The sequence below is a fragment of the Devosia elaeis genome (assembly GCF_001650025.1).
In the GTDB taxonomy this organism is placed as follows: Bacteria; Pseudomonadota; Alphaproteobacteria; order Rhizobiales; family Devosiaceae; genus Devosia; species Devosia elaeis.
This window is the reverse complement of the sequence record NZ_LVVY01000076.1, coordinates 1-53,992: the sequence shown is the minus strand read 5'-3', so window position 1 is coordinate 53,992 and position 53,992 is coordinate 1. Positions and strand designations below refer to the sequence as shown.

General features: G+C 65.0%; 52 protein-coding genes. 31 read left to right on the top strand and 21 right to left on the bottom strand.

The window, feature by feature from the left end; all coding sequences use genetic code 11:
• The first annotated feature begins 107 nt into the window (after positions 1–107).
• The 5 genes from A3840_RS08370 to A3840_RS08350 all read left to right on the top strand — a co-directional run bounded on the left by A3840_RS08370 (position 108) and on the right by A3840_RS08350 (position 6,724).
• Positions 108–434, top strand: a complete 327-nt coding sequence (locus A3840_RS08370) for a hypothetical protein (RefSeq protein WP_067454746.1) — start codon at positions 108–110, stop codon at positions 432–434.
• 53 nt (positions 435–487) lie between these two features.
• A complete protein-coding gene (locus tag A3840_RS19990) occupies positions 488–1,621 on the top strand; it encodes a methyl-accepting chemotaxis protein (RefSeq protein ID WP_245676576.1) in 1,134 nt (377 codons plus the stop codon).
• Positions 1,618–2,262 (top strand): methyl-accepting chemotaxis protein, encoded by a 645-nt coding sequence (locus tag A3840_RS19985; protein WP_067454740.1) that lies wholly within the window; start codon positions 1,618–1,620, stop codon positions 2,260–2,262. Before A3840_RS19990 ends, A3840_RS19985 begins: the two co-directional genes overlap by 4 nt.
• Positions 2,263–2,455: 193 nt before the next feature.
• On the top strand, positions 2,456–4,507 hold the full coding sequence (locus A3840_RS08355; protein WP_067454737.1) for a methyl-accepting chemotaxis protein: 2,052 nt from the start codon (positions 2,456–2,458) through the stop codon (positions 4,505–4,507).
• 147 nt (positions 4,508–4,654) lie between these two features.
• Positions 4,655–6,724, top strand: coding sequence for a methyl-accepting chemotaxis protein (locus A3840_RS08350; protein WP_067454734.1), 2,070 nt, complete (start codon positions 4,655–4,657; stop codon positions 6,722–6,724).
• A 130-nt stretch (positions 6,725–6,854) separates the two neighbouring features.
• On the opposite strand, the gene A3840_RS08345 is transcribed toward A3840_RS08350, so the two are convergent.
• Complete coding sequence (locus tag A3840_RS08345; RefSeq protein WP_067454731.1) at positions 6,855–7,358, bottom strand: disulfide bond formation protein B; 504 nt, start codon at positions 7,356–7,358, stop codon at positions 6,855–6,857.
• Between the two features lie 81 nt (positions 7,359–7,439).
• Positions 7,440–8,270 carry a DUF72 domain-containing protein gene (locus tag A3840_RS08340; RefSeq protein WP_067454728.1) on the bottom strand — a complete coding sequence of 277 codons (831 nt, stop codon included), beginning with the start codon at positions 8,268–8,270 and terminating at the stop codon, positions 7,440–7,442.
• Between the two features lie 135 nt (positions 8,271–8,405).
• Here A3840_RS08340 and A3840_RS08335 point away from each other — a divergent pair, with 135 nt between their 5' ends.
• A complete protein-coding gene (locus A3840_RS08335; protein ID WP_245676575.1) occupies positions 8,406–9,209 on the top strand; it encodes a thermonuclease family protein in 804 nt (267 codons plus the stop codon).
• Positions 9,206–10,684: a M48 family metalloprotease gene (locus A3840_RS08330; protein ID WP_067454722.1), complete on the top strand. Its 1,479-nt coding sequence runs from the start codon at positions 9,206–9,208 to the stop codon at positions 10,682–10,684. Before A3840_RS08335 ends, A3840_RS08330 begins: the two co-directional genes overlap by 4 nt.
• On the opposite strand, the gene A3840_RS08325 is transcribed toward A3840_RS08330, so the two are convergent.
• The 6 genes from A3840_RS08325 to A3840_RS08300 form a co-directional block, all read right to left on the bottom strand.
• A complete protein-coding gene (locus A3840_RS08325) occupies positions 10,685–10,936 on the bottom strand; it encodes a Flp family type IVb pilin (protein WP_245676574.1) in 252 nt (83 codons plus the stop codon).
• A 32-nt stretch (positions 10,937–10,968) separates the two neighbouring features.
• Positions 10,969–11,376 carry a (deoxy)nucleoside triphosphate pyrophosphohydrolase gene (locus A3840_RS08320; protein ID WP_067454719.1) on the bottom strand — a complete coding sequence of 136 codons (408 nt, stop codon included), beginning with the start codon at positions 11,374–11,376 and terminating at the stop codon, positions 10,969–10,971.
• Complete coding sequence (locus A3840_RS08315; protein WP_067454715.1) at positions 11,376–12,122, bottom strand: GNAT family N-acetyltransferase; 747 nt, start codon at positions 12,120–12,122, stop codon at positions 11,376–11,378. The genes A3840_RS08320 and A3840_RS08315 overlap by 1 nt, the downstream gene beginning before the upstream one ends.
• A gap of 1 nt (position 12,123) precedes the next feature.
• Positions 12,124–13,359, bottom strand: coding sequence for a bifunctional glutamate N-acetyltransferase/amino-acid acetyltransferase ArgJ (gene argJ, locus A3840_RS08310; protein WP_067454712.1), 1,236 nt, complete (start codon positions 13,357–13,359; stop codon positions 12,124–12,126).
• A 94-nt stretch (positions 13,360–13,453) separates the two neighbouring features.
• A complete protein-coding gene (locus tag A3840_RS08305; RefSeq protein ID WP_067454764.1) occupies positions 13,454–15,448 on the bottom strand; it encodes a BCCT family transporter in 1,995 nt (664 codons plus the stop codon).
• Between the two features lie 114 nt (positions 15,449–15,562).
• Positions 15,563–15,796: a putative antibiotic biosynthesis monooxygenase gene (locus A3840_RS08300; protein WP_131798274.1), complete on the bottom strand. Its 234-nt coding sequence runs from the start codon at positions 15,794–15,796 to the stop codon at positions 15,563–15,565.
• Positions 15,797–15,894: 98 nt separating this feature from the next.
• On the opposite strand from A3840_RS08300, the gene A3840_RS08295 reads away from it, so the two are divergent.
• Complete coding sequence (locus A3840_RS08295) at positions 15,895–16,518, top strand: TetR/AcrR family transcriptional regulator (protein ID WP_067454706.1); 624 nt, start codon at positions 15,895–15,897, stop codon at positions 16,516–16,518.
• Positions 16,519–16,632: 114 nt separating this feature from the next.
• Here the strand turns inward: A3840_RS08295 and secA are convergent, their stop codons facing one another.
• Entirely contained in the window at positions 16,633–19,347 is a 2,715-nt protein-coding gene (gene secA, locus A3840_RS08290) for a preprotein translocase subunit SecA (RefSeq protein WP_067454761.1), read from the bottom strand.
• Positions 19,348–19,745: 398 nt separating this feature from the next.
• Between secA and A3840_RS08285 the strand changes: the two genes are divergently transcribed.
• Positions 19,746–20,651 carry a peptidylprolyl isomerase gene (locus tag A3840_RS08285; RefSeq protein ID WP_067454703.1) on the top strand — a complete coding sequence of 302 codons (906 nt, stop codon included), beginning with the start codon at positions 19,746–19,748 and terminating at the stop codon, positions 20,649–20,651.
• Positions 20,652–20,699: 48 nt separating this feature from the next.
• Here A3840_RS08285 and A3840_RS08280 read toward each other — a convergent pair whose 3' ends face one another.
• Both A3840_RS08280 and A3840_RS19850 read right to left on the bottom strand, forming a co-directional pair.
• Positions 20,700–21,383 carry a hypothetical protein gene (locus A3840_RS08280; protein WP_067454700.1) on the bottom strand — a complete coding sequence of 228 codons (684 nt, stop codon included), beginning with the start codon at positions 21,381–21,383 and terminating at the stop codon, positions 20,700–20,702.
• A 105-nt stretch (positions 21,384–21,488) separates the two neighbouring features.
• Positions 21,489–22,514 (bottom strand): L,D-transpeptidase family protein, encoded by a 1,026-nt coding sequence (locus tag A3840_RS19850; protein WP_205633353.1) that lies wholly within the window; start codon positions 22,512–22,514, stop codon positions 21,489–21,491.
• 193 nt (positions 22,515–22,707) lie between these two features.
• Between A3840_RS19850 and A3840_RS08270 the strand changes: the two genes are divergently transcribed.
• Both A3840_RS08270 and A3840_RS08265 read left to right on the top strand, forming a co-directional pair.
• The gene (locus tag A3840_RS08270) at positions 22,708–22,968 is read left to right on the top strand and encodes a CopG family ribbon-helix-helix protein (protein ID WP_067454694.1); all 261 of its coding nucleotides are present in this window, start codon (positions 22,708–22,710) and stop codon (positions 22,966–22,968) included.
• Positions 22,968–23,285 (top strand): type II toxin-antitoxin system RelE/ParE family toxin, encoded by a 318-nt coding sequence (locus tag A3840_RS08265; protein WP_067454692.1) that lies wholly within the window; start codon positions 22,968–22,970, stop codon positions 23,283–23,285. Before A3840_RS08270 ends, A3840_RS08265 begins: the two co-directional genes overlap by 1 nt.
• On the opposite strand, the gene A3840_RS08260 is transcribed toward A3840_RS08265, so the two are convergent.
• From A3840_RS08260 to A3840_RS20195, 3 genes are all read right to left on the bottom strand, one after another.
• Positions 23,280–24,233, bottom strand: coding sequence for an acetyl-CoA carboxylase carboxyltransferase subunit alpha (locus tag A3840_RS08260; RefSeq protein ID WP_067454689.1), 954 nt, complete (start codon positions 24,231–24,233; stop codon positions 23,280–23,282). The genes A3840_RS08265 and A3840_RS08260 overlap by 6 nt on opposite strands.
• Before the next feature lie 141 nt (positions 24,234–24,374).
• Entirely contained in the window at positions 24,375–25,283 is a 909-nt protein-coding gene (locus A3840_RS08255) for a site-specific tyrosine recombinase XerD (RefSeq protein WP_067454686.1), read from the bottom strand.
• Entirely contained in the window at positions 25,280–25,504 is a 225-nt protein-coding gene (locus A3840_RS20195; protein ID WP_342669894.1) for a hypothetical protein, read from the bottom strand. The genes A3840_RS08255 and A3840_RS20195 overlap by 4 nt, the downstream gene beginning before the upstream one ends.
• Before the next feature lie 166 nt (positions 25,505–25,670).
• Between A3840_RS20195 and A3840_RS08245 the strand changes: the two genes are divergently transcribed.
• Positions 25,671–26,264 carry a shikimate kinase gene (locus A3840_RS08245; RefSeq protein ID WP_067454758.1) on the top strand — a complete coding sequence of 198 codons (594 nt, stop codon included), beginning with the start codon at positions 25,671–25,673 and terminating at the stop codon, positions 26,262–26,264.
• On the top strand, positions 26,261–27,373 hold the full coding sequence (gene aroB, locus A3840_RS08240) for a 3-dehydroquinate synthase (RefSeq protein WP_067454683.1): 1,113 nt from the start codon (positions 26,261–26,263) through the stop codon (positions 27,371–27,373). The genes A3840_RS08245 and aroB overlap by 4 nt, the downstream gene beginning before the upstream one ends.
• A 69-nt stretch (positions 27,374–27,442) precedes the next feature.
• Here aroB and A3840_RS08235 read toward each other — a convergent pair whose 3' ends face one another.
• Positions 27,443–27,703: a BolA family protein gene (locus A3840_RS08235; RefSeq protein WP_067454680.1), complete on the bottom strand. Its 261-nt coding sequence runs from the start codon at positions 27,701–27,703 to the stop codon at positions 27,443–27,445.
• Positions 27,704–27,744: 41 nt separating this feature from the next.
• On the opposite strand from A3840_RS08235, the gene A3840_RS08230 reads away from it, so the two are divergent.
• The 4 genes from A3840_RS08230 to A3840_RS08215 all read left to right on the top strand — a co-directional run bounded on the left by A3840_RS08230 (position 27,745) and on the right by A3840_RS08215 (position 32,495).
• On the top strand, positions 27,745–28,368 hold the full coding sequence (locus A3840_RS08230; protein ID WP_067454677.1) for a J domain-containing protein: 624 nt from the start codon (positions 27,745–27,747) through the stop codon (positions 28,366–28,368).
• Between the two features lie 114 nt (positions 28,369–28,482).
• Positions 28,483–29,466: a cobaltochelatase subunit CobS gene (gene cobS, locus A3840_RS08225; RefSeq protein ID WP_067454673.1), complete on the top strand. Its 984-nt coding sequence runs from the start codon at positions 28,483–28,485 to the stop codon at positions 29,464–29,466.
• A gap of 153 nt (positions 29,467–29,619) precedes the next feature.
• The gene (cobT, locus tag A3840_RS08220) at positions 29,620–31,509 is read left to right on the top strand and encodes a cobaltochelatase subunit CobT (protein ID WP_067454670.1); all 1,890 of its coding nucleotides are present in this window, start codon (positions 29,620–29,622) and stop codon (positions 31,507–31,509) included.
• Positions 31,506–32,495 (top strand): esterase-like activity of phytase family protein, encoded by a 990-nt coding sequence (locus tag A3840_RS08215; RefSeq protein ID WP_067454667.1) that lies wholly within the window; start codon positions 31,506–31,508, stop codon positions 32,493–32,495. The genes cobT and A3840_RS08215 overlap by 4 nt, the downstream gene beginning before the upstream one ends.
• Before the next feature lie 112 nt (positions 32,496–32,607).
• Here the strand turns inward: A3840_RS08215 and A3840_RS08210 are convergent, their stop codons facing one another.
• The gene (locus tag A3840_RS08210; RefSeq protein WP_067454663.1) at positions 32,608–33,243 is read right to left on the bottom strand and encodes a VUT family protein; all 636 of its coding nucleotides are present in this window, start codon (positions 33,241–33,243) and stop codon (positions 32,608–32,610) included.
• Between the two features lie 254 nt (positions 33,244–33,497).
• A complete protein-coding gene (gene rpmB, locus A3840_RS08205; protein WP_067454660.1) occupies positions 33,498–33,782 on the bottom strand; it encodes a 50S ribosomal protein L28 in 285 nt (94 codons plus the stop codon).
• Positions 33,783–34,022: 240 nt separating this feature from the next.
• Here rpmB and A3840_RS08200 point away from each other — a divergent pair, with 240 nt between their 5' ends.
• The 6 genes from A3840_RS08200 to A3840_RS08175 all read left to right on the top strand — a co-directional run bounded on the left by A3840_RS08200 (position 34,023) and on the right by A3840_RS08175 (position 41,075).
• On the top strand, positions 34,023–34,808 hold the full coding sequence (locus A3840_RS08200; protein WP_067454657.1) for a DUF3108 domain-containing protein: 786 nt from the start codon (positions 34,023–34,025) through the stop codon (positions 34,806–34,808).
• Positions 34,809–35,705: 897 nt separating this feature from the next.
• Complete coding sequence (locus tag A3840_RS08195; protein ID WP_067454654.1) at positions 35,706–38,684, top strand: helicase-related protein; 2,979 nt, start codon at positions 35,706–35,708, stop codon at positions 38,682–38,684.
• Between the two features lie 20 nt (positions 38,685–38,704).
• Positions 38,705–39,100: an RNA-binding S4 domain-containing protein gene (locus A3840_RS08190; protein ID WP_067454755.1), complete on the top strand. Its 396-nt coding sequence runs from the start codon at positions 38,705–38,707 to the stop codon at positions 39,098–39,100.
• Positions 39,093–39,629 (top strand): GNAT family N-acetyltransferase, encoded by a 537-nt coding sequence (locus A3840_RS08185; RefSeq protein WP_067454752.1) that lies wholly within the window; start codon positions 39,093–39,095, stop codon positions 39,627–39,629. The genes A3840_RS08190 and A3840_RS08185 overlap by 8 nt, the downstream gene beginning before the upstream one ends.
• Positions 39,630–39,804: 175 nt before the next feature.
• The gene (fdxA, locus tag A3840_RS08180; RefSeq protein ID WP_067454651.1) at positions 39,805–40,143 is read left to right on the top strand and encodes a ferredoxin FdxA; all 339 of its coding nucleotides are present in this window, start codon (positions 39,805–39,807) and stop codon (positions 40,141–40,143) included.
• Positions 40,144–40,508: 365 nt separating this feature from the next.
• Positions 40,509–41,075, top strand: a complete 567-nt coding sequence (locus A3840_RS08175; protein ID WP_067454648.1) for a CarD family transcriptional regulator — start codon at positions 40,509–40,511, stop codon at positions 41,073–41,075.
• Positions 41,076–41,163: 88 nt separating this feature from the next.
• On the opposite strand, the gene A3840_RS08170 is transcribed toward A3840_RS08175, so the two are convergent.
• Positions 41,164–42,000, bottom strand: a complete 837-nt coding sequence (locus A3840_RS08170; RefSeq protein WP_067454645.1) for a malonyl-ACP O-methyltransferase BioC — start codon at positions 41,998–42,000, stop codon at positions 41,164–41,166.
• Between the two features lie 35 nt (positions 42,001–42,035).
• On the opposite strand from A3840_RS08170, the gene A3840_RS08165 reads away from it, so the two are divergent.
• The 5 genes from A3840_RS08165 to A3840_RS08145 all read left to right on the top strand — a co-directional run bounded on the left by A3840_RS08165 (position 42,036) and on the right by A3840_RS08145 (position 45,348).
• Positions 42,036–42,839 (top strand): ComFC family protein, encoded by an 804-nt coding sequence (locus tag A3840_RS08165; protein WP_245676573.1) that lies wholly within the window; start codon positions 42,036–42,038, stop codon positions 42,837–42,839.
• A gap of 30 nt (positions 42,840–42,869) precedes the next feature.
• Positions 42,870–43,124 (top strand): glutaredoxin 3, encoded by a 255-nt coding sequence (grxC, locus tag A3840_RS08160; RefSeq protein WP_067454640.1) that lies wholly within the window; start codon positions 42,870–42,872, stop codon positions 43,122–43,124.
• 3 nt (positions 43,125–43,127) lie between these two features.
• Positions 43,128–43,955, top strand: coding sequence for a carbon-nitrogen hydrolase family protein (locus A3840_RS08155; RefSeq protein WP_067454637.1), 828 nt, complete (start codon positions 43,128–43,130; stop codon positions 43,953–43,955).
• A 63-nt stretch (positions 43,956–44,018) separates the two neighbouring features.
• Positions 44,019–44,441, top strand: a complete 423-nt coding sequence (locus A3840_RS08150; protein WP_067454635.1) for a DUF1178 family protein — start codon at positions 44,019–44,021, stop codon at positions 44,439–44,441.
• A 37-nt stretch (positions 44,442–44,478) separates the two neighbouring features.
• Positions 44,479–45,348: an aldo/keto reductase gene (locus tag A3840_RS08145; RefSeq protein ID WP_067454749.1), complete on the top strand. Its 870-nt coding sequence runs from the start codon at positions 44,479–44,481 to the stop codon at positions 45,346–45,348.
• 403 nt (positions 45,349–45,751) lie between these two features.
• On the opposite strand, the gene ilvD is transcribed toward A3840_RS08145, so the two are convergent.
• Both ilvD and A3840_RS08135 read right to left on the bottom strand, forming a co-directional pair.
• The gene (gene ilvD, locus A3840_RS08140) at positions 45,752–47,605 is read right to left on the bottom strand and encodes a dihydroxy-acid dehydratase (RefSeq protein WP_067454632.1); all 1,854 of its coding nucleotides are present in this window, start codon (positions 47,603–47,605) and stop codon (positions 45,752–45,754) included.
• 285 nt (positions 47,606–47,890) lie between these two features.
• Positions 47,891–48,487 (bottom strand): hypothetical protein, encoded by a 597-nt coding sequence (locus A3840_RS08135; RefSeq protein WP_067454629.1) that lies wholly within the window; start codon positions 48,485–48,487, stop codon positions 47,891–47,893.
• A gap of 152 nt (positions 48,488–48,639) precedes the next feature.
• Between A3840_RS08135 and A3840_RS08130 the strand changes: the two genes are divergently transcribed.
• Positions 48,640–49,011 carry a hypothetical protein gene (locus A3840_RS08130; protein WP_067454626.1) on the top strand — a complete coding sequence of 124 codons (372 nt, stop codon included), beginning with the start codon at positions 48,640–48,642 and terminating at the stop codon, positions 49,009–49,011.
• Between the two features lie 11 nt (positions 49,012–49,022).
• Here A3840_RS08130 and ubiG read toward each other — a convergent pair whose 3' ends face one another.
• On the bottom strand, positions 49,023–49,763 hold the full coding sequence (gene ubiG, locus A3840_RS08125) for a bifunctional 2-polyprenyl-6-hydroxyphenol methylase/3-demethylubiquinol 3-O-methyltransferase UbiG (protein ID WP_067454623.1): 741 nt from the start codon (positions 49,761–49,763) through the stop codon (positions 49,023–49,025).
• Between the two features lie 186 nt (positions 49,764–49,949).
• Here ubiG and A3840_RS08120 point away from each other — a divergent pair, with 186 nt between their 5' ends.
• Both A3840_RS08120 and ptsP read left to right on the top strand, forming a co-directional pair.
• Complete coding sequence (locus A3840_RS08120; protein ID WP_067454620.1) at positions 49,950–51,215, top strand: aspartate kinase; 1,266 nt, start codon at positions 49,950–49,952, stop codon at positions 51,213–51,215.
• Between the two features lie 69 nt (positions 51,216–51,284).
• Positions 51,285–53,552 carry a phosphoenolpyruvate--protein phosphotransferase gene (gene ptsP / locus A3840_RS08115; RefSeq protein ID WP_067454617.1) on the top strand — a complete coding sequence of 756 codons (2,268 nt, stop codon included), beginning with the start codon at positions 51,285–51,287 and terminating at the stop codon, positions 53,550–53,552.
• The last annotated feature ends 440 nt before the right edge of the window (positions 53,553–53,992 follow it).

Genomic DNA, 53,992 nt, shown 5'->3' with positions numbered 1-53,992 from the left:
AAGATTGGAGCTTGACCTCAATGCCCGATTAAAGAAGCAAATATTAAATGGTCGAGGCGCAAGCTTTGCGCCCTATGCCTTGCATTGTCCGACCAGGTGACTTCGTCATGCAGAGTGCGGCGGCTTCCCCAAGCCAGACCAAGGGCGCGATGCTTCCGGCATTGGCCGTGGCGGGATTTGCCCTGGTGGGTGGCGGCGCCGCGCTCAACATGCCGCCGGCAACGGGGGAGATGGGCGTGGTCTTCGCGCCCTGGACCGGGCAGAGCGAGGCTCTTGGCGCTATCGTGGCGGCGGGCGGATATGTGGTCGATTCCGGCCGGTTTTCCAATGTGATGATCGCCTATGGCGCCGATCCGGGCTTTGCGGCCCGCATTCGGGCCGAAGGCGCCTGGCTGGTGCTGGCCGCGACTGGATTGTGCGCGCCGGCGGAATAGGACGTCGTTTGGTGCCGGTGCCGGGCACCGGTTGAGTAACCCAGGAGGGTGCCTTGTCTCTCGATCAACTTCGCAGCAGGGCGGCGCTGGCTTTGGCCGCAACCGCGATCGTTCTGGCCCTGGCGGTGGGCATTGCCGAATTCGCCCATGTGGGCGGGCTGGGGCCCGCCACGGGTCTGGCCGGCTTCGCCCTCGCGGCGCTGACCGCCGGCTTCTGCTTCTTCCGCAACAGTGCGACCTTCCGCTATCTGGCGGTGTCGGTGCTGATGGCCCAGGTCATGGCGGGGCTGGTGGCGCTGCGCGGCCATCCAATGCAGATCGATGTGCATATGGCGTTCTTCGCGGCTCTGGCCATGTGCGCGCTGCTCTACGACGTCCGGGCAATCCTCTTGGGCGCGGGGCTGGTGGCCGTGCACCATCTGGGGCTCGGCATGACGCTGAGCGACCTGGTCTTCTATGGCGAGGGCGGGCTGGGCCGCGTCCTGTTGCATGCCGTCATCCTTGTCGCCGAGGCGGCGGCCCTGGTGTGGATGACGCGCAATACGCAAATGCTGCTGGAGCTTTCATCGGTCAAATCCGACGAGGCGGAGGCCGGCGCCCGCCAGGCGCAGGATTATGCCGAGACGGCGCAGCGCAACCTGGCGGCGGTCAATGCCCATATCGAGGAGATGCAGCATTTCCAGCAGCAATTCGCCGGCGTGGCGGAAGCAGCCAATGCGGGCGATTTCAGCCAAAGGGTGGAGGCCCGGTTCAAGGACGGGGAACTGAACAACCTGGCCGAGGGCATCAATGCGCTGACCCGGACCTTCGACCGGGCCGTGACCGAAGTGGGCACGGTGCTGGGCGCCCTCGCCGATACCGACCTGACGCGCCGCATGGAAGGGGATTACCTGGGCAAGCTGGCCCGGCTCAAGGCCGATACCAATGCGGTGGCGGACAAGCTGACCGAGGTGGTGGGCCAATTGCGCGCCACTTCGGGCTCGCTCAAGACCGCCACGGGCGAAATCCTCTCGGGTGCCAACGATCTGTCCGAGCGTACCACCAGGCAGGCAGCCACGATCGAGCAGACCTCGGCCACGATGGAGCAATTGGCGGCCACGGTGCTCGCCAATGCACAGCGGGCGCAGGAGGCGAGCCAGAGGGCGGCCCTGGTGACCAACACGGCCGAGAATGGCGGCGCGGTGTGAGCGAGGCCAATCATGCCATGGAGCGGATCACCACGTCGTCGGGCAAGATTTCCAACATTATCGGCATGATCGACGATATCGCCTTCCAGACCAACCTCCTGGCGCTCAATGCCTCGGTGGAGGCGGCGCGGGCGGGAGAGGCCGGCAAGGGCTTCGCTGTGGTGGCCGTGGAAGTGCGGCGGCTGGCGCAATCGGCGGCGCAGGCCTCGAGCGAGGTCAAGAGCCTGGTCGAGCAGAGCGCCGACGAGGTCAGGGGCGGCTCGCGGCTGGTGGCCGATGCAGCCGGCAAGCTGCAGGCCATTCTCGAGGCGGCCCGGGCCTCCAATACCATCATGGATTCCATCGCCCATGAAAGCCGCGAACAGGCCTCGGCCATCGAGGAGGTCAATATGGCGGTGCGGAACATGGACGAGGCGACCCAGCACAATGCGGCGCTGGTGGAAGAGATGAATGCGGCGATCGAGCAGACGGAGGCGCAGGCGAACGCGCTCGACCGGATCGTCGATATCTTCGCGCTGGAGGAGCGTCGGCCGCAGATGCCGCCGCAATCCGGCGGGCGGCGGAAAAGCGGTGCGGAACCGGCCCGCGCCTATCTGAGCCAGGGCAATGCGGCGCTCGAGGCCGACTGGGCCGAATTCTAGCCACCGGCCATCAAAAAGGCAGGGACAGGGCCTCCAGCGAAGAATTTCTGCCGGTTCGGACGGAAAAACGGCATCGAAATCGTTTGCAGGGCGCCGCCGTATAAGATTCAGTAACCGTCATCTCCTAGCGTCATCCGTGGTTCTACGCGGCCTGCAGAATACAGGCTGCGGTTCCGCATGGGGGAGAACAGCTATGAAATCCATCGCGCGCCTCTTGGGCAATGTGCGCATGACCACCACCATATTGGTACTGGTCCTGGCCTCGATCATCGGTTCCATCGCCGTGGTGTCCGCATCGATCTATGTGAACCTGCATGGGCAGGCCATGGCCGATAGCCGGGTGCAGCAGGAAACCAATCTGGGCGTGGCCGCGACCATCCTGGAGCGGCGCATTTCGGGTTCGGTGCTGACCTGGAGCGAGGACGGGACCATCTCGGCCTTCCAGAGCTGGGCGATCCCGCCCTTCTACGACAGCGAGGTGATCGATTCGGTGACCCGCGTGACCAAGCAGGACGCGGCCATCTATGTGCTGACGCCCGATGCGAGCCAGCTTGCCGCCAAGACCACCAGCATCGTGCTGGCCGACGGCGCGCGCGCCGTGGACCACTTCTTGCCGGAGGGCAGCGAGGCGGTGGCGCGGATCATGGCGGGCGAGGCCTATCTCGGCCCGGTGGAGCTGGACGGCATAACCTATTTCTCGGCCCTGCAACCGATCAAGAAAACCAATGGCGAGGTGATGGGCGCGATCTTCGTGGGCACGCCCATGGCCAATATCGAGGCTTCGGCCAATAGCGTTTTGGGCCTGATCGGCATGGTCGGGGGGCTGGTGACCGTGGTCCTGGGCCTGATCGGCTTTATCGCCTCGCGCTTCATCACCCGGCCCATTCCGCGCCTTGCCGGCGCCATGGACGAGATTGCCGAGGGTAATTACGAGGCCGACGTGCCCTATACCGAAATGGGCAATGAGGTGGGCGCCATGGCGCGGGCGGTGGAAGTGTTCCGCCAGAACGGCTTGCGCGTCAGCCAGATGACCGAGGCGGAAGCGGCGCGCATCGTCGCCGACGAGGAGAGCCGGCGGCAGATGATGAGCCAGCTCCAGAGCGCTTTCGGCGAAGTGGTGGATGCGGCGGTGGCCGGCGACTTCTCCCGCCAGGTCAATGCGGAATTCCCCGATCCCGAACTCAATGCGCTGGCCGGCAGCGTCAACAATCTCGTCGGCACCTTCAATCGCGGCGTGACCGAGATCGGCGAGGTGCTGGGCGCCATGGCCGATACCGATTTCACCCGCCGCATGGAAGGCGAATATGAAGGCGCCTTCGCCCGGCTCAAGGCCGATACCAATGCGGTGGCCGACAAGCTGAGCGAAGTGGTGGGGCTATTGCGCCAGACTTCCGGCTCGCTCAAGACCGCGACCGGCGAAATCCTCTCCGGCGCCAACGATCTTTCCGAACGCACCACCAAGCAGGCCGCCACCATCGAGGAAACCTCGGCGGCCATGGAGCAATTGGCGGCCACCGTGCTCAAGAATGCCGAGCGCGCCCGCGAGGCCAGCGCCAATGCCGCCCGGGTCACCCATACCGCCGAGGAAGGCGGCAAGGTAATGGATGCGGCCAATGAGGCCATGGACCGGATCACCCAATCCTCGTCCAAGATTTCCAACATTATCGGGCTGATCGACGACATCGCCTTCCAGACCAACCTCCTCGCGCTCAATGCCTCGGTGGAAGCGGCGCGGGCGGGCGAGGCCGGCAAGGGCTTTGCCGTGGTGGCCGTGGAAGTCCGGCGGCTGGCGCAGAGCGCGGCGCAGGCCTCGAGCGAGGTCAAGGCGCTGATCGAGCAATCGAGCGGGGAGGTGACGACCGGCTCCAAGCTGGTGGGCGACGCCGCCAGCAAGCTTGCCACCATGCTGGAAGCCATCCGCGACAATACCGCGGCGCTGGAAGCCATTGCCCGCGACAGTGCCGAGCAGGCCACCTCGATCGAGGAAGTCACTTCGGCGGTGCGCACCATGGACGAAATGACGCAGCACAATGCGGCCCTGGTGGAAGAGACCAACGCCGCCATCGAGCAGACCGAGGCCCAGGCCAGCGAGCTCGACCGGATCGTGGACATTTTCGCCGTCGATAGGGCGGAAATCGCGCCCGGCGACAATGTCCAGGCCCAGCAGCGGGCCCTGCGCGCCGCCGCGCCCAGGCTGCGCAGCCAGGGCAATGCCGCCCTGGCCGCCGATTGGGACGAATTCTGAATCGATCCCGGAAAAAAGACGTGCGGCCCGTCGGTTAGGGCCGCCGTCACATTTAGAGATAATACTCGGTTAAGGGGCTTTCTTTAGGGTCTTTCCCAAGGGCGCCGTCCATGGGGGTACGGGCGCGGTAGTTTTGGGGGCCTCACCTTGGCCAATATTTTCGTCCGCTTTCTGGGCAATATCAGAATGACCGCGATGATCGCGGGTCTGGTCATTTCCGCCATCATCATGTCGATCGGCGCCGTCACCACGGCGACCTATCTCAACCTGAGCGCATCGAGCCGCGCCGAGGCCATGGTGCGCCTGGAAAACAGCTTGCGGACGGCAGCGACCGTGGCCGGGAGCAATCTGCCTGCCGCCGAGGTCACCTGGGCCGAGGATGGCAGCCTTGCCGCCCTGCGGACCTGGGCGATGCCGCGCATCTTCGTCAATCATAACCTGGTCGATTCGATCGCCAACCTGACCGGAGAAAGCGCCACGATCTACAGCGCCGAAGGTCCGGGCAAACCGCTCGAGGCGTTGAGCAGCACGCTGGTGGGTGCGGATGGCGCGCGGCTGGTGGGCGGCGTGTTCGCCGCGGACGATCCGGCCTATGAAACGGTGATGAGCGGGCTGCCCTATTTCGGGGAGGCCGAGATCGCCGGCAATTCCTATTACACCGCCTATCAGCCGGTGGTGAACCAGCAGGACGAGGTGATCGGCGTCATCTATGCCGGCATGGACAAGGCCAAGCTGGAAGCGGCCATCCTGGATACGCTCTGGGTGCTGCTGGGCGTGGGCGCGGTATGTTTGGCCATTCTGGGCGTGCTCGGCTATGCGCTGTCGCGGCTGATCACCGGGTCGGTGCCCCGCCTGGCGCAGACCATGAAGGCGATCGCCGAGGGCGATTACGAGACCGCGGTGCCCTATGTGGAGCGCCGCAACGAAATCGGCGAGATGGCGCGCGCCGTGGAAGTGTTCCGCGAAAACGGGCTCAAGGTCAGCGCCATGACCGAGGAGGAGCGTGCCGCCGCCGAGCGCCGCCGCATTGAGCGCACCGACATGATGGTGGCGCTGCAGGCCGCTTTCGGCGAGGTGGTGGACGCCGCCATTGCCGGCGATTTCAGCAAGCGCGTGCATGCCCAGTTCCCCGACGAGGAACTCAACAGCCTGGCCGGCAGCGTCAATGCGCTGGTGGAAACGGTGGATCGCGGGCTGTCGGAAACCGGCGAGGTGCTGGCGGCCATGGCGGAAGCCGACATGACCCGCCGCATGGAGGGCGATTACCAGGGCTCCTTCGCCAAGCTCAAGGCCGACACCAATGCGGTGGCCGAAAAGCTGAGCGAACTGATCGGCGGGTTGCGCACCACCTCGCGGGCGCTCAAGACCGCAACGGGCGAAATCCTTTCGGGCGCCAACGACCTTTCCGAGCGCACCACCAAGCAGGCCGCCACCATCGAGGAAACCTCGGCGGCCATGGAGCAATTGGCCAATACCGTGGCCGAGAATGCGCGCATGGCCGACGATGCCAATATCAGCGCCAATTCGGTTTCCGCCGACGCGACGCGTAGCGGCGAGGTGATGGAGCGGGCCAATGAGGCCATGGAGCGGATCACCCAGTCCTCGGCCAAGATTTCCAACATTATCGGCATGATCGACGACATCGCCTTCCAGACCAATCTCCTGGCGCTCAATGCCTCAGTGGAAGCGGCGCGGGCGGGCGAGGCCGGCAAGGGCTTTGCAGTGGTGGCCGTGGAAGTGAGGCGCCTGGCGCAAAGCGCGGCCGAGGCCTCCTCGGAGGTCAAGGCGCTGATCGAAGCCAGTGCCAGCGAGGTCAAGACCGGCTCGGACCTGGTCTCGAGCGCGGCGGGGCAGTTGCGCGACATGCTGGGCGCGGTGACGGAAAATGCCGGCCTGATGCAATCCATCGCCAAGGCGTCCAAGGCGCAGGCCGCTGCCATCGAGGAAGTCAGCGTGGCCGTGCGCACGCTGGACGAGATGACCCAGCACAATGCGGCGCTGGTGGAAGAGACCAATGCGGCCATCGAGCAGACCGAGGCCCAGGCCAGCGAACTCGACCGGGTGGTGGACCTGTTCACCATCGATGCCGGGAGCAAGCCGGCAGCCGCTCCGGTCGCGCCGCCGCCGCGGCTGGAAAAGGAAAAGCTGCGCAGCGCCGCGCGCTCCTATCTCAGCCAGGGCAATGCAGCGATCTCGGCGGATTGGAGCGAGTTCTAGCCCGGGCGGGCATATATTCGCTGAACAAAAGAGGGCATGCGGATTTCCGCATGCCCTTCTTTTTGTCCCGCGATGCGGAGAAATCTGATCCCGGGGCGGAGCCTCGGTAGCCGATACCAGTGCGAAACGCTCAACGCTTTCGACGTGCCTGGAAGAGCATGGCGAAGCCGAGGAACCCGACAATGGCCAGCGAGATCAGGGCATTGTAGCCGGCCAGGGAAAGGCCGAGGAAGCGGAACTGCACCACGTCGCAGCCGATCACCGGTTGCAGATCGTTGAGCGAATCGAGCGACAGGCTGCCACCGGCGCCGACGCCCGAACAGGCGGTGGGGCCGGGCCAGAAGCCCCATTCGACGCCGGAATGGAAGACGCCCAGATAGGTGCCCCAGGCGAAGAGGGCGGTGACGATGGCCATGGCCAGATACCAGACCGGCAGCGGCAGGCGGTTCCACAACACCAGGATCAAGGCCAGGAGCGGCAGGCCCCAATAATAGGGCAGGCGCTGTTCGAGGCAGAGTTCGCAGGGCTGCAGGCCCGCCAGATATTGGCTGCCCAGGGCGCCGAGAATGGTGGCGAGGCCGAGCAGGAAAGCGCAGCCGGCGGCAAGCTTGTCGAGCGGGCGAACATTGGTCATGGACGATCTCGGAATGACGCTGTGGTTGCAAGCCCAATAGACCCCGCTTGCGGCAAAAGCCAGACGGGAACAGGCTCGTGATCAATCGCCGGGCAGGGCGAGGCCCAGCGCCTGGCGCAGGGCGATGGCATTGGCCGGAGCATGCAATTTGTCCTCGTGGACGAAATAGGCAAAGACATCGCGGCCCTGTTCCGCCCATTGGCCGATCGTGCCGGCCCAGTCGGCGATATCCTCGGGGCTGTAGCTATCGGCATCGGCGCGGGCGGGGCCCTGCAGGCGGCAATAGGCGAAATCGGCGGTCAGCTCGCGGCCCGGATTGTCGGCCGTATCGGCGATGACGCGGGCGACATTATGCGCCTTGAGCAGGGCATGGGCGGGGGGATCATCGAAGCTCTTGTGGCGCGGTTCGATGGCGTGGCGAATGCCGGTGACGCCATTGGCTTCGAGATAGGGCCTGGCCTTGGCGCCTTCAGCCTGGCCTGCCAGGGCCAGATAGGCGTCGATATCGCGGGGCAGCAGCGCCAGGAAGGCCGCGAGGCTTTCGGCATCGAAGGCGAGGTTGGGCGGCAATTGCCAGACGAAGGGACCGAGCCGGTCGCCCAAGGCCAGGGGACCGGAGGCGAAGAAATTCGCCAGGTCAGGCGCGCAATTCCTGAGCCGGCGGATATGGGTCACCAATTGCGGGCCCTTGACGGAGAATTGGAAACCTTCGGGCGTTTCGCCGGCCCAGCGCGCAAAGCTTTCCGGCTTCTGATTGGCACGGAAGGTGGCGTTGATCTCGATGGAGGTGAGGCGGCTGGCGGCATAGGCCAGTTCCTTTTTCTGCACCAGCCCCTTGGGAAAGAACGTGCCGCGCCAGGGTTCATAGACCCATCCGGCCGTGCCGGTCCTGATCGTGCCTTTTGCTGCCATGGGCGGTCTCCTCGCCGCCAGCTTGGCCCGGACGCAGCGTCTTGGCAATGCGGCGCTAAGGGCCGTATGCGCTCGGTAATCTTTTTTTGCCTTATTTCCATGCATGGTGAACGAAGTCCTGTTCGGGGTTTTCGCTTGCATCGCACTGCCATCGCTTCCCTTGCTGCCGCCATGCTTGCCGGAGCGCACCCGGCTGCCGGTTGCGACGGCTTGCGCATGGCGCCAGGCGGCCTGGTGAGCGAGGTGGTCGACGGGGACACGGTACTGCTCGATTCGGGGCTGGCCGTGCGGCTGATCGGCACCCAGGCGCCGAAGCTGGCCCTGAGCCGGGAGGATTTTGCCGATTGGCCCCTGGCCCATGAGGCCAGGGCGGCGCTGGCGGAACTGGCCCTGGGCAGAAATGTGCAGCTCGGCTATGGCGGGGAGGAAAAGGACCGCTATGGGCGGGCCCTGGCCCATCTCTTCGTCGAAGACGGCGACACCCCGATCTGGGCGCAATCGCGGATGATCGAAGCGGGGCTGGCGCGGGTCTATTCCTTTCCGGACAATCGGCGCTGCCTCGATCAACTTTTCGCAGGCGAGGCCCAGGCCAGGGCGGAGAAGCTTGGCATCTGGGCCGATCCCTATTACAGCGTGCGTGCGGCGGATCGCCCGGATGACTTGCTCGGCCGGGTGGGAGATTATGAACTGGTCGAGGGACGAGTCGTGCTCGCCGACAGGAGCGGGTCGCGCGTCTATCTCAATTTCGGCCGGTACTGGAAAGAAGACTTCACCGCCGTGATCGAAGCGCCCGCGCTCCGCCTGTTCGAGCGCGATGGGTTCGATCCATTGGTGTTGGAAGGCGCGCTGGTGCGCATACGGGGCTGGGTGGATGAGCGGGATGGTCCGCGCATCGAGGTGACCCACCCCGAGCAGATCGAGGTTGTGGCGAGGCCATGAAAGCGCTCCGGGGCAAAAACGTGCTGCGCGTGACCCTTCTGTCGGTGAGCCTTTTGGCGCTCGCCGCCTGCACGTCGCTGACCGGGTCCAATATCAGCGTGGGCCGGACCGGCGACAATCCGGCGCCCAATGTGGTGCCGGCGGGCACCGCTCCGGACGACGAGGTGCTGGGCCGGCGCGAGCATCCGCGCATCGTCGCTGCCTATGGCGGAGTCTACGAGGACCGGCAGGCCGAGATCATGGTGGCGCGGATCGTGGGCCGGCTGCTGGCGGCGGCCAACCAGCCCAATGCGCAATTCCAGGTCACCATTCTCGATACGTCCGAGGTCAATGCCTTCGCCCTGCCGGGCGGCTATATCTATGTGACGCGCGGCATCCTGGCCCTGGCCTCCGATACCAGCGAGCTGGCGGCGGTGCTGGCGCATGAAATCGCCCATGTCACCCTGCGCCATGCGCGGGCGCGGACGGACAAGACGCGCAATACCCAGATCGTGGACCGGGTGATCACCGGCATTTTCGGCGGCGATACCTCGACCGACGCCACGGCCAATCGCACGCGGCAGTCGCTGGCCGCCTTCAGCCAGAACCAGGAACTGGAAGCAGACCGGGAAGGCATCAAATTCGCCGGCAAGGCGGGCTACGATTCGCAGGCCGCGGCGCGCTTCCTCGGCGTGATGAGCCGGTTCGCCGCCTTCTCCTCGGGCTCGGTCAAGGGCGATGACGGGTTCCTCTCCAGCCATCCCTCCACGCCCTCGCGCATCGAGACGGCGATGAATACCGCACGCTCCATGTTCGGGGCGGCCGGCGGCGGGGAAACCGACAGGGAAGGCTATCTCTCGGCCATTTCCGGCCTCACCTTCGGCGACAGCCCGGCCCAGGGCACCATTGTGGGCCAGCGCTTCATCCATTCGGCTTCCAAGTTCACCTTCGCGGTGCCGCAGGGCTATACGCTGCAGAATTCGCAGAGCGCGGTGGTTGGCGTGGCCGGGGACGGCGAGGCGGTGCGCTTCGACAGCGCTGCCGTGCAGCCCAATATGGCGCTCACCGATTATCTCAAGTCGGGCTGGATTGCCGGGCTCAAGGCCGAAACCGTTTCGGCCCATAGCTATAACGGCATCGAGATGGCCTCGGGCCTGGCGCAGACGGACCAATGGTTCTTCCGCGTGGCGGTGATGCGGCTGGACGGTGAAGTCTATCGCTTCATCTTCGCGGCCAAGGCGGACAGCCAGCGCTTCATGCAGGGCGCCGAGACGACCATCCAGAGCTTCCGGCGCACCGAGGCGGCCGATCTCAACCAGATCCGCCCGCTTTCCATCCGGCTGGTCACCGCCAGGGCGGGCGACAATGCCGACAGCCTGGCGCGGCAGATGGCCAATATTCCGGGCGGCCGGGACCTGTTCTATATCCTCAACAACCTGTTCCCCGGCGATGCCGTGGTGCCGGGGCAGCGCTACAAGGTCGTCGCCTCGCGCTGATCAGCCGAGCTTTTCGGTCTGGCGGGCGATGACGTTGCCGGCTCCGCCCGGGCCGGTGCCGAAGAGATTGCCGAGCGCATCGCCGAAAATGGTGAAGCTGGCGATGCAGGCGACGGCGATCATCGCGCCCAAGAGCGCATATTCAATGGCGGTGGCGCCATCCGGATCGGCCAGGAAGCGGCGCATGGCCCGTCCGATCCATCGCGTCCCGCGGAAAACCGGCTCCCGCTTCTTCGCATGATCCTCGGACATTTCTGTGCTCCATGCTGGATGGCCTTCTGGCCTCACAGAAGATCGCAGAGCGCTGCGATCAGGGGTTCGTCGGCCGGGGGCATGGGATAATCGCGCAGGGCCTGTGGCCTGACCCATTTGAGGGCGGCATGCTCCAGCGATTGCGGCGTCCCCTGCCATTTGCGGCAGACGTAAAGTGGCATCAACAGGTGAATGTTTTCGTAAGAATGGCTGGCAAAGGAAAGCGGCGCCAGGCAGGCTTGCTTGGTCTCGACGCCCAGCTCCTCGCGCAATTCGCGGATCAGGGCCGCTTCGGGCGTTTCGTCCTTTTCGACCTTGCCGCCGGGAAATTCCCAGAGGCCCGCCATGGCCTTGCCTTCGGGCCGCTGGGCGATCAGCACCCGGCGGTCGGCGTCCACCAGGGCGCAGGCGACGACGAGCAGGAGCGGCTTTTGGGTCATCATGCTTCCTTGGGAATGCGATAGAGATAATCGTATTGGTGGCGATAGCCGAGGCCGCCATAGAGCGCCTTGGCCGCCTCATTGTCGGCCTGGACATTGAGCGCGGCGATAATGGCGCCATTGGCCCGTGCCCAGGCGAGGCCGGTCCGCATCATGGCGGCAGCGAGGCCCTGGCGGCGACGAGTGGGGTCGGTGATCACATTGCCGGTGATGACGATGCCATCGGCAATGGCCATCAGACCGGAGGCGACCGGCGCGCCGTCGCGATAGATTACGATGCCGGCGGCGGGCACCGTCAGGACGGCGAGCAGGGCCCGCAAATGGTCCATGGTGCCGGCGCCGTATTCCTGCAAGGCCTGCTGGGCGGCCAGAAAATCCGGATCGAGCGGCGCCAGGGCCCGGCCCTGGGGATCGGGCTCGGTTTCGCCCAGCGGCATGGCGTAGAGATGGCTCCGGTCGATCGCACGCCAATCGGCCGCATCCAGCGCCGCGGTCAGGGCCGGGCTTTGCAGCGGGGTGGTGCGGATGACGGGCGGCAGGTTGCGGGCGGCGAACCAGGCCCTGCCCGCTTCGAGCCGGGCCGGGGCGTCATCATTGTCCGCCGGGTCGAAGCATTGCAGCGAATTGGCCCGCTTGGTGTAGCCATTGGCTGCACGGCGCACCCAGGCGCCGTCCCATTCCACCGCGATGCCCGGCCAGGCCTTGAGCCCGGCGCGCTCGAAGGCGGCGATGTCCGGAAGCGTCATGTCAGCTCCGGTAATCGCCATTGATGGTGATGTAGCCATGGGTGAGGTCGCAGGTATAGACCGTGGCGCGCCCTTCGCCGAGGCCGAGGCTGACGGTCAGTTCCAGTTCCTCGCCCTTCATATAGGCGCTGGTGGCCGCTTCGTCATAGCCGGGCGCGCGCTCGCCTTCCCTGGCCACCAGCAGGTCACCGAAGCGGATGGAAAGCCGGTCGCGGTCGGCTGGCTCGCCAGCCTTGCCCACGGCCATGACCACGCGGCCCCAATTGGCGTCCTCGCCGGCAATGGCGGTCTTGACCAGGGGGGAATCGGCGATGGACTTGGCGATGCGGAAGGCGCTGTCGTCGGAGACCGCGCCTTCGACATGTACCGAGACCTGCTTGGTGGCGCCTTCGCCGTCGCGCACCACATGGATGGCGAGCTCGAACAGCACGTCCGAAAGGGCTTCGCCGAAGATTTCGGCGCGGGGATCGTCGAGGCTCAGGATGGGGTCGATCGCCGCCTTGCCGGTGGCGAAGGCAAGGAGCGTGTCCGAGGTGGAGGTGTCGCTGTCCACGGTGATGGCATTGAAGCTGGTGCGGGTGTGCCGGGCCAGCAGGGCCTGCAGCACGTCGGCGGCGATGGGCATGTCGGTGACGACGAAGGAGAGCATGGTCGCCATGTCCGGGGCGATCATGCCGGAGCCCTTGGCGATGCCGTTGATCCTGATCTCGATGCCGTCGATCTCGAGCACGGCGCCCGACAGCTTGGGGAAGGTGTCGGTGGTCATGATCGCCCGGGCCGACTCGATCCAGGGCGTATCGACCAGGCGGGTGGCGCAATCGTCCAGGACCCCGGCGAACTTGCCGGCATCGAGCGGCTCGCCGATGACGCCGGTGGAGGCGAGGAAAATCTCGGCGGTGGAGCAGCCCAGGGCAGCGGCGGCGATCTCGGCCGTCTTGCGCACGCTTTCCTTGCCCTTGATGCCGGTAAAGGCATTGGCATTGCCCGAATTGACCACCAGGCCGCGCGCCAGGCCGCCGGGCAGGTTGGTGCGGCACCAGTCGACCGCGGCCGAAGAGCATTGCGAGCGGGTCAGCACGCCGGCGGCCACGGTGCCCTCGTCGAAGGCCATCAGCAGCACGTCGGTGCGGTTCTTGTACTTGATGCCGGCTTCGGCGGTGGCGAAGCGCACCCCGGCGACCGGCGGCAGGTCCGGATAGGATTTGGGAGCGAGGGGAGAAACCGGATGCGCGGCCATGACCAGGAACCTTTGAGGGGCAAATCTTTTGCCTTGGTGTGCCTCAAAGGTGTGCCGGGCGCAAGATAGCGCAGCCGGCCGGGATGGGGCCCGCTCAGGTCTCGGCCTGATGCTCGGGCGCGGCATGCAGAAGCTGGACATCGGGCGATTTGATCAGGTGCAGATAGCGCTCGAACTGCACCAGCACATCGGCGATCAGCTGGTCGTGGCCCAGCCCCATGACGTCGTAGCCGCGATTGCCGCTGGAAAAATAGGTGCGGGCCTCATAGCGCTGGTCCGGCTTGCCGGTCGCCAGCGGGGAGAGGATGGCGACCGGATGGCTGGCGAGCGAGACGCCGTAGACGAAGTCGCGCATGCCCTCGGCGGGGGCCCGCAGCGCCACCGCGCCGTTCTCATCCTCCTCCACATGGGCGGCACGGCCGCGATTGGTCAGTTCCCTGGCCACCTGTTCCAGGGCCGGCCGCACCTGGCCGACGATGAAGGCCTTGATCTCGCGCTCGCTGGGCGCCTTGAGCATCAGCGCCAGGCGCCGCTGCCAGGTGATGCCGGCGGCGGGCTGGGCGGGCACGGCGCTGCCGTCCAATCCGCGGCGCAATTCCTGCGCCAGGTCGGCCCGCATTCCCGCCAGGAGCGACCAGAGCAGCGCGAGGATGACCAGGGCAAAGGGCAGGGCGCTGGCAATGGTGACCGATTGCAGGGCGCCCAGCCCGCCCGCCAGGAGCAGCACGGCCGCCACCACCCCTTCGAAGGCGCACCAGAAGACGCGTTGCAGCGTCGTCGTCTCGGTTTCGCCCCCGGCGGCGATGGCGTCCACGACCAGGGAGCCGGAATCGGCGGAGGTGACGAAGAAGACGCCGACCAGGATCACCGCCAGGGTGGAGGTGACAGCGGGGAAGGGCAGGTAGCTGAAGAATTCGAACAGACCGACCGAGAGATCGCTGGCGATGGCGGTACCGAGCGCCCCGGCCGCCTGGGTGCTGTCGATGAAGATGGCCGTATTGCCGAAGACGGTCATCCAGATGAAGGTGAAGCCAGCGGGGATGAAGAGAACCGCAGTGATGAATTCGCGCACGGTGCGGCCGCGGGAAATGCGGGCGATGAACATGCCGACGAAGGGCGACCAGGAAATCCACCAGGCCCAGTAGAACAGTGTCCAGGCATCGATCCAGGGCGTGGGCTGATAGGCATAGATGTTGAAGGTGCGCAGTACCATGGTGTCGAGGTAAAGGCCGAGATTCTGCACGAAATCGCGGAACAATTCGCCCGTCGGCCCAACCGCCAGCACGAAGAGCATCAGCAGGATCGCGACGAGCAGGTTGAACTCGGAGAGAATGCGCACGCCCTTGTCGAGGCCGGTGACGACCGAAATCGTCGCCAGGCCCATCACCACGGCGATGATCAGCAGCTGCACCTGGCTGGAGATCGGGATGCCGGTGAGGAAGTTGAGCCCGGCATTGATCTGCATGACGCCGACGCCCATGGAGGTGGCGATGCCGAAGACGGTGCCGACAATGGCGAAGATATCGACGGCATGGCCGATGGGACCGTTGATGCGCTCCTTGAGCAGGGGATAGAGCCCGGAGCGAATGGTCAGGGGAAGGTTGTAGCGATAGCCGAAATAGGCCAGCGACAGGCCGACGACGGCATAGATCGCCCAGGCATGGATGCCCCAATGGAAGAAGGTGACCGACATGGCCTCGCGCACCGCCGCGATCGAACGCGGTTCGGCGGTGGGCGGGACCATGTAATGGGTCATGGGTTCGCCGACGCCGTAGAACATGAGGCCGATGCCCATGCCGGCGGCGAAGAGCATGGCGATCCAGGAGAGGAAGCTGAAATCGGGACTGGCATCGTCCGGCCCGAGTTTGAGCGTGCCATAGCGGCTGAGGCAGAGCAGGAGCATGGCGGCGAGCACGATGCCCACGGTGAGCAGGTAGAGCCAGCCGAAATTGGTGAGAATGCCGGCCTGCAGACTGCCGAAGATTTCCTCGGCCTGGCTGGGAAAGCCGATGCCGACTGCCAGGAACAGGCCGATGACGAAAAGCGCTCCGAAAAAGACCGGAGCATTGATGACGAAACGCTTGACCATGACGCTGTCCCCCTGACGCTTGTGGCCGGCATATTTCCCCGTGAGGAAATATGCCGGCCACAACGCAAAAGGCGCGGGATCGCGTTTGGTTCCCCTCGCAGGTTTATTTACCCATCAGGCGGCCGGGGAGGGCTTGGGGCCGGCGATGAAGGCGCCGAAATGCCGGGTGATGAGGGGCACGACGGCCAGCACGATCGTACCGGTCATCATCGGCACCAGGATCAGGCTGCGCTGCCAGATGTCCCAACCGGCGGTCAGGGGCGTCAGGGCGTAGAGATAGAGCGTGACCACCGGATAGACGGCCAGGGTCATCAGCAGCATCATACGCAGGCGGGCGGGGAGGGACATGGGAAACTCCATCGAAACGGTACGTTCCGTTGTATAACGAAACGAGCCGTTTCGTTCAATCCTTTTCGCTGAGGAATTTTTGCGCCATATAGACTGGTATGAGCACCGAGAACGACGAGAATAGCGAAACCCGGAAATCGATCGGCGCGCGGCGCAATCCCGCCAGCCAGGAAGCCATCCTGGACGCCGCCGAATATGTGCTGCGTCAATCCGGGCTGGCCGGTTTTTCCATCGAGGCGGTGGCGCGCCATGCCCGGGCCGGCAAGCCGACCATCTATCGCTGGTGGCCCAATCGCACGGCGCTGATGCTCGATGTCTATAGCCGCTTCAAGCATGTCCGCCCTTTTCCCGATACCGGTACGCTGCGGGGCGACCTGATCGGGTTCCTCGACCGGCAATTGCTGGGCTTCTGGAGCGATGGCCTGCCGGGCCTGGTCTATCGCGCGGTGATTGCCGAAGCGCAGAATGACGACGATGCCGCCGCGGCCCTGCAGGATTACCAGGCCGAGCGCAAGCAATGGGCGGCGCAGATCATCGAGCGTGCCAAATTGCGGGGCGAAGTGCCGGAGACCACCGATGCGACCCTGATCATCGATCTGGTCGTCGCCTATGCCTGGCACCACTTGCTGCTGGGCCAGCTCGACGAGGCGGCGAGCCGGATCGAGGCCGTGGTGGATACGGTCCTGCGGGGTATAACAGGGTATAAGGAAGTGGTTCCATAGCAGGCTCCCAGCCTCCTCCTTCGTCGGAGTTAGGTGGGACTCGCTCGGAAATGTCTCAAGCCATAAAAAAGGGCGGCCCGGAAGGCCGCCCTTTCATTTCATGCAGCCTTGCCCTCAGGCAAAGGCGCCGTGGCAATGCTTGAATTTCTTGCCCGAACCGCAGGGGCAGGGGGCATTGCGGGAGACGCCCTGGAGCAGCTTGGGATCGACGGGGGGCGGGCCGTCGCGGCTGGCGACATCGTCGCCTTCCGCATCGTTCTCACCGGTGGTCGGATCGATATGGGTCGAGGTCAGCCGGCTCATGTCCGGCGCCTGGGGCTGCGGGGGCGGCTCCTGGCGGATCTGGATTTCGATATGGCTGAGCTGGGTGGTGACCAGCTCGCGCAGATTGCCCAGCATGGCCTGGAACAGCTCATAGGCTTCCTGCTTGTATTCGTTGAGCGGGTCGCGCTGGGCGATGCCGCGCCAGCCCACCACCTTGGAGAGATGGTCGAGCATGACCAGATGCTCGCGCCAGAGCCCGTCCACCGATTGCAGCAGGATGGACTTTTCCACCTGGCGCATGATCGAGGGCGAGTATTTCTCCTCCTTGGCCGCCATCAGCGCGTCGGAGGCTTCGCGGATGCGATCCTCGACGATCTCGGCGTCGATGCCTTCCTCGGCCGCCCATTCGGCGGCTGGGATATCGATATTGAGATAGGTCTTGGCCGCGGCCTGAAGCTGCTCGGTGTTCCACTGTTCCGGATAGGAGCGGGGCGGAACCGCGCGGGACACCACGTTCTCGACCACGCCATGGCGCATCTCGGTGATGGTCTCGCTGACATCGTCGGCATCCATGAATTCCAGACGCTGCTCGAAGATCACCTTGCGCTGATCGTTCATCACGTCGTCGTATTTGAGGATGTTCTTGCGGATGTCGAAATTGCGCGCCTCGACCTTGCCCTGGGCGCGTTCGATCGCCTTGGTCACCCAGGGATGGGTGATGCTCTCGCCCTGTTCCAGCCCCAGCTTGCCGAGCATGGAATCCATGCTCTCGATGGGGAAGATGCGCATCAGGTCGTCCTGAAGCGAGAGGAAGAATTTCGAATGGCCCGGGTCGCCCTGGCGGCCGGAACGACCACGCAACTGGTTGTCGATGCGGCGCGATTCATGGCGCTCGGTGCCGATGACCATGAGGCCACCGGCCGCGAGGGCCTTCTGCTTGTCCTCGGCGATCCTGGCCTTGATCTCGGCGATCTTTTGTTCGCGCGCTTCCCCTTCGAGGCCGTCGGCCTCCTTCTGGATGCGCATTTCGAGATTGCCGCCCAGCTGGATGTCGGTGCCGCGACCGGCCATGTTGGTGGCGATGGTGATGGCGCCGGGCAGGCCGGCATCGGCGACGATGAAGGCTTCTTGCTCGTGATGGCGGGCATTGAGCACGTTCATCTGGCCCACATTCTTGGTGCGCAGAATGTCGGCGAGCATTTCGGATTTTTCGATCGAGGTGGTGCCCACCAGAACCGGCTGGCCCCGGTCCTGGCATTCCTTGATCAGGTCGGCAATGGCGTCGAATTTTTCCGCCGCCGTGCGGTAGATGGCGTCGTCCTCGTCGATGCGCTGCACCGGCAGGTTGGTCGGCACGGTGGTGACGCCCAGGCCGTAGATATCGGCGAATTCCTCGGCCTCGGTCGCGGCGGTGCCGGTCATGCCGGCCAGCTTCTTGTAGAGGCGGAAATAGTTCTGGAAGGTGATCGAGGCCAGGGTCTGGTTTTCCGCCTGGATCTTGACGCGTTCCTTGGCCTCCAGGGCCTGGTGCAGGCCTTCCGAATAGCGGCGGCCCGGCATCATGCGGCCGGAAAATTCGTCGATGATCACCACTTCGCCGCCGTCGGAATTCTGGCGGACGATATAGTCCTTGTCGCGGCGGAACAGCTTGTGGGCGCGCAGGGCCGAATTGGCGTGGTGCACCAGGATGACGTTTTCCACGTCATACATGGAGCCGCCCTTGAGCAGGCCCGCTTCGGCCAAAGCGGCTTCGAGCTTCTCCACGCCCTGGTCGGTGAAGGTTGCGGCCCGATGCTTCTCGTCGAGCTCGTAATCCTCCTCGCCGATGATGGGCATCAGGGCGTCGATCTTGATATAGAGGTCGGAGCGATCCTCGGCGGGACCGGAAATGATCAGCGGCGTCCGCGCTTCGTCGATGAGGATGGAGTCCACTTCGTCGACGATGGCGAATTCATGGCCCCGCTGCACCATCTGGGCGCGGGTATATTTCATGTTGTCGCGCAGATAATCGAAGCCGAGCTCGTTATTGGTGCCATAGGTGATGTCGCAGGCATAGGCGGCCTTGCGCTCGGTGTCGTTGATGCCCGGCACGATGATGCCGGTGGACAGGCCCAGGAAGCCGTAGATCTGCCCCATCCAGGCGGCGTCGCGCCGGACCAGGTAATCGTTGACCGTCACCAGATGCGCGCCCTTGCCGGTCAGCGCATTGAGATACATGGGCAGGGTGGCCACCAGCGTCTTGCCTTCACCGGTGCGCATTTCGGCGATGGACCTGTCGTTCATCACCATGCCGCCGATCAGCTGGACGTCGAAGTGCCGCATGCCCAGAACGCGCTTGCCGGCTTCACGCACGGTGGCGAAGGCAGGCACGACGAGGTCATCGATCTTGGCACCCTTTTCCAGCTGCGCCTTGAATTCGGCGGTGCGCGCCTTGAGCGCATCGTCGCTGAGCTTGGCCAGTTCGGGTTCGAGCGCGTTGATCGCGGCGACCTTGCCCTGATATTGCTTGACCTGCCTGTCGGACGGTGACCCGAAAATCTTCCGGGCAAGCGCAGCAAGTGCCATGTTCGAAGTCCTTTTTATGTCGGCGGCGGGGCGATGGATCAGGCGGCGCGTCATTTCATGGCTGCGTCAGCCATCCCATTTCGCCTCGTCAGAACTGGGGGAAGCCCTTCCGGTTCCCGATATGTCTGTCTTGCATGTCCGCTGCGCATAGGGATGCGGCAGCGTTCCACGCTCTTGAAAAGCGGGTGAGATGTAAGAGTGGGGTCCGGTCTTGTCAACGTATGGGAAATGGGCGACACAACGGGCAGTCTCACGTTTTCCGGACATAGCAGGCACAGGTGAAGACGAAGTAATCGTGCTCTTGTCCGGCACAATTTGGCCCTCTTGCCGTGCGAGCGGGGGCGGGACAAGACATTGACCAATGCCGGACCCATCCCCGGCTCAGGAGAACAGACCTCATGCGGAATTTCAGCCTGCGCCTCTTGCGCGCCGCCAGCCTCGTCGCCCTTCTGGCCACTCTTCCGGCCGGCGCCGTCCTGGCGCAAGAAGACGCCATCGCCAATGCCGATGCGGTGGTGGCCGTAGTGGGAGGCCAGAACATTACCGAGGCGGACCTGGCCTTCGCCGCCGAGGACATGGCGCAGGATCTTTCGCAGATGCCCCCCGAGGAACGCCGCGCCTTCCTGGTGCGCATTCTCATCGACATGAAGGTCATGTCCCAGGCGGCGCGCGAAGCGGGCATGGACCAGACTGAGATCTTTGCCCAGCGGCAGAAATATCTCGAGGAACGGGCGCTGCGCCGCGCCTATTTCAACGAGGCCATTGCCGGCGCCGTGACCGAGGAAGCGGCCCGCGCCGAATATGACGCCTTCGTGCAGCAATTCGAGCCGCAGGAAGAAGTGCGGGCCAGCCATATCCTGGTGGAAACCGAGGAAAAGGCCAATGAACTCAAGGCCGAGATCGATGGCGGCGCCGATTTTGCGGAACTGGCGCGGGAAAATTCGATCGATCCGGGCGCGGCCAATGGCGGTGACCTCGGCTTTTTCGGGCGCGGCATGATGGTGCAGCCCTTCGAGGAGGCGGTCTTCGCGCTGGCCAATCCGGGCGATGTCTCGACCCCGGTGCAGTCGCAATTCGGCTGGCACGTCATCAAGCTGGAAGAAAAGCGCGATTCCGCCCCGCCCAGCTTCGAGCAGGTGGCGCCGCAAATCCAGAACCAGCTGCTGATGCGCTCCTTCACCGAGAAGGTCGATGCGCTGATGGAAGGGGTCGAGATCAATATCGAGGATCCCGAGCTCAAGGCCAAGTTCGACGCGCAGGAAGCCGCGGAGGCCGATGCGGCGGCGGAGCCGGCGGCCGAATAAGACAATCCCCACGGATGGAAAGCCCGGCGCGCAGCCGGGCTTTTTTTATCAGCAGGTGACGCGGATTTCCGCGTAGCCGGTCAGGCCTTCGTCGCCGCTGGAGGTGACGCCGATCGTGCAGGCGCTGCCCGGCAGCGGCATGGTACCACCCGAGGGGATGATCGTGCCGTCGAGCAGGCCGATATAGCCATTGGCCACCTGGCCGACATTGACCGAGACATCGGCCTCGCAGACCGGATAGCTGTCGCCCTGGGCGACGAGAATGCGCATTCCCGAAGGCAGGCAATCCTCATTGGTGGCATTCGCGGCGGCCGGGGCCGCGCTGGTGGGGGCGGGCTGGGCGTCGCTGCGCCAGTTCTGTTCGAGAATGGCCAGGCGATTGGCGAGATCGGTGAGGCTGTCGTCCTCGGTGGTCGGGGCCGTGCCGGCGCCGCGGGCATAAAGATCGAGGCTCACGCGCAATTGTGCGATTTCGGAGGCGAGGCGGCGCGTTTCCGCCTGGCCTTCCGTATAAAGCCAGCCGGCGGCCCCGAGGCCGGCCAGGCCCGCAACCAGCCCCAGAATGCCGAAGGAAAGCGCCCATGCGGACCGGCGGGATTTTCGTTCGGGCCGGGCGTGTTCGGGAGCGGAGAGCGGTTCAGGCGTGCGCTCGGCGGCGGAAACGGGCCGCATGTCCGGCGTCAGCGTGATCGGGGCGCCGTCGGAGGGGCGCTCTTTGTCGGGCTGATCCACAAGACGTCTCCGGTTTGGCTCCGGCCGGCCTTCCCACCAAAGTGCGGCCGAACTTTGGCCCAGCCTACGCCATGGGTCCGCACCTGTCGCGCCGCCCGGCCGCGATCAGGGGCGCTGGTTGGCCGGGGTGGGCAGGGTAGCGGGCTTGCCGGAGAGCACCGGCTGGATATTGGGGTCCTGGGCGGGATTGCCGCCGAACAGGCCGCCAATGCCCGAGAAGAAGCCGTTGACCGCCTGGCCGCGCTGGCGGATCGCCTCTTCCTCGGCCGCCTTGCGTTCGGCGGCCTTGCGGATGGCCTCGGCCTGGCTGGACAGGGCGGCGTCGTCCGCCTGCTGCTTGGCCGACAGGGCGGCATTGGCGAGTACCGGCGGGCAGGCGCCCAGGGCGTCGAGTGGGCCGGAGGCGGCTGGATTGAAGATGTACCGCTTTTCGCAGACATCCCAGACCGGCGGGGTCTTGGTCAGCTCGAAATAATCGTGGCCGGTCTTGATGTTCTTCCAGAAGTCCAGATGCGGGCTGGAGGCGTGGCGGGCCAGGTTGGCCGCGGTCATGCGGAAGGGAAAGATCTGGAGCTGGAAGCTGGTATTGCCGCCCTTGAAGCTTTCGCGGGCCAGGGCGTAAATCTCGGCGATGCCGGCATCGGTCATGGCGTAGCAGCCGCGCGAGGAGCAATCGCCATGCACCATCAGGTCCGAGCCGGTGCGCCCATGGGCGCGGTCGAACTTGTTGGGGAAGCCGGTATTGAAGGCCAGGTAGTAATTGGACCGCGGATGCATCAGGCCGGGGGTAATGGTGTAGAACCCTTCCGGGCTCTGGCGGTCGCCTTCCTTGAATTTCGGCCCGAGATCGCCGGAATAGGCACAAATCTCGTAGGTCTTGAACAGTTTGTAGGTGCCCGTACCGGTCCGTTTCCAGACCTCGAGCACCTGTTCTTCCTTGAAGATGCGCACCACCATGCCTTCGCTGGGCGAGGAGCCCATATTGCGCAGGCCCTGCACCACGCCGCCCGACAGCGGCTGGTTGTGGCGATTGTCGCCGCCCTTGACGAAGCTGGAACAGGCGGCCAGCCCGATTGCGATCCAGACCAGGATCACGAAGGCGCCGAGGCGATGGAGCAAGGAAGCAGACACGAGGATGAAGGCCCGGTGAAGATGGATCGCCCCTTGGGGCTGGTCTAGAGCAAAATGACCCAATGGAGTGAACGAAGCCTTTACCACGACCCGGCGCGGGCCGGAAGCGGGCGCGCTTCACGCGGAATTGTGCGCCTTGCATGAGTTATGCCGGATTGATATGTAATACGGTGTATTACAATGGAGCAAGGCAATGACCGAAAGGGCGCTTTCCAACCCCATCACCCTCCGCCTTCCAGCAGATGTGCTCACCGATATCGAGACTATCGCGGCTTTGTCCGACCGGACCCGCACTTGGGTAATGGTGCGGGCATTGCGGCATTATCTGGCCGGCGAGGGCGCTCAAATCCTCGCGGCGGCAAAGGGGCTGGCGCAATTGCAGGATGGCGACGCCGAAAATCTCGACGATGTGATCGGGGAAGTGGAGCGCATCGTGCGCGGTGATGCCGCCTGATGCGCATGCGCCTTGCCCGGCAGGCGGCTGATTATATCCGCCAGGAGGCTCAATATCTTCGGGCACGTAGTCCGGCGGCGGCGATGCGGTTCCTCGAGCAGGTCCGTTCGGTCAGACGCGATCTCGAACAGCATAGCCAGGCCGGCTTTGCCAGCGACGATCTGCCGATACCGGGCCTGCGCCGGCTTATCCGTGATGGATATCGTTTCGACTATCGCCTGACGGAGCGCTTCATCGAGGTCGCCGCGATATCAAGCTCGGTCAACACGCCGCTGACTGGCCCGTCCGACGACCCCGATTTCGACTACGAGCTATAGGTTCGTGCCGATGGCCAGGAATTTTTCGCGGCGGTGTTCGCGGGTTTCGAGGCGGGATTTGCCGTCGAAATCCTTGAGGAACTTGGCGATGGCGCTGCGGGTGGAATCCATGATCGCGGCGTGATGGCGATGGGCGCCGCCGGCCGGTTCGGGAATGATGGCATCGATGACGCCGAAGCCGAGCAGGTCCTGCGCGGTGATCTTCTGGGCGGTGGCCATGTCCTGGGCGCGGCCGGCATCGCGGAACAGGATGGAGGCGCCGGCCTCCGGCGAGATCACCGAATAGATGGCGTTTTCCAGCATCAGCACGCGATTGGCGGTGGCAATGGCGATGGCGCCGCCCGAGCCGCCTTCGCCGATGATGATGGCCAGGTTGGGCACGCCCAGTTCCAGGCCCTTTTCGGTGGAGCGGGCAATGGCCTCGGCCTGGCCGCGCTCCTCGGCGCCGATGCCGGGATAGGCGCCGGCCGTATCGACGAAGGAAAGCACCGGAATGGAAAAGCGGTCGGCCATTTCCATGATGCGCACGGCCTTGCGATAGCCTTCGGGATTGGCCATGCCGAAATTGTGCTTGAGGCGCGTCTCGGTGGAATTACCCTTTTCCTGGCCGATAATGGCGACCGGCTCGCCGTTGAACCGGCCGAAGCCGGCCTGCAGCGCCGCGTCCTCGCCGAACTTGCGGTCGCCGGCCAGCGGCTGCCATTCAGTGATCAGCGATTTCACGTAATCGGAGAAGTGCGGGCGCTGCGGATGGCGCGCCACCTGTGTCTTCTGCCAGGGCGTCAGCTTGCGGTAAATCTCGACCAGGGCCTCATCGGCGCGGGCGGAGAGCCGGTTGACCTCCTCGTCGATGGACACGGCGGAATCGTTCGCCGCGAGCGACTTGAGTTCGACGATCTTGGCTTCCAGATCGGCAACCGGCTTTTCGAAATCGAGATAAGACTGCATCCCACCGCCCGTTAGGGTCTGAATTTGTCGCGCCAAAGCGCAGGCGCTGCTGTCGCGCCCTAAAGTGGCCGGAAAGTGACGAGGCTGCAATGCGGAGTCAAGCGTGGCCGGTGAAATGGTTGGGATTTGGTGGGGACGAACCTAACTGCCGGCCAGCGGGTGGTGGCTTTCCACCAGGTTGCGCAATTTCTCGTCCAGCACATGGGTATAGATCTGCGTGGTGGAGATATCGGCATGGCCGAGCAGCATCTGCACCACGCGCAGATCGGCCCCGCCGGCCAGGAGATGGCTGGCAAAGGCATGGCGCAGGACATGGGGCGCCACCCGGGCCGAAGCAATGCCGGCGCGGCCGGCCAGGGCCTTGAGATCGCGGGCGAAGACCTGGCGGGCCAGATGGCCGTCCTCGCCATTGGCGGGGAAGAGCCAGGGGCCGGGCGGCAAAGCGGCGATCCAGGCGCGCACGGCGTCGCGGGCCCGGTCGTTCATCGGCACGACGCGCTCCTTGTTGCCCTTGCCGGTAACGGTGAGGAAGGCCGCATCGCGCATGACGGCAGCGCGGCGCAGACTCACCAGTTCGGAGACGCGCAGGCCGGTGGCATAGAGCATTTCCAGCAGCACATAGAGGCGCAGGGCCGAAAGCTGCTTCTGCGGGCTGACGGGCGCATTGGCTTCGGCTTCCGCCAGGGCCAGCAGGCGGTCGACCTCGGCTACGGACAGCACTTTCGGCAGGGCGCGGCGCGCCTTGGGGCTGGCGACGATGCGCGTAGGATCGTCGCCGCGCAGGCCATCGGCGCAGAGAAACTTGTGGAATTGGCGGATGGCGGAAAGCCGCCGGGCGCTGGAGGCGGCCGAAAGGCCCTGCTGCTTGAGCGCGTCGAGCCAGGCGGTGACGATGTCGCGGGGGCAATCGAGCAGGCTGTGGCCGCGGCCGGCGACGAAACCGGCATAATCGGCCAGGTCGCGCCGATAGGCCTCGATCGTATTGGCCGCCGCGCCGCGCTCGGCGCTCATCATTTCGAGGAAGGCGGCGATGTGATGGGCGCCGCTCATTGGCCGCCGGTCTGGCTCGGGGTGGAGGTCACGTTGGGCTGTGGCAGGATCGTGCCGCCGCCGCCCGGTGCGCCGGTTTCGCCCAGCAGGTCGCGGGTCGGGACGCGCTGGCTGACTTCCCTTGGTTCGACATTGACGAAGGTGACGAGCGCGAACATGCCGGCATAGGCAAGGCCTCCGAGAAACAGCACAATGATGAGCAAGCGAAAGAGGGTAGGCATGATCGTCCTGATTGCCGCGTGGTCCCCAGCTTAAGCGCAAAAGGTTGCCATCGCGTTCCCGGCCCATCTTGCGGAAATGGCCGCCGGGATCAACCTCTGCCGGTGTTCGGCTTGACAGCCGGGACCGGGACCGGTTGATAGCGGCAATGAGCGGAGGGTGCGGCAGGTGAGCAGGACGGAAGGCGGGTCGCGGCAGGGCCGCGCGCGGGCGCTCGCCAGCAAGCTTGCCGGCAAACCCCTTGTGCTGGTGGGCATGATGGGCGCGGGCAAGACCACGGTAGGCCGGCGCCTGGCCAGCCGGCTCGGGCGGCAATTCATCGACAGCGACGAGGAAATCGAACGCGCCGCGCAGATGAGCATTCCCGAAATCTTCGAGCAGCGCGGCGAAGCCGAGTTCCGCGCCGGGGAGATGCGGGTGATCATGCGCCTGCTCAAGGAACGCGACATCGTGCTGGCGACCGGGGGCGGGGCCTTCGTCAATCCCGAGACGCGAGCCCTGGTCAAGGCCGAGGCCGTCTCGGTCTGGCTCAAGGCCGATCTCGACGTGCTGTTCGAGCGGGTCTCGCGGCGATCCAACCGACCCCTGCTCAAGACGGCCGACCCCCGGGCGACGCTCGAAAAGCTGATCGCGGACCGCTATCCCATCTATGGGGAGGCCGATGTGACGGTGATGAGCCGCGACGTGCCGCAGGACAATGTGGCCGGCGATGTCGTGGGCGCGCTGCTCCACCATCTCAAGACCAATCAGGACAAGCCATGACCCGGATCGACCATATCGTTCATGTCGCCTTGGGGGAGCGGGCCTATGACATCCTGATCGGACCCCGGCTGATCGATGAGGCGGGAGCGATCCTGGCCGAGAGATTTCCCGGGCGGCGCTATGGCATCGTCACCGACGACAATGTCGCCGCCGCCCAATTGCCGCGGCTGACGGCGGGGCTCGATGCGGCCGGGCTCGGCTATGAGGTGATCACCCTGCCCGCCGGGGAAGGCACGAAGAATTATGCCAGGCTCGAGCAGGTGGTCGAAGGGCTGCTCGCGGCGCGGCTCGAACGCGGCGATCTGGTCATCGCGCTGGGCGGCGGGGTCATCGGTGATCTCGCCGGCTTTGCCGCCGCGATCACCCGGCGCGGCATGGATTTCGTGCAGATCCCGACCTCGCTCCTGGCGCAGGTCGATTCCTCGGTCGGCGGCAAGACCGGCATCAATTCGCCCCATGGCAAGAACCTGGTCGGCGCCTTCCACCAGCCCAAACTGGTGCTGGCCGATCTGTCAGCGCTCGACAGCCTCGATCGCCGGCAATTCGCGGCCGGCTATGCCGAAGTGGTCAAATATGGGCTGATCGACGATCCCGATTTCTTCGACTGGCTCGATGTCCATCTCGATGAGATTTTCTCGGGCGGGCCGGCGCGGGGCGAGGCGGTGGCCCGCTGCTGCGCCCACAAGGCGCGGGTGGTGATCGAGGACGAGAAGGAGAACGGGGTCCGCGCCCTGCTCAATCTCGGCCATACATTCGGCCATGCGCTGGAAAAGGATACCGGCTATTCGGATCGGCTGCTGCATGGCGAGGGCGTGGCCATCGGCATGGTGCTGGCGCATCTTTTCTCCACCCGGCTGGGCCTGGCGCCGGGCCAGGATGCCGGACGGGTAGAGGCGCACTTGAAGCGGGCCGGCCTGCCCACCACATTGGCCGATATCCCCGGAACGCTCGGTTCGACCGACACCTTGATGGCGGCCATCGCGCAGGACAAGAAGGTCCAGCGCGGGGCCCTGACCTTCATTCTGACGCGCGGCATCGGCCAGGCCTTCATCGAAGGGAATGTCGCGCCGGAAGCGGTGCGGGCGTTTCTGGAGGAGAAGCGGGGGTAAGGCGCCCCGACGCGCCCGTCATCACCCGGCCTGTCCGGGCCATGACGATGGGATGAGGACGAGCGAACGTCAGACCGGTAGAACCTCGATGGCCAGGGCATGCACCTTGGCCTTCAATTCATCGTCAAGGGCGGCCATGATCGCGCGGTGTTGCGCAACCCGGCTCATCCCGTCAAAATTGCGGGTCGCGATTCTGACACGAAAATGGGTTTCACCACCCTCCCGCCAGCCGGAATGACCGTAATGGCTCTCGGATTCGTCGATGACCTCCAGCTGGAGGGGCGAAAATTTTTCGGTGAGCTTGGCTCGGATTGTGTCCGTCATGGACATGGGGCGGCTCCAATATCTGTTTGTAGGCACAACTAGGCGCAATGAAACCGCAATCCAAGCTTTTCGACAGCATTCGCATCCGTCCGCGCCGGGAGGAAAAGCCCGAGCCGGTCTCGGTCCGATGCGATTGGGAAGGGTGCGAGGAGGCCGGCGAGTTCCGGGCGCCCAAGGGCGTGCGCTCCGAGGGGCAATATCACAATTTCTGCCTCGAACATGTCCGGCACTACAACAAGGCCTTCAATTATTTCGCCGGCATGAGCCCGGACGAGCTGGAAGAAGCGTTGCATGCACCGCCCAAGGCGGAGACGCGCTCGAGCTTTGCCACCGGCAATGCCCGCACGGCGCGGGCCGCCGGCAAGCAGGGGCCGCAATTGGGCGAGAAATACGGCGATCCCTTCGGCGTCTTCGCGCGCTATCGCTATCAGCAGTCCAAGCGTCCGGCCACGGAACGGGTCAGGCCGCTCAACGAGCCGGACCGGCGGGCGCTGGAAACGCTGGGCTTCACCAGGCATGCCAAGTCCGACGAGATCAAGGCGGCCTACAAGGCACTGGTCAAGAAGCACCATCCGGACGTCAATGGCGGGGATGCGTCCTCTGAAGAGCGGTTGCGCTCGGTGATCGCGGCCTATACCCACCTCAAGAAAACCGGCTTTGTCCTGCGCTAAGGCCTTGCCGCCCCGGGAAGACGGCTTTGCCAAGCAACGGCTACCCGGCTTGTCACAATGCTGCTATAGAGCCACCGCCTTCCTTACGCTTTCGTTCATATCAAGAGCCCTGCCATGACTGAATTCGCCCATCTGCCCGACACCGAATACAAGGCGCGCGAACTGTTCGGTATCGACACCGACATGGTGGTGAAGGGCTATAAGGAACGCACCGACCATGTGCCGCCGATCGATCCCGATTACCTGTTCGACCGCAATACCACGCTCGCGATCCTGGCCGGCTTTGCCTATAATCGCCGCGTCATGGTGCAGGGCTATCACGGCACCGGCAAATCCACCCATATCGAGCAGGTGGCGGCGCGGCTGAACTGGCCGCTGGTCCGCGTCAATCTCGACAGCCATGTGAGCCGTATCGATCTCGTCGGCAAGGACGCGATCGTGCTCAAGGACGGCAAGCAGATCACTGAATTCCGCGACGGCATCCTGCCCTGGGCGGTGCAGAACAATGTCGCCCTGGTCTTCGACGAATATGATGCCGGCCGTCCGGACGTGATGTTCGTGATCCAGCGCGTGCTGGAGCAATCGGGCCGGCTGACCCTGCTCGACCAGAACCGCGTCATCATCCCGCATCCGGCGTTCCGGCTGTTCTCGACCACCAATACGATCGGTCTGGGCGATACGTCGGGCCTCTATCACGGCACCCAGCAGATCAACCAGGGCCAGATGGACCGCTGGTCGATCGTGACCACGCTCAATTACCTGCCCCACGACAAGGAAGTCGGCATCGTTCTGGCCAAGAACAAGAGCTATGGCGAGACCGAGAAGGGCAAGAAGCAGATTTCGAACATGGTGCGCCTGGCGGACCTGACGCGCTCGGCCTTCATCAATGGCGATATCTCCACCGTCATGTCGCCGCGCGGCGTCATCACCTGGGCCGAGAACGCCGTGATTTTCGGCGGCGATATCGGCTTCGCCTTCCGTCTGACCTTCCTCAACAAGTGCGACGAGCTCGAACGCCCGGTGGTGGCCGAGTTCTATCAGCGCGTGTTCGGCGAAGATTTGCCGGAAAGCTCCGCCAATCTGGCGGTGATGGCGTAGAAATAGAAGGCCCCCTCACCGGCCCTTCGGGCCGACCTCTCCCCCAAGGGAGAGGTGAAGGGGGGCCGGTGTTTTTCTTGCCTCTCCCTTGGGGGAGAGGTCGCCGCGCAGCGGCGGGTGAGGGGGCCTTCCTCACGAAAGACGAGCAGGTTCATGGCACAACCCCCGCGCAGCAAAGCCAACAAGCCCGATCAGACCCAGGCCTTCAAATCGGCCATGGGCGCCACGGTGCGCGCCATTGGCGGCAAGGCGGAGCTGGAGGTCAGCTTCACCGCCGACCGGCCGCTGCTGACCTCGGACAAGGCGCGCCTGGCCAATCTGCCGCGCCTGCCGACCAGGCGCGATATCGCCATTGCCCGCGGGCAGGGCGATGCCATGGCCATGCGGCTGGCCAGCCATGATCCCGATGCCCATCGCAAGCGGAGCCCCATGGACCCGCAGGCGCGCGCCGCCTTCGACGCGCTGGAACAGGCGCGCGTCGAGTCCCTCGGCGTCATCCGCATGCCCGGCATGGGCGGCAATATCCATGAAATGCTGGAGGACCGGCTGTTCCGCGCCAATTTCGCGGAGGTCGACGACAAGGGCGATGCGCCTTTGGCCGAGGCCCTGGGCCTCATGCTGCGCGAAAAGCTGGCCGGCGTGGCCGTGCCGCCTTCGGGCCATGCGCTGGTCGATCTCTGGCGCAAGGAGATCGAGGCCAAGGCCGGCACCTCGCTCGACAAGCTGCTCGATACCTATGAGAGCCAGGAGGATTTCTCCAGGGCTGCGCGCGCCGTGCTGCGCGATCTCAACCTGATCGCCGAAAGCGACATGGAGGATCCCTCCGAGAGCGACGAGGACAGCGGCGAGGACAACCAGCCCGAGCAGGCCCAGGGTTCCGACCAGGCGCCCGAGCAGGGCGATGGCGAGAACGAGCAGTCCGAGAGCGAAGAGGACAGCCAGGCCGGCGAGAGCGAGGAAACCGGCGATGTCGAGGGCATGGAGGCCGACATGGCCGATGCCGACGAGGACGCCGAGGCCGAGGCGGGCGAGGATGCCCCCATGCCGCCGCCCGCCAAGGATGGCGGCACCCAGCTCTCCAACCAGTTCAATTACAAGGTCTTCACCACCAAGTTCGACGAGATCGTCAAGGCGGCCGAATTGTGCCCGCCCGATGAGCTCGACCAGCTGCGCGCCCTGCTCGACAAGCAGCTCGAAAACCTGGCCGGCGCCGTCGCGCGGCTGGCCAACAAGCTGCAGCGGCGCCTGATGGCCAAGCAGAACCGGTCCTGGCAGTTCGACCTCGAAGAAGGGCTGCTGGACACGGCGCGCCTCACCCGCGTGGTCACCGATCCCCTGCAGGCACTCTCGTTCAAGGTCGAGAACGATACCGATTTCCGCGACACCGTGGTGACGCTGCTGATCGACAATTCCGGCTCCATGCGCGGAAGGCCGATCACCATTGCGGCGATCTGTGGCGATATTCTCGCGCGCACGCTGGAGCGTTGCGGGGTGAAGGTGGAAATCCTGGGCTTCACCACCCGCGCCTGGAAGGGCGGCAAGAGCCGAGAAGCCTGGCTCGAGGCCAATCGCCCGCCCAATCCCGGTCGCGTCAACGATATCCGCCACATCATCTACAAGGCCGCCGACGAGCCCTGGCGCCATGCCAGGCGTAATCTGGGCCTGATGATGCGCGAGGGCCTGCTCAAGGAGAACATCGACGGCGAGGCGCTGGAATGGGCGCGCAAGCGCCTGATGGCCCGCCCCGAACAGCGGCGCATCCTCATGGTGATCTCGGACGGCGCGCCGGTCGATGACAGCACCCAGAGCGTCAATGCCGGCAATTATCTCGAAGCCCATCTGCGGCAGGTGATCGAGGATATCGAGACGCGCTCGCCGATCCAGCTCGTCGCCGTGGGCATCGGTCATGACGTGACCCGCTATTACCGGCGCGCGGTGACGCTTCTCGATGCGGAGGAACTGGCCGGGGCGCTCACCGACGAGCTGGCCGCCCTGTTCGACGAGGAAATGCCGGCCCAGACCCGGCGGCGGGCGCGGGGATGATCCGCTCCGCCGCCCTTGCCCTGGCTCTGCTGACCCTGGCCGGTCCGGCCGGGGCGGTGGAGGCGACGGTGAGCGCGGCGCAGATCACCCGCTTCAAGGGCGCCGAGCTCGACCAGCGGGTCGACAAGCTGATCTTTCGCGGCGGCATGACCCTGCAAAGCCCCGACGACACGTTCGGCGGCCTCTCGAGCGTCACCCAGACCGGCGACAATCAGCGCATCGCCTTCGTCACCGATCGCGGCCATTTCGTTTCCGGGCAATTGGCCTATGACGAGGCAGACCGGCTGTTCGGCTTTATCGGGGTGATTATCGAGCCGATCCAGAATTCCGCCGGCCAGCCATTGCCGCGCCAATATGCGCGCGATGCCGAGGGCATGGACACGATCTGGCGCGATGGCGTGCCGGCGGCGGTGCGGGTCAGCTTCGAGCATCTGACGCGGGTGGCCGATTTTTCCATTCATGATGGCCGTCCAGGCGGGCCGGCGCGGGAGGTGCCGATCCCGCAATGGCTCACCGATCTCAGGACCAATGAATCGCTGGAATCGATCTGCATCGCGCCGCCGGCCTCCCCTGTGGCCGGTTCCACCATCCTCATCACCGAGGAAGCGCTGGACGAAGACGGTAATCACCGGGGCGAAATGCTGGGCGTCGAGGACAGGGGGCCCTTCACCTATTTCAACAGCCCCATCGTCAATCCCACCGATTGCGCCTTCCTGCCCAATGGCGACCTCCTGGTGCTGGAGCGCGGCGTGTCGCTGTTCAGCTTCGCGATGAACCTGCGCCGCGTGCCGGCGGCGGAGGTGCGGCCGGGCAATCTGATGCGTGGGGAATTGCTGCTCTCGGCCCAGGGCGCCGAGATCGACAATATGGAGAGCCTGATGGTGCACCGCACGCCGGGCGGCGAATTGCGCATCCTCATGGGCTCGGACAACAATTTCAACGGCTGGCAGCGGACGATGATCCTGGAATTCGCGCTGCCGGAATGAGTGCGTACAATTTTGTCGTCATCACCGGGCTTGTCCCGGTGATCCACCTTTCCCGCTCGAATGGATTGCCGGGACAAGCCCGGCAATGACGACGAATGCTGAAAATGCTGCCTTATGCCGCCACCGGCATCCGCTTCAGAACCAGGTCGCGGATGGTCTTGTAGGGCGCCAGCATCAGCACGGCCATGACCAGCTTCACCAGGAAATCGCCCAGGGCGAGGCTCTGCCACAGCTCCACTTCCGGTCCGATGCCGAGCAGCGGGGCGGGGAAGGGCAGGGACGAATCTTCCAGCCCGAACCAGGCATCGATGCCGGCAAAGGCCGGCGCCATGGCCAGGGAGAAGAAGATGGCGGTGTCGAGCGCCGAAGAGAACAGCGAGGAGAACATCGGCGCATGCCACCACGGGCCGTGGCGCAGACGATGGAAGATGGAGACGTCGAGCAATTGCGCCACGAGGAAGGCCGAGCCCGAGGCGATGGCGATACGCGGCGTGGCCAGCCAGATCGAGAGCACCACCGCCACGCAGAAGCCGGCAATGACCACGAGCCGGGTCTTTTGCGGGCCGAAGGCGCGGTTGGACAGGTCGGTGACCAGGAAGGCCACGGGATAGGTGAAGGCGCCCCAGGTGAGGATGTCGCCGATATGGACGTTCCCCAGGGTCAGGTCGACCGGAAATTGCACGAGAAAGTTGGAAGCGGCGACCACGGCCACCATGGCGGCCAAGGCCACCAGCAAGCGAGACAGCATCTGACTGTACCTATGTTATCCGCCACCAGCATTTGGCTGGCGCGGAGATTGGGGAGAAGAACGGAACCGCCGTTCCTCGCAGATCGTCACCCTCGGGCTTGACCCGAGGGCGTTGTATTCATCAAGCCGCCGCATGTACAGAGCCCTCGGGTCAAGCCCGAGAGTGACGCGCGGTGGTGGGTAGAGAAGACAGCCCAAAAACAAAACCGCGCGGAGCAGGACTCCACGCGGTCGAAATCCGAACAGGAAATCGCTTAGGCGGCGAGGGCCGCGCGGATTTCCTTCTTGATGCCCAGAGCCAGGGGGCTCAGATCGGCATCGTCCTGCTTGAGCAGGAAGGCGTCGAGGCCGCCGCGGTGCTCGACCGAACGCAGGGCCGCGGCCGAAATGCGCAGCTTGACCGAACGGTTCAGCGCATCCGAAATCAGCGTCACGTTGACGAGGTTGGGGAGAAAGCGGCGGCGGGTGCGGTTGAGGGCGTGCGAAACATTGTTGCCCACCATAACGCCCTTGCCGGTCAATTCGCAGCGACGTGCCATTTTTGATATCCTGTTTGTGTAAAGGTCCTTCGTGGCGGAGACGTCCGCTACGGGCCTCGATTGTGGTGAAATCTCGCGGTTCTTTAGAGAATGCAGGCCTTGCCGTCAAGCCAAAGGCCGGCTCACGGGGCAGAGAGCGCCTTGCGCGGGACAAGATCGGGCGGCACTTTCTCCATTCAGAAGTGATTCGTTCCTGCCCGGCCAGCGTCACCGGCAGGCGCCTAGCCGAGACATCCCGCCGTGATCCGATCCGCCCTGCTCCTTCTCGCCCTGGCCGTCCCGCTTGCCGCCCGGCCGGCTTTGTCCGCTCCCGTCGATGCGCGGGTCAGCTATGTGCTGACCGTGGGCGGGATCAATGTGGCTTTGGTCGATATCGACTTCGATGATGACGGGCGCCGCTATGGCTTCGATCTCGCGGCGCGCGTCACCGGGCTCGGCAATGTCGTGGCCAGCGGCACCGCCACGGCCAGCGTCAGCGGTGCCTCCTCCGGTTCGACCCTAGAGGCGGAGCGCTTCCAGCTCGAAACCCGCGCCAATGGCGAAGTGTTCAATGTCGATGTCGGCTTTTCTGGGCGCAATGTGGCCTCGTTCCAGGTCACGCCGCCCGTGCTCGACAGCTATGACCGGGTGCCGGTGGAACGGGGGCATCTCACGGGCGTGGGCGATTTCCTCTCCGCCTTCGTGCTCAAGGGCGAGGGGCTGGACCAGTCGCTGTGCCAGCGCGAGTTCAAGATTTTCACCGGGGTCGAGCGCTTCAATATCCGCATGGGCTTTCTCGATCATGACGAGGCCACCTCGCCGCGCACCGGCTATCAGGGGCCGCTGGTCGCCTGCTCGGTGAAATACCAGCCGATTTCGGGGCATTTCGGGTCCTCGGAAATGACCCAATATCTGGCCGATACCAGCCGCATCGTCCTCTGGTATGCCCCGCTCGGCGCCTCGGGCTATTATGTGCCCTATCGCGTGATCATCGGCACCAGTATGGGCGACCTCTCCATGGTGCTGACCAATGCACGGGCCGAATAGAGCTGTCCCGCTTTCGGACGGTCAAAGGCTTTTTTGACAATTTCGGGCCGGGCGGGCGCCGCAAAAACAGGTTTTGCGGGTTAATGGCCCCGCCATAATCATGGCCGCGCGGCGCAAGGACCTGGCAGGAAACCGGCCAGCCGTGCCGAAATGAACGGAAAATTCAGCCAGATGAACGATCCGGGCGGTCCGGGAGGCCGCAATAGCGCCGCCTAGTGGTCGCGACCAGGCGCAGCCACCAGCCATGGTGGTGAACAAAACCGCATTCTGGTGATCATCGCGATTCTGTCCCCGTTCGTTCTCGTTTTGGCCTGAGCCTTAACCACGTCGCATGCAATGGCCGGCCGGTGTCTCGCCCTGGGACATGTCACAGGAGTCCGGGATGGCGTGAGGCGAGGCGGACGGCAGGGCCGGAATCGGGCCGGACGGGTTCCATTGGCGCCGTCTTGACCGCTTCCCGCACCACCCGAGGCACCGGCAAGGCTTGTCCCATCCCGGCACGTCAATCGGCTTTTTCGTCAAAGGGCTCGGTACCGGGGCCGGTCGTACGGGCCTGGGGTGATGAAAGGACAAAAAAACGCGACGGTAAAGGCATTTACAGAATGTTCACATTCGCCCGATTCCGGGCCTTGTTTACCCGATCCTAACCAAGCTGAACGGATTTTGGCTCCATTCGCGCGCCTGGCGCGCCGGCTTGTGCCCCGGACCGAGACCACCCACCAGATTTCGTAGGGAACAAATTCGGACTCTCCGCTCCGCGCCGATTCGGTTCTGTTTCGTTCCGCATCTGTTCCGCTCGTTAACGCTGGTGGCAAAAAGGTGGCAGCTTTGTCTTTTGATGGGACGACGTCACGCCGGCCCTCGCAAGCCCGGCGCGGAAGGCCTACATAGGGCGCGATGACTTTCGCACCCTCCCATTCGGTCAAGGCCATTCTCGGTCCGACCAATACCGGCAAGACCTATTTCGCCATCGAGCGCATGCTGGCCCATCCCACCGGGATGATCGGCCTGCCGCTGCGCCTGCTGGCGCGCGAGGTCTATCAGCGGGTGGTGGAGCGCGTCGGCGAACAGGCGGTGGCCCTGGTCACCGGCGAGGAGCGCATCGTGCCGGCCAAGCCGCGCTATTGGGTGGCGACGGTGGAAGCCATGCCCATGGATATCCATGTCGATTGCGTGGCGGTGGACGAAATCCAGACCGCGACCGATTTCGATCGCGGCCATGTCTTTACCGACCGCATCCTGAAAGCGCGTGGCTTTCACGAAACCCTGCTGCTCGGCTCGGCGACCATGGCCGGCGTGGTCAGGAAGCTGGTCCCCCATGCCGAGATCATCGATCGGCCGCGTTTTTCCCAGCTCACCTATGCCGGTTCGAAGAAAATTTCCCGCCAGCCGGCACGCAGCGCCATCGTCGCCTTCTCGGCCCGGCAGGTCTATGCCATTGCCGAGCTGATCCGGCGCGAGCGCGGCGGCGCGGCGGTGGTGATGGGCGCGCTCAGCCCGCGCACGCGCAATGCCCAGGTCGATCTCTACCAGAATGGCGATGTCGATTTCCTGGTCGCCACCGATGCCATCGGCATGGGGCTCAATCTCGATATCCATCACGTGGCCTTTGCCGACGACACCAAGTTCGACGGCCACCAGAGCCGCCCGCTCACCCCGGCGGAGCTGGGGCAGATCGCGGGCCGGGCGGGGCGCCACCGCCATAACGGCACGTTCGGGGTGACCGGGGGCACCGAGAATTTCGACGAGGAATTGGTCGTCCAGCTCGAAACCCACGATTTCGAACCGGTGCGGCAGGTGCAATGGCGCAACAGCGCGCTGGATTTTTCCTCCATCGAGCGACTCAGGGGCTCGCTGGAATTGTCGCCGCAGGACAAGACGCTGACCCGCGTGCCGGTCGCCACCGACCAATTGGCGCTGGAATTTCTCGCCCGCAATGAGGCGGGCGCGCTGGCGCGCGGCCATGAAGCGGTCAAACTGCTCTGGGAATGTTGCCAGATTCCCGACTATCAGGGGATATCACCGGCCGCGCATGGCGAAATCGTCACCCGGATTTATTCGGATTTGAGACGAATTGATCGGGTCAGCGCCGATTGGATTGCCGAGCAGGTGCGGTTTTGCGACAATGCGGAGGGCGACATTGACACACTCAGCAATCGGATCAAGCAGATCCGCACCTGGACCTTTGTCGCGAACCGTAAAAACTGGCTTGAAGACCCCGCTTATTGGCGCGAAAAGACACGGGACATAGAGGACAGGCTGAGTGACGCTCTGCACGAGCGGCTCACTCAGCGTTTCGTCGACCGGCGCACCAGCGTGCTGCTCCGCCATCTGAAAGACAAACGAATGGTATCCCCCGAAATCAACAGCCAAGGCGAAGTGCGGCTTGAAGGCCACCTCATCGGCACGCTCGAAGGCTTCCGCTTCACCCTCGCGCGCGGCGACGGCGAACTGGATGCCAAGGGTTTGCGTGGCGCCGCCGATTCGGTGGTGGCGCCGGAGATACACAATCGTGCCGAACGATTGGCCGGTTCGCCAAATGAAGAATTCGTGTTGGCCACCGATGGGCGGCTGCGCTGGCGCGGCGAGATCGTCGCCGAGCTGGCCGAGGGCGACAGCCTTTACCGGCCGCGCATCATCATCCTGGCCGACGAGACCCTGACCGGGCCGGACCTGGAAAAGGTGCAGGACCGGCTGATGCTGTGGCTGCGCCACCATATCAATACCGTGCTCGAACAGGTCATGTCGCTGGAAGCGCCGGCCGATCTCGAGGGGACGGCGCGCGGGCTGGCCTATCAATTGTTCGAACATCTGGGCCTGTTGCCGCGCCATGCGGTGGCCGACGAGGTCAAGGGCCTGGACCAGGATGTGCGCGGCAAGCTGCGCAAACTGGGCATCAAGTTCGGCGCCTATCACATCTATCTGCCGCTCTCGCTCAAGCCCGCGCCGCGCGAATTGGCGCTGATCCTGTTTGCGCTCAAGCATGGCGGCGTCCGCCAGCCCGGCGTCACCGACATTCCCCATATCGTGCTCTCGGGCCGGACCTCGTTCCTGGTCGATCCGGAAGTCGATCCGCGGCTCTACGAGATCGCCGGGTTCAAGGTGGCCGGCAAGCGCGCGGTGCGCGTCGATATCCTGGAGCGCCTGGCCGACATTATCCGGCCGCTGATCGCGCTCGATGCCGGCCGGCCCTATGCGGGCGAACTTCCGGCCGGAGCGGCCGAGGGCAACGGCTTCCGTGTCACGGTGGAAATGACCAGCCTGCTGGGCTGTTCGGGCGAGGATTTCGCCTCCATCCTGAGCTCGCTCGGCTATCGCGTTCGCCGCACGCCCAAGGAGGCGGCGCCTTTGGCGCTGGCCGAGGCATCGGCCGAAACGCCGGCCCTGGAGCAGGTGCTGGAGGACAATCCCGCCAGCGTCGAAGCCGTGGACGAGGCCGCCGAGCCGGTGGAGCCCCCCCTCGCGGTGGTGGCGGAAGAGGCCGTGGTGCCCGATGCGGCGCCGGTCGAGCCTATTGCGTCCGACGAGCCGGCGGCGCCGGCCGAGCCGGAATTCGACGAGGTCTGGTTCCCCGGCCGCCGCAATCACGATCAGCGCCGGCACGAGCCGCGCGGTCGCCGCGATGGCGACGGCGAGGCCCAGCAGGGGCGTCGCAACGAGCGACCGCGCAACAATAGTCGCGGCCCGCGCCGGCCGGAAGGGGAAGCCCGCCCCAATGGCGGCAAGCCCAATGGCAAGGGCCGCGACGAGCATCGGGGCCGCCCGGACAAGGGCGAGCACAAGGATCGCCGCCCGCAGCGGGAAGGCCGCAAGCCGGTCTTCGATCCCGACAGCCCCTTTGCCGCCCTTGCCGCCCTGCGCGGCAAGTCGGAATAGGATTGACAGGGCCGGCCGAAATGCCGCTCCGCAAGGAGCGGCTCGACCGGTTCCTGTTCTTTTCGCGCGCGGTCAAGTCGCGGACGCTGGCGCAGAAGATCATCGAATCGGGCGCTATCCGCATCAATTCGGCGCGGACGGAGCGCAGCGACCACAAGGTCGGCGCCGGTGACGTGCTGACCATGTCGATCCATGGCAAGGTTCTGGTCTGGCGCATAATCGATCCCGGCACGCGGCGCGGCCCGGCCAGCGAGGCCCAGGGGCTTTACGAGGATATTTCCCCACCCATGCCGCCGCGCGCCGAGCGCTCGCCCTACGAGGCAGCCATTGCCGAACGCTCGCCGGGGGCGGGCCGTCCGACCAAGCGGGAAAGGCGGGAAACCGACCGGCTGCGGGATGGAGCCGGCGATGACTGACCGGCTCCTGGCGCGCCTCGCCCAGCCCAACCACATTCCCGTGCTGAAAACCGAACGCCTGATGCTGCGGGCGCCACTGGCGGGCGACTTTGCGGCCTATGCCGGGTTCCTGGCGTCGGCGCGTGCGGCCCATATGGGCGGGCCCTATGACAGCAAGGCCGCCTGGGGGATGTTCTGCCACGACATCGCCTGCTGGCACCTGTTCGGGCATGGCGGTCTGATGATCGACCTGCGCAGCACGGGCGCGTGTATCGGTCAGGTCGGGATCAATCACGGCCCGCTCTTTCCCGAAAAGGAACTGGGTTGGTTGCTTTATGAGGGTTTCGAGGGGCAGGGCTATGCCTTCGAGGCCGCCTCGGCCTTGCGGGACTGGGCCTTCTCGGTGCGGGGCCTGCCATCGCTGGTCAGCTATTGCGATCCGGAAAATGCGCGTTCCATCGGGCTGGCCCGCAAGCTCGGCGCGGTGCCGGATGCGAGCGCCGTGGGACAGGACCCCGAGGATCTGGTTTTCCGGCACCGGCCCGGCTGACGCATACCGGCGGCCCCGGAGCACGGCATTTTACCGGGAGCGGTAACTGCGCCAAACCGTCTCCCGGCATGGTCTTGCGGCCGAACGGAAAAGGGTTTAGCACCCTTCCCGTTGAGACAGGTGGCTTGACCTTCCCCAAGAGGCCGGCCGCGTTTGGACGGGATTGCCTGCCAGAATGACCTATATCGTCACCGACAATTGCATCGCCTGCAAATATACCGATTGCGTTGAAGTGTGTCCGGTGGACTGCTTCTATGAAGGCGAGAACATGCTGGTGATCCATCCGGACGAATGCATCGATTGCGGCGTCTGCGAGCCCGAATGTCCGGCCGAGGCCATCAAACCCGATACCGAAAGCGGGCTGGACGAATGGCTGGAGCTCAACCGCAAGTTCTCCACCATCTGGCCGAACCTGACCGAGCGGCGCGATCCGCTGCCCGAGGCCAAGGACAAGGATGGGGAAGCGGGCAAGCTGGAGAAGTATTTCTCCGATGCGCCGGGCGAGGGCGATTGAGGCGACGGCACGCGCCTCGCTTGAATTTTCAGCTATGGCAGTGCTTTGCCACTTTACTATCGCGAGAGGCTGCCCCGCCGGGCGGCCCATGGGCGTTCGGCTGATTCGTTCTTTTTGATTCTGCTGAAAAATTGTGCTATGGTCCCTCCATATGCAGTTGAGCCCGTCATCCAGCCCGTGCCGCAAGGCACGATTTTTTTGACAGACATCATTTGAAGTGCATGGCGTTCCGGACAAAGCGGACCCGGACGGCGTGAGGCTTTACTGCGCAGTAAGCGCCCGGGGTCGGGCGTCAACGAGTAGGAATGGCAGGTCCTTGCCGCAAGGAACCCGCCATTTGGGGCGTCAATAAGGAGTTCCAGCATATGGTAGCCAAGAAGCAGCAGCAGCGGCTCGGGTTCAAGACGGGCGAATATGTCGTCTACCCTGCCCATGGCGTCGGCGTCATCGTCGCCATCGAGGAGCAGGAAGTCGCTGGTCTTACTCTTGAGCTGTTCGTGATCAGCTTCGAGCAGGACAAGCTGACGCTGCGCGTCCCCGTGGCCAAGGTCAAGTCGGTCGGCATGCGCAAGCTGGCCGAGGACGACGAGATCAAGAAGGCTCTCGATACCGTCACCGGCCGGGCCCGCGTCAAGCGCACCATGTGGTCGCGCCGCGCCCAGGAATATGAAGCCAAGATCAATTCGGGCGACCTGATCGCCATTTCGGAAGTGGTGCGCGATCTCTACCGTTCCGAAGAGCAGCCCGAGCAGTCCTATTCGGAACGCCAGCTGTTCGAGCAGGCCATGGACCGGATGAGCCGGGAAGTGGGCGCCGTGCGCAAGCTGACGCTGACCGAGGCCGTGCAACTGATCGAAAAGCAGCTCGCCAAGAGCCCGAAGCGCACCAAGGCCGACGCGGCCGAGGCCGAAAGCGACGAGGAAGCGGCGTAAGCCCTCCCGCCATCAGGAATGCGAAAGGCCGGTGGCAACACCGGCCTTTTTTATTGGGCCGAAGCAAGGGCCGGGCAGTTGGTCAGGCTCATTCGGCTTCCCCCCGGCCCAGGATATCGGCCATGCGCGTGGTGGCGCTGCCCGGCTTCAAGGGCTTCTGCTGGCTTTCATGCGGCACCCAGCCGGCGATCCAGATGATTTCGAGCGTGGCGCGCACCCGGCCGTCGGGATCGCCGTCGCGTTCGGCATAGGCCTGGGCGGCGGCGGCAAGCAGGGTGCGGGTGGCGAAGCGGCGCGGCCGGTCGGCCAGCGGATTGGCGGCGCCCAGGGCTTTCAATTCCGCCATCAGCGCAAAGGGATTGCCATAGCGCAACCTGTGAGTTTCCACATCGGCGACCGGCAAAGCGAAGCCGGCCCGTTGCAGCAAGGCGCCGGCATCGCGCACCTGCGCCATGGGGGCGACCCGGGCCGAGGCGCCGCCGGACACGGCGAGGTCGGCGGCCAGGAACGCCTCGCGCAATTCGGTCAGGCTTTCGCCGCCGATAAAGGCGGCCATGAGCAGGCCATCGGGGCGCAATTGCCGCCGCAGCCGCGCCAGGTGGCCGGGCACGTCGTTGACGGTCTGCAGATGCAGGAGCGAAACGACCAAGTCATGCTCGCCCGGCGGCAGGGAAGGGAAATCGGCATCGGCAAAGGCCTCCACCCGCTGCGCCGCAACCGGGCCATTGGCGGTGACCAGCGTTTCCGGCAGGGTTTCGGCATCGGGCCCGATCAGCACGGCCCGGGAAAAATCGCGCTTATAGGTGGCGAGCCGGTCGGCAAGGTCTTCCAGCACCAGGTCGCGCACGAAATTGTCCGTGCCCTTGCGGCGGGACAGGTTGCGGCCGATCTGGACGGAATCGAAAAGCTGGGGGGCGCTGGTCATCGAAAGGGCTTTCGCCGGAGCCGGAGCGTGGCAATATGGCCCTTATGGAGAGCGGGGGCGGGGAAGTCAAAGGGCGTGTGCTGGACCGGCTGGGGCAGGGGCTCGGCCGGCTGGGCCTGGTCCTGCTCGATCAGCTCTATCCGCCCGCCTGCATTGCCTGTTCGGCGCCGCTCGTGGCCGGGGACAGCCTCTGCGCGGCCTGCTTTTCCGGCCTGCGTCCGATCAGCGCGCCGTTCTGCCCGATCCTGGGCCTGCCCTTCGAGGGCGATCCGGGGCCCGATGCGCGCTCCGCCGAAGCCTTGGCCGATCCGCCGCCTTTCGAGCGGGCCCGGGCGGCGATGGCCTATGGGGCGGTGGTGGGCACGCTGATCAGCCGCTTCAAATATGGCGACCGGGTGGAGCTGGCGCGGTTCTGCGCCCGGCTGATGGCCGCCGCCGGGCAGGAATTCTGGCCGGACCGGCCGGTCCTGGTGCCGGTGCCGCTGCATGCCAGCCGGTTGCGCTTCCGCCGCTATAACCAGTCCATGCTGCTGGCGCGGGAGCTGGGCCGGCTCACCGGGCTCGAGGTCGACCCGCATCTGGTGCGCCGCCACCGCAAGACCCGCCAGCAGGTGGGCCTGTCCGGCGATGGCCGACTGCGCAATGTGCGGGGCGCCTTCGTCCTGCATCAGCGGGCGCTGGAGCGCCTGGCGGGCCGCCCCGTGGTGCTGGTGGACGATGTCTATACGACCGGGGCCACGGTCAAGGCCATTACTCGCGTCCTCAAGCGCGGCGGCGCGGGACGGGTGGACGTGTTGACCTTCGCCCGCGTTGTCATCGACGGCGAACTGCCCATATAAGGGGTTGTGCTGTCTTCGGAGCCTGCCGCCATGGCCAAGGTCGAAATCTATACCACCCCCACCTGCCCCTATTGCCACGCGGCCAAGGCGCTGCTGGCCGAAAAGAACGTCGATTACACCGAGATCAGCGTGCTCGATCCCGCGCTGCGCGAGACAATGACCGAGCGCGCCCATGGCCGCCGCACGGTGCCGCAAATCTTCGTGGGCGATGTGCATGTGGGCGGCTATGACGACCTGGCGGCGCTGGAGCGACAGGGCGGGCTCGATCCCCTCCTGGCCGGCTAGACGATGAAAATCGCCGCCATCCAGATGCGCTCCGGGCTCGATCCGGAGGCCAATCTGGCCGCGCTGGAGCCGCTGCTGGCCGAAGCGGCCGACCGGGGCGCCGCCTATGCGGTGACCCCGGAAGTCACCCTGATCTTTCCGGAAAACCGCGAGCAGCTCAAGGCGGTGGCCGCGCCTTTCGAGGGGCATCCGCACCTGGCCCGGGTGGGCGAGATGGCCCATAGGCATAATATATTCGTCCATATCGGCTCGCTGCCCGTGCCGCTCGAGGATGGGCGTTTCGCCAATCGCTCGGTGCTGTTCGGGCCGGATGGGGCCCAGGTCGCCACCTATGACAAGATCCATCTCTTCGACGCCGACATCGCCGGGCTCAACGCCTATCGCGAAAGCGCCACCTATAAAGCCGGTGATCGGGCCGTGATTGCCCCCCTGGGCGATTTTACCCTCGGCTTTTCCATCTGCTACGACATGCGCTTCCCGCGGCTCTACAACGCGCTGGCCAATGCCGGCGCCAATCTGATCGCGGTCCCCGCCGCCTTCACCGTGCCCACGGGCCAGGCGCATTGGCATGTGCTCTTGCGGGCGCGGGCCATCGAGACCGGCTCCTATGTCATCGCCGCGGCGCAGGGCGGCAGCCATGCCAATGGCAGGGCCACCTATGGCCATTCGCTGATCGTCGACCCCTGGGGCCGGGTGATCGCGGAGCTCGACCATGATGCGCCCGGCGTCCTGGTCGCCGATATCGACCCCTCGGCTGTTGTCGAGGCACGCGGCCGGGTGCCGGCCTTGGCCAATGCGCGGGACTTTTCGCCTCCGGCTTTGCAGAACTAGTTCGGACCCCTATATGGTCCGGACAAGGGCGCGGTCCTGCGCCGCAATGAAACGACAAGCATAGTGATCCAGTATTCGCTTCAATGTTCGAAGGGGCACCGCTTCGACGCCTGGTTCAAGAACGCCGCCGCCTATGACGAGCAGCAGGCCCGCGGCATCGTCACCTGCGCGCAATGCGGCGACGCCCATGTGGAAAAGGCGCCCATGGCCCCCAATGTGGCCCGCACCGATCAGGAGCGCGTGCCGCTGTCCGCCGCCCATCCGGATGCGGCCCGCTTCCGCGACATGCTCCGCCAATATCGCAGGAAGGTGATGAGCGAGGCCGATTATGTCGGCGACAGCTTTGCCGAGGAAGCGCGAAAAATCCATTTCGAGGAAGCCGAGGCCCGCGGCATCTATGGGGAGGCGACGCGCGAAGAGGTGGCCGGCCTCATCGAGGACGGCGTGGATTTCCTGCCGCTGCCGGATGTGGCGGACGACAATTGAACGCCTGCCTCCCGGCGTGAGCAACGGAGAACGCAAGATGACCACACTCGACGCAGCTCTTTCCGGCACCTTCGCCATCGGCGGCGATCTCAAGGTCAACCGGCTCGGTTTCGGCGCCATGCGCATTACCGGCAGCGGCATCTGGGGGCCGCCCGAAAATCCGGAGGAAGCCAAGGCGACCCTGCGCCGCCTGCCCGAGCTCAATGTCGATTTCATCGATACGGCCGAAAGCTATGGACCCTATGTCAGCGAAGAGCTGATCGGGGCGGTGCTGGCGCCCTATGCGAAGGGCACGATCGTCGCTACCAAGAGCGGGCTCACCCGCACCGGGCCGGATGAATGGCATCAGCTCGGGCGACCGGAATTCCTGCGTCAGGGCGTCATCCAGAGCCTGCGCCGGCTCAAGCGCGACGTGCTCGATCTCTGGCAATTGCATCGCATCGACGGCAAGACGCCGCGCGCCGACCAGTTCGGCGCCATCGCGCAGATGCAGCAGGAGGGGCTGATCCGCCATGTCGGCCTCAGCGAGGTCAGCGTCGACGACATCAAGGAAGCCCAGCGCTATTTCAAGGTCACCACGGTCCAGAACCTCTACAACCTGGTCAATCGCCGGGCCGAGGACGTGCTGGACCATTGCGAGGCCAATGGCATCGGCTTCATCCCCTGGCGCCCGATCGATGGCGGCAATCTCGAATCGACCAGCGCCGAATTCAAGGCGATCATGGACAAGCACGGCGCCTCGGCCAGCCAGCTGGCTTTGGCCTGGATGCTGAAGCGCTCGCCGGTCATGCTGCCCATTCCCGGCACCGGCAAGGTCAGCCATCTCGAGGAAAACGTGGCCGCCGCCGCCATCAAGCTCAGCGACGACGATTTCGCCATCCTGGACCGCATCGGCCGGAGGGGGTGAGCTGCTTCACCTCTCCCTTGGGGGAGAGGTCGCCCCGAAGGGGCGGGTGAGGGGGCCTTCCCACGAGCACTGGAAAAGGCGCCCTCACCCGTCGGCTGCGCCGCCGACCTCTCCCCCAAGGGAGAGGTAAAGCAGGGCAGGCCTTGGCCTCGCGCCTCAGCCGAAGAATTTGCAATGTCGGGAAAATCAGGGTCGGTTCGATAGGGAGGGTGGAATCCCCGCTATCGAACCTGACCAGTCCGGCCTTCTTGGCAGAAGTCCGGGTGGCTGGGCGGGGCTGTAGCATTGCCCGGGGCGCTTGTCACGCGATTGTCGCAGAGCGACAGCCGAGAGATCGGAGTACCCTCTCCTAATCTCCCCCTTTCAGAGGGAGGCTAGAAGGGGGGTTCTTCCTTGCCTCAGTTCAGTTCCACAGCTTGTCGATAGCCTCGGTGTCGCGCACCGCACCCCGCGCCGCGCTGGTGGCGAAGGCCGCATAGGCCTTAAGGGCGGTGGTGACATTGCGCTTGCGCGGATGGGCCGGCTTCCAGCCCGCCCTGTCCTGGTCATGGCGGCGCTGGGTCAGTTCGTCGTCGCTCACCAGCAGCGTGATGCTGCGGTTGGGGATGTCGATCTCGATGATGTCGCCTTCGCGCACCAGCCCGATCGTGCCGCCTTCGGCGGCTTCCGGCGAAACGTGGCCGATGGAGAGGCCCGACGTGCCGCCGGAGAAACGGCCGTCAGTCAAGAGGGCGCAGGCCTTGCCCAGGCCTTTCGATTTCAGGTAGCTCGTCGGGTAGAGCATTTCCTGCATGCCGGGGCCGCCGCGCGGACCTTCATAGCGGATGACGAGGACGTCGCCTTCCTTGATCTGGTTGGAAAGGATCGCCTTGACCGTATCGTCCTGGCTCTCGAAGACGCGGGCCGGGCCGGTGAATTTGAGGATGGATTCATCCACGCCCGCCGTCTTCACGATGCAGCCATCGATGGCGATATTGCCCTTGAGCACGGCGAGGCCACCATCCTTGGAGAAGGGGGTTTCGGCCGAGCGGATGACGCCGTTCTGCCGGTCGAGATCGAGTTCGGCCCAGCGGTTGGACTGGCTGAAAGCCTGCGTGGTGCGCACGCCGCCGGGTGCGGCCATGTAGAAATTGCGCACGGCTTCCGAATTGGTGCGGGAGATATCCCACTTGTCGAGCGCGTCGCCCATCGTGGCCGTATGGATCGTATGTTCCTTGCGGTTGATGAGCCCCGCGCGGTCGAGCTGGCCGAGAATGGCCATGATGCCGCCGGCGCGATGCACGTCTTCCATATGGACGTCCGCCTTGGCGGGCGCGACCTTGGAGAGCACGGGCACCTTGCGGCTCAGCCGGTCGATGTCGTCCATGGTGAAGTCGACGCCGCCCTCATAGGCGGCGGCCAGGATATGCAGGACCGTATTGGTCGAGCCGCCCATGGCGATGTCGAGGCTCATGGCATTCTCGAAGGCCGCCTTGGTGGCGATGGAGCGCGGCAGGACCGAGGCGTCGTCCTGCTCGTAATAGCGGCGGGCCAGGTCGACGATCAGGTGGCCCGCTTCCTGGAACAGGCGCTTGCGGTCCGAATGGGTGGCGAGCGTGGAGCCATTGCCCGGCAGGCTGAGGCCCAGCGCCTCGGTGAGGCAGTTCATGGAATTGGCGGTGAACATGCCCGAGCAGGAGCCGCAGGTGGGGCAGGCGCTTTCCTCGACGAGCTGGACTTCCTCGTCGCTATAGCTGTCATCGGCGGCCATCACCATGGCGTCGACCAGGTCCAGCGCCTGCAGCTTGCCCTTGATCATCGCCTTGCCGGCTTCCATCGGGCCGCCGGACACGAAGATCACCGGGATATTGATACGCATGGCGGCATTGAGCATGCCGGGCGTGATCTTGTCGCAATTGGAAATGCAGACCATGGCGTCGGCGCAATGGGCATTGACCATATATTCCACCGAATCCGCGATGATGTCGCGGCTGGGCAGGGAATAGAGCATGCCGTCATGGCCCATGGCGATGCCGTCATCGACCGCGATGGTGTTGAATTCCTTGGCCACGCCGCCGGCGGCCTCGATCTCGCGGGCCACGAGCTGGCCGAGATCCTTGAGGTGCACATGGCCCGGCACGAATTGGGTGAAGGAATTGACCACGGCGATGATCGGCTTGCCGAAATCGCCATCCTTCATGCCGGTGGCGCGCCAGAGCCCGCGGGCGCCGGCCATGTTGCGGCCATGGGTGGTGGTGCGGGAACGATAGGCGGGCATGGGGCAATCCTCGAAATGCTGCCGGTGGGGCCGGTTCTATGCTGGTCTCCTGTTTAGCCCCATTCCGCCCCGGCAGCAAGAAATTTCCGTACCGTACCGTACGGTACTGTGGCGATGGCAGGCCGGCTCTTGTGACGGGATCGAGCCCCAAAACGCGATACGGCACCTCCCCCTTGACGGGGGAGGACGGGAGGGGGTGCCGGCAGGCACGATGTCTCAGGATATAAAGAGCCCCGCCTTTCCATGGCGCGCCCCACATCGAGGGGTGGGATACGACGCGTCGCCCTAGAACTTGAACCGCAGGCCGATCACGGCCGCATTGGATCCGTCGATATCGGCGATGGTGCCGAAGCCGCCGGAGCGGTGCTGGATGCGGGCGAAGGTTTCCCATTCGGGATGGGCGGCGTGGGAAATGGCGATTTCGGGGGCGAGGTAATAAAGGATGGGCACGTCGCGTCCCAGTTTGTCGGCGCGGTCGGTTTCCACCCCGATCGTATCGGTCACCACCGAGAGGCCGGCCGTGATGGAGGGGGTGATGGTGATGTCGCCGAAGGAGAATTCGGTCAGTCCCGCCACGAGGCCCCCCCACAATTCGGCGGAGGTCTGCGCGCCCTGGCGCAGGCCGATCCCGGCTTCGACGCCCAGCTTGAAGCTTTCATAATGATGGAAGAAGTGCTGATAGCCGATGCCGGCGAAGAAATTGGACTCGTAATGGTCGTCCCAGAAAAAGAAGGCATCGCCGAAATAGCCCGTGGTGAAGGGGCCGCCCATGACGAAGACATTCTGGTCCTGGCTCTGGGGTTCGGATTGAGCTTGGGCGGCGGGCGTCAGGCAAAGCGTGGCCATCCCGAGCGCGAGGGCCGCGCGGGCGAAAAGGAGCATATCGGATCACTCGGTTTCTTCTGTCGGAAGAACGCCTTGCCGGGCATTTGAGTTCACAAAATGGCGATCACGATTGTCCGCCGCGAAAGCAGGCTGGCGGAACGCCGACCACGGCCGGGCGTTGCCTTTTCAGCACAATCGAGGAGATCAACATGCAGGCCATACCCAGCACGATTCACGAAGGCATGGCGGTCTATGACAGCGCCATGCATGCCATCGGCACGGTCGAAACCTTCCGCATCACCGACGAGGCGCCGGGCGCGCCGGAGGTGGACGCCGTCGGCGTCAGCCCGGTTCTCGAGGACGAGCGCGACTCGCTTGTCGATATCCTGGCCGAGGTCTTCCATCCCAATGACGGCTTGCCGCGCGAAATGCAGGAAAAGGCCCTGCGCGAAGGCTTCGTGCGGCTCGATGCGGATGGGTTCTTCGCGGCGGACCGCTATATCTTTCCCGAACATATCGACCGCGTGGACGGCGACAGGCTGGTGCTGTCGGTCCGCAAGGACGAGCTGCTCAAGGTCTAGCTGCTCAAGGTCTAGCTCTTGGGCCGCTCGGCCAGCACCATGTAATTGACCCCCATATCGGGGGACATGCGCCATTCATCGGCCAGCGGGTGGAAGACCACGCCGGTCTGGCCGGTGACGCTGAGCCCGTTGCGGCGCAATTGCGCCGTGATTTCTTCCGGCGTCAGGAACTTGTTCCAGTCATGGGTGCCGCGCGGCAGCCAGCGCAGGATATATTCGGCGCCGATCACCGCCAGCGCCCAGGAGCGGGCGGTGCGGTTGAGCGTGGCGGTGAACATCAGCCCGCCCGGCGCGACGAGGTCGGCGCAGCTCTTCATGTAGAGCGGCACGTCGTCGACATGCTCGACCACTTCCATGTTGAGCACCACGTCATAGCTTTCGCCCGCCGCCACCAGCGCCTCGCTGGTCGTCGTGCGATAATCGATGTCGAGCCCGGCCTGTTCGGCGTGGATTTCCGCGATGGCGATATTGCGCTCGGCGGCGTCGATGCCGGTGACGCTGGCGCCCAGCCGGGTCAGCGGTTCGCAGAGCAGCCCGCCGCCGCAGCCGACATCGAGCACGCGCAGGCCCTCGAAGGGGCGCAACCCATGCGCGTCGCGGCCGAAATGGGCCAGCAAGTTGTCGCGGATATAGGTCAGGCGCACCGGATTGAACTTGTGCAGCGGCTTGAACTTGCCGCTCGGGTCCCACCATTCCTCCGCCATGGCCGTGAACTTGGCGATTTCGGCGTCGTTGACGGTGCTGCGGGTCATGGGCGGGCTCCTTGTGCGTCCATATGACCCGGCGAGCATGGCCGGGGCAAGGCGCGGCGTGTCGCAGTTCCGCCGCCACCGCGGGCCTGCGGCGGCGATGCCCATTGATTGCGCCCCGCCTTTGTGGCATTCCCCCGCCCAACAGGAAGCGTACCGCCGGGTTCGGCGGGTAAGCGGGGAAGCCAAGTGGCTCGTATCGTCGTCAAATTCGGTGGCACCTCGGTCGCCAATGTCGAACGCATCCGCAATGCCGCGCGCCATATCAAGCGTGAGGTCGAAGCGGGCAATGAAGTGGCCGTGGTGGTCTCGGCCATGTCCGGCAAGACCAATGAATTGGTGGGCTGGGTCAACGAGGCGTCCAAGTTCCACGATGCGCGCGAATATGATGCCGTGGTGGCCTCGGGCGAGCAGGTGACGGCCGGGCTCATGGCCATCGTGCTGGCCGAAATGGGCATCCAGTCGCGGTCCTATGCCGGCTGGCAGGTGCCCATCTATACCGATGATTCCCATGGCGCCGCCCGCATCGCCGATATCGACCCCACCGAGCTCAACGAGCGCATGGCCAATGGCTGGGTGCCGGTGATCACCGGCTTCCAGGGCATTTCCCCGCATAACCGCATCACCACTCTGGGCCGGGGCGGCTCGGATACGTCGGCGGTGGCGGTGGCGGCGGCGGTCCAGGCGGATCGCTGCGACATCTATACCGATGTGGACGGCGTCTACACCACCGATCCGCGCATCGTGCCCAAGGCGCAGCGCATGACCAAGATTTCCTTCGAGGAAATGCTGGAAATGGCTTCGCTCGGCGCCAAGGTGCTGATGATCCGCGCGGTGGAAATGGCCATGGCGCACAAGGTGCGCCTGACCGTCCGTTCCAGTTTCGACGACCCGGACGCGCCGCAGATCGCGCCCGATGGTACGCCCGGCGTTCCGGGCACGCTTGTCTGCGATGAGGATGAGATCATGGAAAAGCAGATCGTTTCGGGCGTGACGCTCGCCAAGGCCGAGGCCAAGATCACCCTGCGCAAGGTCAAGGACAATCCCGGCGTCGCCGCCGCCATTTTCGGCACTCTGGCCGACAAGGGCATCGTGGTCGACATGATCGTGCAGAACATCGCCGACGATGGCGCCACCACCGACATCACCTTCACCGTGCCCGACAGCGAATATGACAAGGCGGTCAAGGCGCTGGAGGACAATGGCGGGCGCTTCGAATATGCGCGCCTTTCCGGTTCGCGCGGCGGGGCCAAGGTCTCGGTGGTGGGCGTGGGCATGCGCAGCCATGCGGGCGTCGCCGCCTCGATGTTCAAGGCCCTGGCCGACAAGGGCATCAATATCCAGCTGATCACGACTTCGGAAATCAAGACCTCGGTTCTGATCGATGAAGAATATGCCGAGCTTGCGGTTCGGGCTCTGCACACCTATTACGGTCTGGACAAGCAGGACGCCTGATCCCGTTTTCGGAGGGAAGGGCCGCTCCTGAAGGAAGGGGGGCGGCTTTGCGGGCTGCCTGAACGAGGCATGGTGACGACCATAGGCGGCCCCAGGGTGCTGCTGCGGCAATTGCGCGAGACGATGGCGGAGCCCCTGGCTTCGCAGGCTCGGCTCGACAAGATCGTCGACCTCATCGCCGAAAACATGCGGGCCGATGTCTGCTCCTTCTATGTGCTGCGCGATGACGGCGCGCTCGAGCTCTTCGCCACCCATGGCCTCAAGGCCGAATCGGTCCACCTGACCACCCTGCGCCTGGGCGAGGGCCTGGTCGGGCTGATCGCCGCCGAGGCGGAGCCGCTCAGCCTCGACGATGCGCCCAGCCATCCCGCCTTCGCCTATCGGCCGGAAACCGGCGAGGACCGCTACAATTCCTTCCTGGGCGTGCCGGTGCTGCGGGCCGGGCAGACCCTGGGCGTGCTGGTGGTGCAGAACGGGGATCATCGCCATTACGGCGAGGATGAAACCGAGGCCATGCTGACCACGGCCACAATCCTGGCCGAGATGATCGCTACCAGCGATTTCGACAATCTCATCAAGCCGGGGTCCGATATCGACCTCAGGCGGCCTCGCATGTTCAACGGCGTCAGCTTCACCGATGGCATCGCACTGGGGAAAGTGGTGCTCCACGATCCCCGCGTCGTCGTCACCAATTTCATCGCCGAGGATACCGAGGCGGAAAAGCAGCGGCTGGATGCAGCGCTGGAAACCATGCGCGTCTCCATCGACGCCATGCTCGATCACGGCGACATGGCCGGGGGCTCGGACCACCGGGAAATCCTCGAGACCTATCGCATGTTCGCCAATGATCGCGGCTGGGTGAACCGGCTGAGCGAGGCGATCGCCAATGGCCTCAGCGCCGAGGCGGCGGTGGAGCGGGTGCAGAACGATACCCGCGCCCGCATGCTGCGCCAGACCGATCCCTATATCCGCGATCGGCTGCACGATCTGGACGATCTGGCCAATCGGCTGCTGCGCGTGCTCACCAATACCAGCCAGCCGGCGCAGCGCGAGCTGCCCGACAATGCCATCCTGGTGGCCCGCAATATGGGCCCGGCCGAACTGCTCGAATATGACCGCAAGAAATTGCGCGGCGTCGTGCTCGAAGAGGGCGGGGCCACGGCCCATGTCGCCATCGTCGCCCGCTCGCTGGGCATCGTGGCGGTGGGCCAGGCCCAGTCCATCGTCTCCATGTCCGAAACCGGCGACGACATCATCATCGATGGTCCTGCCGGCCAGGTGCATCTGCGCCCCACGCCCGATGTCGAGCAGACCTATGTGGACAAGGTCCGCATCTCGGCCAAGAGGCGCGCCCATTACGCCGCGCTCAAGAACAAGCCCAGCGTCACGCGCGACGGCGTGGAAATCACCCTGCTGCACAATTCGGGCCTGGTGGCCGACCTGCCCATGCTGGACGATACCGGCGCGGTTGGGGTCGGGCTGTTCCGCACCGAATTGCAGTTCATGATCGCCAGCCGCCTGCCGCGCCTCAAGGAACAGGCCGAGCTCTATGCCGAGGCCATGGCCATTGCCGGGGACCGGCCCATCGTCTTCCGCCTGCTCGATATCGGCGGCGACAAGGTCCTGCCCTATCTGCGCGCCACGGCCGAGGAAAACCCGGCCATGGGCTATCGCTCCATCCGGCTGGGTCTCGACCGTCCGGGCCTGCTGCGCACCCAGATCCGCGCCCTGCTGCAGGCCGCCAATGGCCGCCCGCTCAAGGTGCTGGTGCCTATGGTCACCGAGACCTTCGAATTCCGGCTGACCCGGCAGGTGATCAGCAAGGAAGTCGAGCGGCTGCGGCGCGCCGGGCTGCCGGCGCCCGAGCGGCTCGAAATCGGCGCCATGGTGGAAGTGCCCTCGCTGCTGTTCGAGCTCGACCAGATCATGCCCGAGGCCGATTTCGTCTCCATCGGCTCCAACGACCTGGTGCAGTTCCTCACCGCGGCTGACCGCGCCAATCCGCGCGTCTCCAAGGCCTATGATCCCATCGCCCTGCCGCGCCTGCGGGCCATCCGCATGGTGGTCGAGGCCGCCGAGCGCCACGGCAAGCCGGTGACCATGTGCGGCGAGCTGGCCGGCAAGCCCATCGAGGCGCTGGCGCTCATGGCCATCGGCATGACCCGGCTCTCCATGGGCCCGGCCTCGATCGGCCCGATCAAGGAAATGATCCTCAACCTCGAGCTCAAGCCCATCCAGGAAACGGTCCGCCAGGCCCTGAGCCTCGGCGCCAATGGCGGCACGGTACGCAAATTGCTCACCGAGTGGGTGGAAAAACAGGGCCTGCCGATCGGGTAGGGGCGCCGCCACCAGCCCCTGAACGCCCTCGGGTCAAGCCCGAGGGTGACGAGCTGTGGGTGGCGGGATCATGCGGCAACCTCCATGAGCGCTACGCGCGAATGGCGCGGAGCCGCCCCAAACACCGACCCCACCTCCCCCTTTGACGGGGGAGGTAGCGCAGCTTGGCCGAAGGCCCAGCGAAGCTGGGAGGGGGTGCTCCCACGCACCGGCATCTAATATTTAGCTCTCTGCCGCCCCCCCCCCTCACCCGTCTCGGCCCGCGGCCGATCCACCCTCTCCCCGAGGGGGAGAGGAATAAGAGGCAAACGCCGCGCCATTCTTCTCCCCCCTCGGGGAGAAGGTGCCCGAAGGGCGGATGAGGGGGCTGCTGCCACAAACGCCGAACCCACAAAAAAACCAAAACTTATCCCCACCCCCATCACCCCATATTATCCTCC

Bases quoted from the DNA above. Each gene is read 5' to 3' on its own strand.
- A3840_RS08265 (WP_067454692.1), top strand. From the start codon at position 22,968: ATGCGCATGCGCCTTGCCCGGCAGGCGGCTGATTATATCCGCCAGGAG.
- ptsP (WP_067454617.1), top strand. From the start codon at position 51,285: ATGGTGACGACCATAGGCGGCCCCAGGGTGCTGCTGCGGCAATTGCGC.
- A3840_RS08270 (WP_067454694.1), top strand. From the start codon at position 22,708: ATGACCGAAAGGGCGCTTTCCAACCCCATCACCCTCCGCCTTCCAGCA.
- ubiG (WP_067454623.1), bottom strand. From the start codon at position 49,763: ATGACCCGCAGCACCGTCAACGACGCCGAAATCGCCAAGTTCACGGCC.
- A3840_RS08355 (WP_067454737.1), top strand. From the start codon at position 2,456: ATGAAATCCATCGCGCGCCTCTTGGGCAATGTGCGCATGACCACCACC.
- A3840_RS08210 (WP_067454663.1), bottom strand. From the start codon at position 33,243: ATGCTGTCTCGCTTGCTGGTGGCCTTGGCCGCCATGGTGGCCGTGGTC.
- ilvD (WP_067454632.1), bottom strand. From the start codon at position 47,605: ATGCCCGCCTATCGTTCCCGCACCACCACCCATGGCCGCAACATGGCC.
- A3840_RS08305 (WP_067454764.1), bottom strand. From the start codon at position 15,448: ATGGTCAAGCGTTTCGTCATCAATGCTCCGGTCTTTTTCGGAGCGCTT.
- A3840_RS08155 (WP_067454637.1), top strand. From the start codon at position 43,128: ATGAAAATCGCCGCCATCCAGATGCGCTCCGGGCTCGATCCGGAGGCC.
- cobT (WP_067454670.1), top strand. From the start codon at position 29,620: ATGGCACAACCCCCGCGCAGCAAAGCCAACAAGCCCGATCAGACCCAG.
- A3840_RS08165 (WP_245676573.1), top strand. From the start codon at position 42,036: ATGGCCCTTATGGAGAGCGGGGGCGGGGAAGTCAAAGGGCGTGTGCTG.
- A3840_RS08300 (WP_131798274.1), bottom strand. From the start codon at position 15,796: ATGTCCCTCCCCGCCCGCCTGCGTATGATGCTGCTGATGACCCTGGCC.
- A3840_RS08315 (WP_067454715.1), bottom strand. From the start codon at position 12,122: ATGACGCTTCCGGACATCGCCGCCTTCGAGCGCGCCGGGCTCAAGGCC.
- A3840_RS08330 (WP_067454722.1), top strand. From the start codon at position 9,206: ATGAAAGCGCTCCGGGGCAAAAACGTGCTGCGCGTGACCCTTCTGTCG.
- A3840_RS08230 (WP_067454677.1), top strand. From the start codon at position 27,745: ATGAAACCGCAATCCAAGCTTTTCGACAGCATTCGCATCCGTCCGCGC.
- A3840_RS08175 (WP_067454648.1), top strand. From the start codon at position 40,509: ATGGTAGCCAAGAAGCAGCAGCAGCGGCTCGGGTTCAAGACGGGCGAA.
- A3840_RS08285 (WP_067454703.1), top strand. From the start codon at position 19,746: ATGCGGAATTTCAGCCTGCGCCTCTTGCGCGCCGCCAGCCTCGTCGCC.
- A3840_RS08195 (WP_067454654.1), top strand. From the start codon at position 35,706: ATGACTTTCGCACCCTCCCATTCGGTCAAGGCCATTCTCGGTCCGACC.
- A3840_RS08145 (WP_067454749.1), top strand. From the start codon at position 44,479: ATGACCACACTCGACGCAGCTCTTTCCGGCACCTTCGCCATCGGCGGC.
- A3840_RS08135 (WP_067454629.1), bottom strand. From the start codon at position 48,487: ATGCTCCTTTTCGCCCGCGCGGCCCTCGCGCTCGGGATGGCCACGCTT.
- grxC (WP_067454640.1), top strand. From the start codon at position 42,870: ATGGCCAAGGTCGAAATCTATACCACCCCCACCTGCCCCTATTGCCAC.
- A3840_RS08295 (WP_067454706.1), top strand. From the start codon at position 15,895: ATGAGCACCGAGAACGACGAGAATAGCGAAACCCGGAAATCGATCGGC.
- A3840_RS08170 (WP_067454645.1), bottom strand. From the start codon at position 42,000: ATGACCAGCGCCCCCCAGCTTTTCGATTCCGTCCAGATCGGCCGCAAC.
- secA (WP_067454761.1), bottom strand. From the start codon at position 19,347: ATGGCACTTGCTGCGCTTGCCCGGAAGATTTTCGGGTCACCGTCCGAC.
- A3840_RS08345 (WP_067454731.1), bottom strand. From the start codon at position 7,358: ATGACCAATGTTCGCCCGCTCGACAAGCTTGCCGCCGGCTGCGCTTTC.
- A3840_RS08255 (WP_067454686.1), bottom strand. From the start codon at position 25,283: ATGAGCGGCGCCCATCACATCGCCGCCTTCCTCGAAATGATGAGCGCC.
- fdxA (WP_067454651.1), top strand. From the start codon at position 39,805: ATGACCTATATCGTCACCGACAATTGCATCGCCTGCAAATATACCGAT.
- A3840_RS08185 (WP_067454752.1), top strand. From the start codon at position 39,093: ATGACTGACCGGCTCCTGGCGCGCCTCGCCCAGCCCAACCACATTCCC.
- A3840_RS08260 (WP_067454689.1), bottom strand. From the start codon at position 24,233: ATGCAGTCTTATCTCGATTTCGAAAAGCCGGTTGCCGATCTGGAAGCC.
- A3840_RS08320 (WP_067454719.1), bottom strand. From the start codon at position 11,376: ATGACCCAAAAGCCGCTCCTGCTCGTCGTCGCCTGCGCCCTGGTGGAC.
- A3840_RS08370 (WP_067454746.1), top strand. From the start codon at position 108: ATGCAGAGTGCGGCGGCTTCCCCAAGCCAGACCAAGGGCGCGATGCTT.
- cobS (WP_067454673.1), top strand. From the start codon at position 28,483: ATGACTGAATTCGCCCATCTGCCCGACACCGAATACAAGGCGCGCGAA.
- A3840_RS08340 (WP_067454728.1), bottom strand. From the start codon at position 8,270: ATGGCAGCAAAAGGCACGATCAGGACCGGCACGGCCGGATGGGTCTAT.
- A3840_RS08215 (WP_067454667.1), top strand. From the start codon at position 31,506: ATGATCCGCTCCGCCGCCCTTGCCCTGGCTCTGCTGACCCTGGCCGGT.
- A3840_RS20195 (WP_342669894.1), bottom strand. From the start codon at position 25,504: ATGCCTACCCTCTTTCGCTTGCTCATCATTGTGCTGTTTCTCGGAGGC.
- A3840_RS08235 (WP_067454680.1), bottom strand. From the start codon at position 27,703: ATGTCCATGACGGACACAATCCGAGCCAAGCTCACCGAAAAATTTTCG.
- A3840_RS08325 (WP_245676574.1), bottom strand. From the start codon at position 10,936: ATGTCCGAGGATCATGCGAAGAAGCGGGAGCCGGTTTTCCGCGGGACG.
- A3840_RS08190 (WP_067454755.1), top strand. From the start codon at position 38,705: ATGCCGCTCCGCAAGGAGCGGCTCGACCGGTTCCTGTTCTTTTCGCGC.
- argJ (WP_067454712.1), bottom strand. From the start codon at position 13,359: ATGGCCGCGCATCCGGTTTCTCCCCTCGCTCCCAAATCCTATCCGGAC.
- rpmB (WP_067454660.1), bottom strand. From the start codon at position 33,782: ATGGCACGTCGCTGCGAATTGACCGGCAAGGGCGTTATGGTGGGCAAC.
- A3840_RS08130 (WP_067454626.1), top strand. From the start codon at position 48,640: ATGCAGGCCATACCCAGCACGATTCACGAAGGCATGGCGGTCTATGAC.
- aroB (WP_067454683.1), top strand. From the start codon at position 26,261: ATGACCCGGATCGACCATATCGTTCATGTCGCCTTGGGGGAGCGGGCC.